Annotated in this window: 56 protein-coding genes (2 of these 56 cut by a window edge); 31 read left to right on the forward strand and 25 right to left on the reverse strand. The window is 61.4% G+C overall.

Going from position 1 to position 55,918, the window contains the following annotated elements:
* Positions 1–570 carry the 5' portion of a DUF922 domain-containing Zn-dependent protease gene (locus AC4CWH_RS06760; protein WP_491320930.1) on the reverse strand. 39 nt of this gene lie to the left of the window's left edge, so only the first 570 of its 609 coding nucleotides appear in the window; it begins with the start codon at positions 568–570; its stop codon lies beyond the left edge, outside the window.
* A 71-nt stretch (positions 571–641) separates the two neighbouring features.
* On the opposite strand from AC4CWH_RS06760, the gene folP reads away from it, so the two are divergent.
* From folP to folK, 3 genes are read left to right on the forward strand one after another with little or no spacing between them, the layout of a single operon-like run.
* The gene (gene folP, locus AC4CWH_RS06765) at positions 642–1,547 is read left to right on the forward strand and encodes a dihydropteroate synthase (RefSeq protein WP_491320931.1); all 906 of its coding nucleotides are present in this window, start codon (positions 642–644) and stop codon (positions 1,545–1,547) included.
* Positions 1,544–1,909, forward strand: coding sequence for a dihydroneopterin aldolase (folB, locus tag AC4CWH_RS06770; protein WP_491285110.1), 366 nt, complete (start codon positions 1,544–1,546; stop codon positions 1,907–1,909). The genes folP and folB overlap by 4 nt, the downstream gene beginning before the upstream one ends.
* Positions 1,893–2,411, forward strand: coding sequence for a 2-amino-4-hydroxy-6-hydroxymethyldihydropteridine diphosphokinase (folK, locus tag AC4CWH_RS06775; protein WP_491320932.1), 519 nt, complete (start codon positions 1,893–1,895; stop codon positions 2,409–2,411). The genes folB and folK overlap by 17 nt, the downstream gene beginning before the upstream one ends.
* Before the next feature lie 38 nt (positions 2,412–2,449).
* Here folK and AC4CWH_RS06780 read toward each other — a convergent pair whose 3' ends face one another.
* From AC4CWH_RS06780 to AC4CWH_RS06795, 4 genes are all read right to left on the reverse strand, one after another.
* Positions 2,450–3,004 carry a hypothetical protein gene (locus AC4CWH_RS06780; RefSeq protein ID WP_491285111.1) on the reverse strand — a complete coding sequence of 185 codons (555 nt, stop codon included), beginning with the start codon at positions 3,002–3,004 and terminating at the stop codon, positions 2,450–2,452.
* Between the two features lie 128 nt (positions 3,005–3,132).
* The gene (locus AC4CWH_RS06785) at positions 3,133–4,176 is read right to left on the reverse strand and encodes a YcjF family protein (protein ID WP_491320933.1); all 1,044 of its coding nucleotides are present in this window, start codon (positions 4,174–4,176) and stop codon (positions 3,133–3,135) included.
* 52 nt (positions 4,177–4,228) lie between these two features.
* Complete coding sequence (locus AC4CWH_RS06790) at positions 4,229–5,704, reverse strand: YcjX family GTP-binding protein (RefSeq protein ID WP_491320934.1); 1,476 nt, start codon at positions 5,702–5,704, stop codon at positions 4,229–4,231.
* Positions 5,705–5,832: 128 nt separating this feature from the next.
* Positions 5,833–6,342, reverse strand: coding sequence for a SixA phosphatase family protein (locus AC4CWH_RS06795; RefSeq protein ID WP_491320935.1), 510 nt, complete (start codon positions 6,340–6,342; stop codon positions 5,833–5,835).
* A gap of 317 nt (positions 6,343–6,659) precedes the next feature.
* Here AC4CWH_RS06795 and dksA point away from each other — a divergent pair, with 317 nt between their 5' ends.
* Entirely contained in the window at positions 6,660–7,079 is a 420-nt protein-coding gene (gene dksA, locus AC4CWH_RS06800; RefSeq protein WP_491285118.1) for an RNA polymerase-binding protein DksA, read from the forward strand.
* Positions 7,080–7,262: 183 nt separating this feature from the next.
* Here dksA and AC4CWH_RS06805 read toward each other — a convergent pair whose 3' ends face one another.
* The gene (locus AC4CWH_RS06805; RefSeq protein ID WP_491320936.1) at positions 7,263–8,444 is read right to left on the reverse strand and encodes a flagellar biosynthetic protein FliO; all 1,182 of its coding nucleotides are present in this window, start codon (positions 8,442–8,444) and stop codon (positions 7,263–7,265) included.
* Between the two features lie 349 nt (positions 8,445–8,793).
* Between AC4CWH_RS06805 and cckA the strand changes: the two genes are divergently transcribed.
* The 5 genes from cckA (at position 8,794) to AC4CWH_RS06830 (ending at position 17,311) form a co-directional block, all read left to right on the forward strand.
* Positions 8,794–11,430 carry a cell cycle histidine kinase CckA gene (gene cckA / locus AC4CWH_RS06810; protein ID WP_491320937.1) on the forward strand — a complete coding sequence of 879 codons (2,637 nt, stop codon included), beginning with the start codon at positions 8,794–8,796 and terminating at the stop codon, positions 11,428–11,430.
* 174 nt (positions 11,431–11,604) lie between these two features.
* Entirely contained in the window at positions 11,605–12,693 is a 1,089-nt protein-coding gene (gene recA / locus AC4CWH_RS06815) for a recombinase RecA (RefSeq protein WP_491281387.1), read from the forward strand.
* Between the two features lie 155 nt (positions 12,694–12,848).
* Complete coding sequence (alaS, locus tag AC4CWH_RS06820) at positions 12,849–15,509, forward strand: alanine--tRNA ligase (RefSeq protein ID WP_491320938.1); 2,661 nt, start codon at positions 12,849–12,851, stop codon at positions 15,507–15,509.
* A gap of 95 nt (positions 15,510–15,604) precedes the next feature.
* Positions 15,605–16,486, forward strand: coding sequence for a tRNA 2-thiocytidine(32) synthetase TtcA (gene ttcA, locus AC4CWH_RS06825; protein ID WP_491320939.1), 882 nt, complete (start codon positions 15,605–15,607; stop codon positions 16,484–16,486).
* 9 nt (positions 16,487–16,495) lie between these two features.
* The gene (locus AC4CWH_RS06830; protein ID WP_491320940.1) at positions 16,496–17,311 is read left to right on the forward strand and encodes an inositol monophosphatase family protein; all 816 of its coding nucleotides are present in this window, start codon (positions 16,496–16,498) and stop codon (positions 17,309–17,311) included.
* Between the two features lie 72 nt (positions 17,312–17,383).
* On the opposite strand, the gene AC4CWH_RS06835 is transcribed toward AC4CWH_RS06830, so the two are convergent.
* From AC4CWH_RS06835 to purC, 10 genes are all read right to left on the reverse strand, one after another.
* Positions 17,384–18,589 (reverse strand): multidrug effflux MFS transporter, encoded by a 1,206-nt coding sequence (locus tag AC4CWH_RS06835; RefSeq protein ID WP_491321375.1) that lies wholly within the window; start codon positions 18,587–18,589, stop codon positions 17,384–17,386.
* 131 nt (positions 18,590–18,720) lie between these two features.
* Positions 18,721–19,056, reverse strand: coding sequence for a Grx4 family monothiol glutaredoxin (gene grxD, locus AC4CWH_RS06840; RefSeq protein ID WP_491281391.1), 336 nt, complete (start codon positions 19,054–19,056; stop codon positions 18,721–18,723).
* A gap of 150 nt (positions 19,057–19,206) precedes the next feature.
* Positions 19,207–19,443 carry a BolA/IbaG family iron-sulfur metabolism protein gene (locus AC4CWH_RS06845; RefSeq protein ID WP_491281392.1) on the reverse strand — a complete coding sequence of 79 codons (237 nt, stop codon included), beginning with the start codon at positions 19,441–19,443 and terminating at the stop codon, positions 19,207–19,209.
* 174 nt (positions 19,444–19,617) lie between these two features.
* Positions 19,618–21,825 (reverse strand): phosphoribosylformylglycinamidine synthase subunit PurL, encoded by a 2,208-nt coding sequence (gene purL / locus AC4CWH_RS06850; RefSeq protein ID WP_491320941.1) that lies wholly within the window; start codon positions 21,823–21,825, stop codon positions 19,618–19,620.
* Between the two features lie 117 nt (positions 21,826–21,942).
* Entirely contained in the window at positions 21,943–22,515 is a 573-nt protein-coding gene (locus AC4CWH_RS06855; protein WP_491320942.1) for an acyloxyacyl hydrolase, read from the reverse strand.
* 314 nt (positions 22,516–22,829) lie between these two features.
* Complete coding sequence (locus tag AC4CWH_RS06860; protein ID WP_491320943.1) at positions 22,830–23,219, reverse strand: hypothetical protein; 390 nt, start codon at positions 23,217–23,219, stop codon at positions 22,830–22,832.
* A gap of 163 nt (positions 23,220–23,382) precedes the next feature.
* Positions 23,383–24,054 carry a phosphoribosylformylglycinamidine synthase subunit PurQ gene (purQ, locus tag AC4CWH_RS06865; protein ID WP_491320944.1) on the reverse strand — a complete coding sequence of 224 codons (672 nt, stop codon included), beginning with the start codon at positions 24,052–24,054 and terminating at the stop codon, positions 23,383–23,385.
* Positions 24,051–24,308, reverse strand: coding sequence for a hypothetical protein (locus AC4CWH_RS06870; RefSeq protein WP_491320945.1), 258 nt, complete (start codon positions 24,306–24,308; stop codon positions 24,051–24,053). Before AC4CWH_RS06870 ends, purQ begins: the two co-directional genes overlap by 4 nt.
* Before the next feature lie 23 nt (positions 24,309–24,331).
* Positions 24,332–24,574 (reverse strand): phosphoribosylformylglycinamidine synthase subunit PurS, encoded by a 243-nt coding sequence (gene purS, locus AC4CWH_RS06875; protein ID WP_491320946.1) that lies wholly within the window; start codon positions 24,572–24,574, stop codon positions 24,332–24,334.
* An 18-nt stretch (positions 24,575–24,592) separates the two neighbouring features.
* Entirely contained in the window at positions 24,593–25,357 is a 765-nt protein-coding gene (purC, locus tag AC4CWH_RS06880; RefSeq protein ID WP_491281399.1) for a phosphoribosylaminoimidazolesuccinocarboxamide synthase, read from the reverse strand.
* A 236-nt stretch (positions 25,358–25,593) separates the two neighbouring features.
* On the opposite strand from purC, the gene AC4CWH_RS06885 reads away from it, so the two are divergent.
* Positions 25,594–25,908 carry an ATPase inhibitor subunit zeta gene (locus AC4CWH_RS06885; protein WP_491320947.1) on the forward strand — a complete coding sequence of 105 codons (315 nt, stop codon included), beginning with the start codon at positions 25,594–25,596 and terminating at the stop codon, positions 25,906–25,908.
* A 100-nt stretch (positions 25,909–26,008) separates the two neighbouring features.
* Here AC4CWH_RS06885 and AC4CWH_RS06890 read toward each other — a convergent pair whose 3' ends face one another.
* Together AC4CWH_RS06890 and AC4CWH_RS06895 are read right to left on the reverse strand one after the other, a co-directional pair.
* A complete protein-coding gene (locus tag AC4CWH_RS06890; protein WP_491320948.1) occupies positions 26,009–28,573 on the reverse strand; it encodes a sensor domain-containing protein in 2,565 nt (854 codons plus the stop codon).
* 104 nt (positions 28,574–28,677) lie between these two features.
* The gene (locus AC4CWH_RS06895; RefSeq protein ID WP_491320949.1) at positions 28,678–29,232 is read right to left on the reverse strand and encodes an RBBP9/YdeN family alpha/beta hydrolase; all 555 of its coding nucleotides are present in this window, start codon (positions 29,230–29,232) and stop codon (positions 28,678–28,680) included.
* A gap of 172 nt (positions 29,233–29,404) precedes the next feature.
* On the opposite strand from AC4CWH_RS06895, the gene AC4CWH_RS06900 reads away from it, so the two are divergent.
* Positions 29,405–31,057 carry a tannase/feruloyl esterase family alpha/beta hydrolase gene (locus tag AC4CWH_RS06900; RefSeq protein WP_491320950.1) on the forward strand — a complete coding sequence of 551 codons (1,653 nt, stop codon included), beginning with the start codon at positions 29,405–29,407 and terminating at the stop codon, positions 31,055–31,057.
* Positions 31,058–31,130: 73 nt separating this feature from the next.
* Here AC4CWH_RS06900 and purB read toward each other — a convergent pair whose 3' ends face one another.
* The 3 genes from purB to AC4CWH_RS06915 form a co-directional block, all read right to left on the reverse strand.
* Positions 31,131–32,432: an adenylosuccinate lyase gene (gene purB / locus AC4CWH_RS06905; RefSeq protein ID WP_491320951.1), complete on the reverse strand. Its 1,302-nt coding sequence runs from the start codon at positions 32,430–32,432 to the stop codon at positions 31,131–31,133.
* Between the two features lie 125 nt (positions 32,433–32,557).
* Complete coding sequence (gene rpe, locus AC4CWH_RS06910) at positions 32,558–33,235, reverse strand: ribulose-phosphate 3-epimerase (protein WP_491320952.1); 678 nt, start codon at positions 33,233–33,235, stop codon at positions 32,558–32,560.
* Positions 33,236–33,420: 185 nt separating this feature from the next.
* The gene (locus tag AC4CWH_RS06915; protein WP_491320953.1) at positions 33,421–34,521 is read right to left on the reverse strand and encodes a branched-chain amino acid ABC transporter substrate-binding protein; all 1,101 of its coding nucleotides are present in this window, start codon (positions 34,519–34,521) and stop codon (positions 33,421–33,423) included.
* A gap of 247 nt (positions 34,522–34,768) precedes the next feature.
* Between AC4CWH_RS06915 and AC4CWH_RS06920 the strand changes: the two genes are divergently transcribed.
* From AC4CWH_RS06920 to AC4CWH_RS06950, 7 genes are read left to right on the forward strand one after another with little or no spacing between them, the layout of a single operon-like run.
* On the forward strand, positions 34,769–35,218 hold the full coding sequence (locus AC4CWH_RS06920; protein WP_491285323.1) for a flavin reductase: 450 nt from the start codon (positions 34,769–34,771) through the stop codon (positions 35,216–35,218).
* A gap of 24 nt (positions 35,219–35,242) precedes the next feature.
* The gene (locus AC4CWH_RS06925; protein ID WP_491320954.1) at positions 35,243–36,172 is read left to right on the forward strand and encodes an AAA family ATPase; all 930 of its coding nucleotides are present in this window, start codon (positions 35,243–35,245) and stop codon (positions 36,170–36,172) included.
* A gap of 4 nt (positions 36,173–36,176) precedes the next feature.
* Positions 36,177–37,430 carry a vWA domain-containing protein gene (locus tag AC4CWH_RS06930; protein ID WP_491320955.1) on the forward strand — a complete coding sequence of 418 codons (1,254 nt, stop codon included), beginning with the start codon at positions 36,177–36,179 and terminating at the stop codon, positions 37,428–37,430.
* The gene (locus tag AC4CWH_RS06935; protein ID WP_491320956.1) at positions 37,427–37,747 is read left to right on the forward strand and encodes an XdhC family protein; all 321 of its coding nucleotides are present in this window, start codon (positions 37,427–37,429) and stop codon (positions 37,745–37,747) included. The genes AC4CWH_RS06930 and AC4CWH_RS06935 overlap by 4 nt, the downstream gene beginning before the upstream one ends.
* Positions 37,747–38,445 (forward strand): XdhC family protein, encoded by a 699-nt coding sequence (locus AC4CWH_RS06940; protein WP_491320957.1) that lies wholly within the window; start codon positions 37,747–37,749, stop codon positions 38,443–38,445. Before AC4CWH_RS06935 ends, AC4CWH_RS06940 begins: the two co-directional genes overlap by 1 nt.
* The gene (locus AC4CWH_RS06945; RefSeq protein WP_491320958.1) at positions 38,442–40,124 is read left to right on the forward strand and encodes an NTP transferase domain-containing protein; all 1,683 of its coding nucleotides are present in this window, start codon (positions 38,442–38,444) and stop codon (positions 40,122–40,124) included. The genes AC4CWH_RS06940 and AC4CWH_RS06945 overlap by 4 nt, the downstream gene beginning before the upstream one ends.
* 2 nt (positions 40,125–40,126) lie before the next feature.
* A complete protein-coding gene (locus AC4CWH_RS06950) occupies positions 40,127–40,450 on the forward strand; it encodes a TfoX/Sxy family protein (protein WP_491320959.1) in 324 nt (107 codons plus the stop codon).
* 34 nt (positions 40,451–40,484) lie between these two features.
* Here the strand turns inward: AC4CWH_RS06950 and AC4CWH_RS06955 are convergent, their stop codons facing one another.
* Genes AC4CWH_RS06955 through AC4CWH_RS06970 form a run of 4 tightly spaced genes read right to left on the reverse strand, consistent with a single transcriptional unit; the run spans position 40,485 to position 43,324 of the window.
* The gene (locus AC4CWH_RS06955) at positions 40,485–40,910 is read right to left on the reverse strand and encodes an HIT family protein (RefSeq protein WP_491320960.1); all 426 of its coding nucleotides are present in this window, start codon (positions 40,908–40,910) and stop codon (positions 40,485–40,487) included.
* 25 nt (positions 40,911–40,935) lie between these two features.
* On the reverse strand, positions 40,936–42,123 hold the full coding sequence (locus AC4CWH_RS06960; RefSeq protein ID WP_491320961.1) for a GNAT family N-acetyltransferase: 1,188 nt from the start codon (positions 42,121–42,123) through the stop codon (positions 40,936–40,938).
* Entirely contained in the window at positions 42,120–42,857 is a 738-nt protein-coding gene (locus AC4CWH_RS06965) for a glycerophosphodiester phosphodiesterase (RefSeq protein ID WP_491320962.1), read from the reverse strand. The genes AC4CWH_RS06960 and AC4CWH_RS06965 overlap by 4 nt, the downstream gene beginning before the upstream one ends.
* Positions 42,854–43,324: a RidA family protein gene (locus AC4CWH_RS06970; RefSeq protein WP_491320963.1), complete on the reverse strand. Its 471-nt coding sequence runs from the start codon at positions 43,322–43,324 to the stop codon at positions 42,854–42,856. Before AC4CWH_RS06970 ends, AC4CWH_RS06965 begins: the two co-directional genes overlap by 4 nt.
* Positions 43,325–43,436: 112 nt before the next feature.
* Here AC4CWH_RS06970 and AC4CWH_RS06975 point away from each other — a divergent pair, with 112 nt between their 5' ends.
* The 13 genes from AC4CWH_RS06975 to AC4CWH_RS07035 form a co-directional block, all read left to right on the forward strand.
* Positions 43,437–44,270, forward strand: a complete 834-nt coding sequence (locus AC4CWH_RS06975) for a cell envelope integrity EipB family protein (RefSeq protein WP_491320964.1) — start codon at positions 43,437–43,439, stop codon at positions 44,268–44,270.
* 251 nt (positions 44,271–44,521) lie between these two features.
* Complete coding sequence (gene rpsB / locus AC4CWH_RS06980) at positions 44,522–45,292, forward strand: 30S ribosomal protein S2 (RefSeq protein ID WP_491281418.1); 771 nt, start codon at positions 44,522–44,524, stop codon at positions 45,290–45,292.
* A 237-nt stretch (positions 45,293–45,529) separates the two neighbouring features.
* Positions 45,530–46,456 (forward strand): translation elongation factor Ts, encoded by a 927-nt coding sequence (tsf, locus tag AC4CWH_RS06985; RefSeq protein ID WP_491281419.1) that lies wholly within the window; start codon positions 45,530–45,532, stop codon positions 46,454–46,456.
* A gap of 100 nt (positions 46,457–46,556) precedes the next feature.
* On the forward strand, positions 46,557–47,282 hold the full coding sequence (gene pyrH, locus AC4CWH_RS06990) for a UMP kinase (protein ID WP_491281420.1): 726 nt from the start codon (positions 46,557–46,559) through the stop codon (positions 47,280–47,282).
* Positions 47,283–47,334: 52 nt separating this feature from the next.
* Positions 47,335–47,895, forward strand: coding sequence for a ribosome recycling factor (gene frr / locus AC4CWH_RS06995; RefSeq protein WP_491281421.1), 561 nt, complete (start codon positions 47,335–47,337; stop codon positions 47,893–47,895).
* Between the two features lie 49 nt (positions 47,896–47,944).
* On the forward strand, positions 47,945–48,691 hold the full coding sequence (locus AC4CWH_RS07000; RefSeq protein WP_491320965.1) for an isoprenyl transferase: 747 nt from the start codon (positions 47,945–47,947) through the stop codon (positions 48,689–48,691).
* Positions 48,691–49,524, forward strand: a complete 834-nt coding sequence (locus AC4CWH_RS07005; protein ID WP_491320966.1) for a phosphatidate cytidylyltransferase — start codon at positions 48,691–48,693, stop codon at positions 49,522–49,524. Before AC4CWH_RS07000 ends, AC4CWH_RS07005 begins: the two co-directional genes overlap by 1 nt.
* Before the next feature lie 30 nt (positions 49,525–49,554).
* Positions 49,555–50,676: an RIP metalloprotease RseP gene (rseP, locus tag AC4CWH_RS07010; RefSeq protein WP_491320967.1), complete on the forward strand. Its 1,122-nt coding sequence runs from the start codon at positions 49,555–49,557 to the stop codon at positions 50,674–50,676.
* Positions 50,677–50,865: 189 nt separating this feature from the next.
* Entirely contained in the window at positions 50,866–53,190 is a 2,325-nt protein-coding gene (bamA, locus tag AC4CWH_RS07015) for an outer membrane protein assembly factor BamA (protein WP_491320968.1), read from the forward strand.
* 50 nt (positions 53,191–53,240) lie between these two features.
* Positions 53,241–54,302, forward strand: coding sequence for a UDP-3-O-(3-hydroxymyristoyl)glucosamine N-acyltransferase (lpxD, locus tag AC4CWH_RS07020; RefSeq protein ID WP_491320969.1), 1,062 nt, complete (start codon positions 53,241–53,243; stop codon positions 54,300–54,302).
* A complete protein-coding gene (fabZ, locus tag AC4CWH_RS07025) occupies positions 54,295–54,762 on the forward strand; it encodes a 3-hydroxyacyl-ACP dehydratase FabZ (protein ID WP_491281427.1) in 468 nt (155 codons plus the stop codon). The genes lpxD and fabZ overlap by 8 nt, the downstream gene beginning before the upstream one ends.
* Positions 54,759–55,574 (forward strand): acyl-ACP--UDP-N-acetylglucosamine O-acyltransferase, encoded by an 816-nt coding sequence (gene lpxA / locus AC4CWH_RS07030; RefSeq protein WP_491320970.1) that lies wholly within the window; start codon positions 54,759–54,761, stop codon positions 55,572–55,574. Before fabZ ends, lpxA begins: the two co-directional genes overlap by 4 nt.
* A 4-nt stretch (positions 55,575–55,578) precedes the next feature.
* Positions 55,579–55,918 carry the beginning of an LpxI family protein gene (locus AC4CWH_RS07035; RefSeq protein WP_491321376.1) on the forward strand. 545 nt of this gene lie beyond the right edge of the window, so the window shows 340 of its 885 coding nt (coding positions 1–340); it begins with the start codon at positions 55,579–55,581; its stop codon lies beyond the right edge, outside the window.

Genomic DNA, 55,918 nt, shown 5'->3' on the forward strand with positions numbered 1-55,918 from the left:
CATGCGCGCCTCGAAGTTCTTGGCTTCCACCATGTCGAATCGCAGTTGTTCGACATCGTGGGCGTCGATGATCCGCCGGCTGGTGACCCCGACCTGCTGCTCCAGCGTCGCGCAGCTACGGGTGGCGGGCAGGGCGCGCAAGGCCTGCTCCAGCGCGCGCGCATGCTGACGGGCAATTTCAGCGTGGCGTTCCTCGTGCCGCTTGATGTCGGCCGACAGCGTGTCCCAGATCAGCGCCAGCGAGCCATCGGCGCGCTTGCGGTTCTTCCAGCGCGGCAGGATGATCCGGGTGGAGAGCGTGACGTTGACATCGCCGATCGAGCAGCGGCCCTCGCTTTCGTGATAGGTGATATCGCCGCCGAACTTGATTTCGGTGGCGCCGGGGTGGCGGAACCCTGTGCCGCCGGTCAATGGCCCGCGTTGGGACAGTTGCGTATCAAGATCTTCTGCTGTGCGGCCATTGATGGAGAAATAGGAATAGCTCTTGGTGATCTGCGGCGCGCTGTCGGCTGTAACCGGAAGCGCCAGAAAAGCCAGGCATGTCCTCAGAATCAGGGTGCGACGGCGCATTAAGGACATTCTGATGCCTGTGTCATTGAGTTTGGCCGGAGCTTGGGGCATAGGCCTTGGGATCGCAACACATGCTTGCGAAATTCTTTGTGGCAAACAGGATCGGCTTTGACGTGACATCGTGCGGCAACACCATCTGGCAGGTTGGCGGCGGGCGGTCGCTGGCTCTTGGCGCCGAAGGCCATCTGATGGCCATCATCAACGTGACGCCCGATAGCTTTTCCGATGGCGGCCGGCATTTGCAGGTGGAATCAGCCGTTCGCCATGCGCTGGCCTGTGTGGAGGCGGGAGCGTCCATTCTCGATATCGGCGGCGAATCGACACGGCCGGGGGCCGAGCCCGTCGATCCCGGCGAGGAACAGGAGCGCGTGCTTCCGGTGATCGAGGCTCTCTCGAAACAGACCGACGCGCTGATTTCTGTCGATACCTACAGGGCCGAAACGGCGCGGCTTGCGATGGCGGCCGGCGCTCATATCGTCAATGACGTCTATGGTCTGCGCCATGATACCGATATGGCCCGCGTGGTGGCCGAGACCGGGGCGGGCCTGGTAATGATGCATACCGGTCGCGGCCGCGAGGTCGACAAACGTGCCGACGTGGTGGACGACCAGCTGTGGTTTTTCAAAAACGCATTAAACACTGCCGCAGCAGCCGGCGTTGCGCGCGAAAATATCGTGATTGATCCGGGGTTCGGCTTTGCCAAGAACCTCGAGGAAGATTTTGCGCTGATGGCGCGTTTTGCCGAACTGTTGGTGCTGAAGCTGCCCTTCCTCATCGGCACCTCGCGCAAGCGCTTCATCGGTTCTGCCACCGGGCGGGAACTGGCCGGTGACCGCGATGTGGGGACGGCGGCAACCACGGCGCTGCTGCGGCGTGCCGGCGCCTCGATTTTTCGCGTGCATGACGTGGCAACCAACAGGGATGCCTTGCGCATTGCCGATGCGGTGCTGGCCGCCGAAGGGGGAACGAGAGTTTGAGTATCTATACCATTACCCTAAAGAATTGCGCCTTTTTTGCGCACCACGGCGCGTTTCAGGAAGAGGCGGTTCTCGGCCAGCGTTTCTTCGTCGATGCGGAATTCGACGTGCCGGCTGGCCGGGCGCTGACCGATGACGATCTCACCGACACCATGCATTATGGCCATGCCTTCGAGGTGATCGAACAGGTGGTGACCACGACACGCCGGGCGCTGATCGAAGCGCTGGCGCAGGATGTGGCCCTTGCCTTGTGCGAAAAGTTTCCGATGATCCGCCGCGCTGCCATCACTGTGCGCAAGCCGAGCGTGCCGATTGCCGGCATTCTCGATTACGTGGAGGTGCGCGTTGAGCATCGCCCCTGACACCGGCGTTGTTGCCGCAATCGGCTTGGGCGGCAATCTCGGCGATCCCCGCCGGGCGATGGCGACAGCGCTGCAGCAATTTGATGCGCGCGCGGATTGCCGGGTGATCTCTGTTTCAAAGCTCTACCGCACGCCACCCTGGGGCAAAACCGACCAGGCGGATTTTTTTAACGCCTGCGCCCTTCTCGAAACGCAGCTTCAACCGACGGCGCTGCTCGATCTCTGTCTCTCCATCGAGCGGGGCATGAAGCGGGTGCGCATTGAGCGCTGGGGGCCGCGCACCATCGATATCGACGTGCTGACATATGGCGACCGGGAAATCCATGTGGAGGGGCTTGATGTGCCGCATCCGCGCATGGTGGAGCGCGGTTTCGTGCTGTTGCCGCTTATCGATATCGCAGCGGGCATGATCGTGTCTGGAAAGACCGTGGCGGACTGGGCCGATTCGGCCGATCTTGCAGGGATAGCGGTGGCGGACGAAAATCGCGACTGGTGGCGCTGAGCGACTGGCTTGCCGAGCGCCACCTTGGGAAAAGAAAATTACTGTTCGATGGAGCCGACGGCGATCTGGTCCATGTCGCGCGTCAGCGACAGGCCGATGACCGGCACCATGGTTTCTTCCACCTTCACCGAAATGGTGATGTTCATCGAATTGGTGTCCTGCATGCGGGCAATCATGGCGCCGTTCAGCTTGGCGCGGTTGATGCCGAGCACGATCTTGTCGCCGCTGATGGCGCCGGACACGATATCGAGACCCTTGCCATCGGCACCATCCAGAAACTTGCCCTTGTAGGTAGCGCCTGTCTGGGTGATGACGGCAGACATCGGCTGCTTGAACACGCCGACGCGGCAGATGCCATCGAGCTTCAGGCCGGCATCGCCATCGGGCGTCGGTTCGCCGGTGAGATTGCAGGTAAACTTGGTGCCCTTGTATTTGCCGGCGACGATTTCGCCCGGACCTTTCCAGGCGCCGGCGGCGCCCTCGAAAAAGGCCTTGTCGCGCGGGGAGGCGACGGCCGAATGCATCGGCGCAAGAAGGGCGACCGACATGGCGGCAAAAAGCCCGCCTTTGAGGGAAGAGATGCGCGAGACCATAAAACTTTCCTTAGGCGAGCAGCGTCCTGAACAATCCTGATTTTATATCGGGAATGGTTAACGACGCGTTTATTTTGCTCATTTCGGCAGGTGTCAGAGGGTTCGCGGACCTCTGATCGGACGATGTTTCAGCCGCGATTGGCGGTTGAGGTGATGTCGGAGAGGAAATCGCCGATGCCGGGGCGCTTCAGCGCGCTGAACGGCAGAGGGCGGCAGAGATCCATGGCGGCAATGCCGATTCGCGCCGTCAAAAGCCCGTTGATGACGCCTTCGCCGAGCCGACTGGACAGTTTTGCCGCGAGCCCATGGCCGAGAACCTGCTGGGCGATGCCGTCGCCGACGGCAATCGATCCGGTCACGGCGAGATGGGCGATCACGTCGCGCAGCAGCCGCAAAAGGCCAACAGTACCGGGCCGCCCGCCGTAAAGCTCGGCCATGGCACGCACGAGGCGGGTGACCTCAAACAGCACATAGGCGAGATCCACCACCGCACGCGGGCTGATGGCGGTGACAACGGAGGTGCGCTTGGAGGCGCCGAGAATGAGGGCGCGGGCACGCCCGTCGAGCGGGCCTAAAAGCTCGCGTTCGGCAAGCTCGATCAGTTGGGGGCCATCGATGATGTCTTCTTCCGTCGCCTTCAGCGTGGCACGCCCGCGTGCGGTCTCGGCCCGGTGGGACAGAAGCGTTTCGAGCCGCGACACCAGTGCGCGTGCGGCTTTCGCGCCCGGCGTCTTCAAGGCTGCCTCGGCTTCCGCCTTCAGTGATTGCACGGCCGCAAGCCGCATCAGGCCAAAAACTTCCCGCCCGACAACCACGGCAAGCGCAAGCACGGCGACGCCGAGCACCGCAACCGCCATATAACCCAGCCAGTCCGAGCGCGAAAACAGGTCACGCACCACCTGATCCGCCCAGAGCCAGAAGGCGAGCGACAGGAACGTGCCAAGCGCGCCGAGTGCAAGCTTGCCCCACGAAAATTTTCGCTTGCGTGGAACCGCGATCTCCAGCTGCGCCGCTTCAAGCTCCGGAGGCGTGACGAACGGATCTTCCGCGTCCGGGGTCACAGTAAACCCGTCGTCAAAGCTGCGCGGCGCGCGCAGCGTCTGCGGCCGTTCCTCAGGCAGCACATAGGCGCCTGGACGCCGCGGCGGGACGGGGGGCAGTGTGTCGCTCATCGGCTGGTCCTCAAGGATCGCGTCGCGGGATCAACGGCATGCCGGTTTTTTCTCATGCCAGCCGGTCCCCGATCAGGAACTGCAGGGCGCGGTCGAGACGGATATGCGGCACGGAGAGCTGGATGCCGCCGCTATTTTCCTCAACAGAGGGGGGACGGAAACGCACGATGTTGATATGCGGGGTTGCGCCCTCCTCAGGTGTTGCGGAAGGTTCCTTGAAAAATGAATCCGGTTTGACCGGCAAGTCCCCGGGAAAGATCGCAGTTCTGCGGTTGCCGTCAAAAACTTCGCCATTGATCCGCTCGCCGGCCATCGGTGTTCCCGTGATGACGGGCAGGAGGTCGCCGTTCTCGCGCACCGTTGCCTCCCGTGTGGCGCGCACCGAAGCAATCGCCATCACATCTATGCCGGCGCCGGCCATGCCGATGCGCTCGACCGCGCGGTCCACCAGCCGGCGCGTCAACGCCTCCAGCCGGTCATGGCTTTCATGGTGGAGGTGATCGGCCTTGGTGGCGGCCACCAGCACCTTGTCGATGCGCCGTCCGAGCAGCGAGGACAGGATGGAATTTGTGCCGGGGCGGAAACAGGCGAGCACATCCGACAGCGCGCGCTCCAGATCCTGCACCGCTTCCGGCCCACGGTTCAGTGCCTGCAGCGCATCGATCAGCACGATCTGCCGGTCGAGCCTTGCAAAATGCTCGCGGAAAAACGGTTTGACCACGACCGATTTATAGGCCTCGAAACGGCGCTCCATCATGGCGCCGAGTGTGCCTTTTTCAAATCTGGTGTCACCGAGGTTCGGCAGCGGCGCAAAGGTCAGCGCTGGCGAGCCATCGAGATCGCCGGGCATCAGGAAGCGGCCCGGCGGTAGCGTCGAAAGGGAGCGTTCATCGGATTTGCAGGCCTTGAGATAGGCGGCAAAAACCTCTGCCAGCCGCCGCGCCGTCATTTCGTCGGCGGGGGCTGCCGGATCGACGCTTTGCGCCAATGCCATCCAGTCGCGCGCCAGTTCTGCGCGAACGCCGGATTTCGCCAGTTGCACGGTGTTGTTGGAGAAGGTGCGGTAATCCTGGCCGAGCAGCGGCAGGTCGAGCAGCCATTCGCCGGGATAATCGACGATGTCGATGGAGAGACGACCGGCAGAGAAGAACCGGCCCCAGCCGCTGGCGCTCTGGTATTCGAGCGTCAGGCGCAGTTCCGAAATAGCCCGTGTCGAATCGGGCCAGATACGGTCGCGCACCAGCGCCTGGATGTGATCCTCGTACTGGAAGCGGGGAATGGCATCATCCGGCTGCGGCTCCAGCCGCACGGAAGACAGTCTGCCGGAGCGGGCTGCCTCAAACAGCGGCAGGCGCCCACCATGCAGGAGATTATGCACCAGCGACGAAATGAACACGGTTTTGCCCGCCCGCGACAGGCCGGTGACGCCCAGCCGCATCGTTGGATGCACGAGGCCGCTTGCCCGGTCGGCAAGGTTATCCAGCGCAATCAGCGCGTCGTCGCGAAAGGAAGTGAGGGATGTGGCCAAGGCAGGAACCCGTTGATGCTTCGTGTTGACCATATAGGCACAACAGTCGGCGGAAAAAGGGATACGCGGTCGGCCAACCTGTCAAAAGCGCAGCAGGGGAACCGCTCCTGGCTGCGATCGCGTAAGAATCAGGCCGTCAGGAAATCGCGTAGCGACCAGCTGCCTGCAAGGGCTGCAACAGGGCCGCCATGATCCAGCACGGCAAGGCCGGCCGTCGGATAACCGCTGGGGATGACGGCGGCGGTGCGGTCTGGGCCGATCATCGCTTCCAGCAATTCTTCCATGGTGGGATTATGGCCGATCAGCATGACAGATTGCGTTTCGTTCTGCGCGGAAAGCACCGCCAGATAGGTATCGAGCGGGCCGTTATACAGCTCGTCGATCATCAGCATCTCGCATTCGCCGCCAAAAGCCCGGTGCATGGCATCCGCCGTTTCCTGGCAACGGACGGCAGTGGAGGAGATGAGAAGATCGGGGCGATAGCGTTTATCGGCGGCAAGCGAGGCCACCACTTCGGCTTCGCCATAACCGTGGTCATCCAGCGTCCGATCAAAGTCCCGTGCGCCCGGTTCAGGCCAGCCGGAACGGGCGTGGCGCATCAGGTAGATCCTTGAGGGCGGCGGTTCGACAATGGTCATGGGCGGTCCACACTGATGACCGAATAGCCCGCAGAGGACCATCGGATCGTTGCTCGAGATGTTCGAGTATCCCGCCATCCGGCGTGGCGTCAACTGCCCCTTCGCCTGTCCCATTTCGGGGCCGGCATCGTTGCAGCCACCGGACACCCGTAAACGCGGCCAAACGCCGATGCCCGTAAAAACGCATAAAGAATAGTCGTTTAGCTGATTTTTATGTCACTTTTAAAAATGCCTTTAGCGCAACCACAAGGCTTGAATCAGCACACAGGAATGGAGTATAGACCCCGGCGTGAGAGCTGTTCTTCAGGAGAATCGCGTTGAGTGAGAAGATCGACCTTAGCAGCTACGTCCTCTCGGAAGAAGACGAATTCATGAATGCCAAACAGAAGGCATACTTCCGAGCCAAGCTCATTGCCTGGAAAAATGATATCCTCCGGGAAGCGCGGGAAACTCTCGGCCACCTTGCTGAAGAAAGCGCCAATCATCCCGATCTTGCAGACCGAGCCTCGTCAGAAACCGACCGTGCCATCGAGCTTCGTGCTCGCGACCGCCAGAGAAAGCTGATCTCCAAGATCGATGCGGCTCTGCAGCGGATCGATGACGGCACCTACGGTTACTGTGAGGAGACCGGCGAGCCGATCGGCCTGAAACGCCTTGACGCAAGACCGATTGCCACGCTGTCCATCGAGGCGCAGGAACGTCACGAACGCCGCGAAAAGGTTTATCGCGACGAGTGAGACTTTCCTTTCCCTCTCTTGAGGGTATCAGGGACTTCGATTTCCAGGCACGCATCCTTGCGTGCCTCTTTTTTTGTCCGCTTTTTTGCGGGGGCTTACCGGCAGACAGTGTTCGTGCGCTGACGCGCTGAAGCACAAGATGCCGGTGTCAGACGAATTGGCCCGGTTTTTCGGGTGAAAAACCTACCGCTCGTCGCGTGTGACCGACATCTCGCCGAAAATACGGGCAATTTCCGTCTGCAGCGACGGTTCCGGTGTGGCGCCTGTCACACGCGGATTGGCCGGATCGCGCCGCGCCGTCATCGGCGCAGTTCCGGGCGATGCACCTGGGCGCTCATCCCGGTTTTCGGCCCGGTTTGCGGCAAGATTGCTCGCCATTTCCTCTTCCAGAATACGGTCGAAGGCACTGCCCAGCGGTCGCTCGGATGCCGGGCTTGATGGCATCGATGCCGCGGGAATGTTTGCCGACGCCGATGTCGAGGCAAAGGGCAGCGGATTGGCGGACGGTGTCGATTTGGCGGTGGTCTCGGTGGATTGCGTCGCGGTGCCCCGCGCGCGCTGCTCTGTCGGGAGCGAGCCGGACTGAAGCACACGGCGCCGGGCGATATCCAGTGCATCGCTGGCCGCACCGAGGTCGCCGGCAGTCATTTCCGCTGTGGACTGCTCCTGCGCGGCTTTTTCCGCCGGGGAAGCAGCGGCGTGCGGCATGTCCGGTTCCCTGCGGCGATCGCTGACAGGCGCTGTGCGGCGAACGGGCGGCTGGATGCTCTCGCCGGCTTTTTCCACCTCGACGGACGAACTGGGGCTGGAAATCGGCGTGGCATCTTTCGGGGCAGGCGTCAGCGCAGGTTCGACGGAGGGGGCCGGCCTGGCCGCGGCACGCGGGGCAGGGCGCGTCTCCCGGCCGGTTTCCACCGGTTCCGGAATGTCGCGGAACGCAGGCGCCTGGATGGGCTGGCTTGCGATCTGGCGCGGCGGCGCGGAAAGTGCCGGCTGGCGGGCGCCAGCCTCAAGCCGCGGCTCTGCCGGCTGTTGTTCCAGCGCCTGAGTGTCGCGGAGCGCCTGCTGTTCGGCAAGCGGCCTGATGCCGCTTTCGATGACCACATCTGTGGGACCGCCGATCATCACGAGGTGTTCGACATCATCTCGGCGCACCAGCACGATCCGCCGGCGCGCATCGACGGCGGCCGCATCCAGCACCTGCAGGCGCGGCTGGCGGTTCTTGCCGCCGCGCAGGAAAGGCGAGGGACCGCTGCGGCGACGCACAAGCCACAGCACAGCCACCAGAAAGACAAGGCCGAAGCCAACGCCGAGCACGGCAATCACGAAGCGGCTGCCGTAGTCGCTCATCAATTGCTCCACCATGTGTTTGCCACTCCTTCGAGATTCTGTCTGTGTCAGGGTTCTGCGCGGCGGATCTGCCATCGCTGCATCGACACGTGTCGTTTCGGTCACAACCTAGGCAAGCCGCAAGCCCGCGGCAAGCATGCCCGCCGATAGAGCCTTGAACCGGCCCGCGCCGTGGTGGATGCCGGCCCTGTTGCCATTATGGCAGATATGGACGGATGCGGGTGATCGGCAATAGGAATATGAATGTCTTCAACGGGTTTCTTGGTCGCAGCGCTTTTTGCGGGGTCCGCAAGTTGCTATGGAAGAGGAATGGACCGATTCCATGGCCGCGCTTGTTCAGTAACCGGTCGAAATGCGAGGTGTGATGACGAAGTCGCGACCGATCGGCAGTTATGACGCGCCTTTGGTAGACCGGGGAACGCGCGGCGGGACCGTGCTCAGGCTTCTGCTCCTGGCGTTGGTGCTTGTGGGCGTCTCCATCGCCTTCGTGGTGTTCAAGGACGCCATGGACAATGAGATCGTGCTGGGCGTGCTCGGCGTGCTGGCCATGGTCGGCATCTTTTTCATCGTGTCCTCGATGATCGGCCTTGTCGAGGTGATGCCGAAATCCCGCTCCGACGAATTTGCCGCAAGTTATCTGGCAGGCCATCCCGATGGCATTCTGATCACCGATGAGCGCGGCCGCATCCTGTATGCCAATTCCGCCTATGGCAAACTGACCGGCGCCACCAAGGCCAGCAATGCCCAATCGCTTGAGACACTTCTGTCGAAAAACCGCGAGGCGACCGAGGCGCTCTATCGCCTGACGGCAGCTCTGCGCGACGGGCGCGACGGCCATGAGGAATTTCGCCTGCTGAAACCGCTCGGACGCGGCACGGCCAACGGCTCCGGTGCCCACTGGTATCGGCTGAAGGCCCGCATCCTCGTCTCGCCGCTTTTGCCGATGCCGCTCGATGTGTGGCAGATTGCCGACATCACCTCCGAGCGCGAGGAGCAGGAACGCTTCTTCCGCGAGCTGCAGAATGCCATCGACTATCTCGACCACGCGCCCGCCGGCTTCTTTTCCGCCGGCAAGAAGGGCGAAGTGTTCTATCTCAATGCAACGCTTGCCGAATGGCTGGGGCTGGACCTCACCAAATTCGTGCCGGGCTCCATGGCGATTTCCGACATGGTGGCGGGCGAGGGCATGGCGCTGATCCAGTCGGTGCAGGCAGGGCCCGGCCAGAAGCGCACGGAAACGCTCGATCTCGATCTTCGCCGCAGCAATGGCCAGAGCCTGCCGGTGCGCCTTGTGCACAGCGTGTCGTCCATGCGCGACGGGGCGCCGGGTGAAAGCCGCACGATCGTGCTCGCCCGTTCCAAGGGCGAGGGCGGCGACCAGTCGGCGTCTGCCATGCGCTTTACCCGCTTCTTCAACAACACGCCGATGGCGATTGCCTCCATCGACGGCGACGGCAAGATTCTCCGCATCAACGCACCGTTCCTGCGCCTGTTTGCCGGCGTGGTCTCCCGCGACGACGTGGAAGCCGGCGCAAAGCTCGACGTGATCGTGCATGAGAGCGCCCGCAGCGACCTGCAGCGGGCACTGGCCGACGCCAAGGATCGCCAGGGCGACATCGCCCCGATCGATTGCCGTTATCCCGGCGACGAAACGCGCCATGTGCGTTTTTACGTTAATGCCGTGATCGACGAGAGCGACGAGGCGCCCGAAGAGGTAGCCATCGTTTATGCCGTGGAGACGACCGAGCAGAAGGCGCTCGAGACCCAGATGGCGCAGACGCAGAAGATGAACGCGGTGGGCACGCTTGCCGGCGGCATCGCGCATGATTTCAACAATGTGCTCACGGCCATCCTTCTCTCGTCCGACCATCTGCTGCTGCAGGCGCGCCCATCTGATGCAAGTTTTGCCGACCTGATGGAAATCAAGCGCAATGCCAACCGTGCAGCCGTTCTGGTGCGCCAGCTGCTGGCGTTTTCGCGCAAGCAGACAATGCGTCCGGCGGTGCTGAACCTCACCGACGTGGTGGGCGACCTGCGCATGCTGGTGGACCGGTTGATCTCAGGCACCAATGTGAAGCTGGACGTGGATTACGGCCGCGATCTCTGGCCGGTGCGCACCGACCTTTCGCAGTTCGAGCAGGTGCTGATCAACCTCTGCGTCAACGCGCGTGATGCCATGCCGCAGGGCGGCCAGATCCGCATCCGCACCCGAAACGTGACGGCAGAGGAAGCTTCTGTTTTCGTGAGTGCTCGACTGCCATCGGACGATTTCGTCATGGTTGAGGTCTCCGACAACGGCACAGGCATTGCGCCCGAAATCATGGACAAGATTTTCGAGCCGTTCTTCACCACCAAGGAAGTGGGCAAGGGCACCGGCCTTGGCCTCTCCATGGTCTATGGCATCGTCAAGCAGTCCGGCGGCTACATCTATCCCGAATCGGAAGTGGGCAAGGGCACGACATTCCGCGTCTTCCTGCCCCGCCACGTGCCGGAACCGGTGGTGGAACGTCCTCACGGCCACCTCCCCGGCGAGACGGCGACGGATGCCGGTGCGCCTCAGCCACGCATCGAGGCGGCCACCGCCTCCAAAGCCCTGTCCGGTTCCGAAGATCTCGATCTCACCGGAAATTCCGCCGTGGTACTTCTGGTGGAAGACGAGGAGGCCGTGCGGCGCGGCGGCAAGCGCATGCTCGAAACCCGCGGCTACACCGTCCACGAGGCGGGTTCCGGCACGGAAGCACTCGAGATCATGGAGGAGCTGGATGGCAAGGTGGACATCGTCGTCTCCGACGTGGTGATGCCGGAAATGGATGGGCCCTCGCTGCTGCGCGAGTTGCGCAAGACCTATCCGGACCTCAAGTTCATCTTCGTTTCCGGTTATGCCGAGGATGCCTTTGCGCGTAACCTTCCGGCTGATGCCAAGTTCGGTTTCCTGCCAAAGCCTTTTTCGCTGAAACAGCTGGCTGTTGCCGTGCGCGAAATGCTCGACCGGGAGGAATGACCGGCAATGGTCCGCAGTCGATGAAGGGCGCGGAACACAAAAAGAACATTCACCGGTTTACGGTGTTAAAACAAGAGGATGAACTCCTCTTGCAAAATGAGAACAAAAAGTGTACATACTGATCAATGGCTGCTTCATTGCGAGCGCGGCTGCTTTAACCTAAAGGTGGATCAGATGGCACAGAATTCATTGCGGCTCGTAGAGGACAAAACAGTGGACAAAAGCAAGGCGCTGGAAGCGGCACTTTCGCAAATCGAACGCTCTTTCGGCAAGGGCTCGATCATGAAGCTCGGCGCAAACGAGAGCGTTGTCGAAATCGAAACCGTATCGACGGGCTCGCTCAGCCTCGATATCGCGCTCGGCATCGGCGGATTGCCGAAGGGGCGTATCATCGAGATCTACGGCCCGGAAAGCTCGGGCAAGACGACGCTTGCGCTGCAGACCATTGCCGAAGCCCAGAAAAAGGGTGGCATCTGCGCCTTCGTTGATGCCGAGCACGCGCTTGACCCGGTCTATGCCCGCAAGCTGGGCGTTGATCTGCAGAACCTCCTGATCTCGCAGCCGGATACCGGCGAGCAGGCGCTCGAAATCACCGATACGCTGGTGCGCTCCGGCGCGGTTGACGTTCTCGTCATCGATTCGGTGGCGGCACTGACGCCGCGGGCCGAAATCGAAGGCGAAATGGGCGACAGCTTGCCGGGTCTTCAGGCGCGTCTGATGAGCCAGGCGCTGCGCAAGCTGACCGCCTCGATTTCGCGCTCGAACACGATGGTCATCTTCATCAACCAGATCCGCATGAAGATTGGCGTGATGTTCGGTTCGCCGGAAACAACGACAGGCGGCAACGCGCTGAAGTTTTACGCCTCCGTGCGCCTCGACATCCGCCGCATCGGTGCGGTCAAGGAGCGCGAAGAAGTTGTCGGCAACCAGACCCGCGTGAAGGTCGTGAAGAACAAGATGGCGCCGCCCTTCAAGCAGGTGGAATTCGACATCATGTATGGCGAAGGCGTGTCGAAGACCGGCGAACTGGTCGATCTCGGCGTCAAGGCCGGCATTGTGGAAAAATCGGGCGCCTGGTTCTCCTATAACAGCCAGCGGCTCGGCCAGGGGCGTGAAAACGCCAAGAGCTTTTTGCGCGACAATCCGGAACTGGCACGCGAAATCGAGATGTCGCTGCGCCAGAATGCTGGTCTGATCGCCGACCGCTTCCTGCAGAACGGCGGTCCGGAACCTGATGACGGCGAGGGCGAGCCAGACGCATAAGCTTTGCCTCCCTTCAACGGGGCATAAGGACGGCCGCGCATCCCCGCAAAGATGCGCGGCCGCTTTTCGTCGTGCTGGACAGGGTTTCGTTCCGGCGATAAAAGCCAATGGAATTTTGACGGTAAGGCTGCTGGGGCGGCTTAGAAGGGCATGGCATGAGTGGCGTGAATGAGATCCGGTCGACCTTCCTCGACTATTTCCGCAAGAACGGTCACGAGGTGGTGTCCTCAAGCCCGCTTGTGCCCCGCAACGACCCGACGCTGATGTTCACCAATGCGGGCATGGTGCAGTTCAAGAACGTCTTCACCGGTCTTGAAAGCCGTCCGTATTCGACCGCGACCACCTCGCAGAAATGCGTACGCGCCGGCGGCAAACACAACGACCTCGACAATGTCGGTTATACCGCCCGGCATCTGACCTTCTTCGAAATGCTCGGCAACTTTTCCTTCGGCAATTATTTCAAGGAAAACGCCATCGAGCTGGCCTGGAACCTCGTCACCAAGGGCTTTGACCTGCCCAAGGACCGGCTGCTGGTGACTGTCTATGCCGAGGACGAGGAGGCAGCCAGCCTCTGGAAGAAGATCGCCGGTTTTTCCGATGACAAGATCATCCGCATCCCGACCTCCGACAATTTCTGGCAGATGGGCGATACCGGCCCCTGCGGCCCGTGCTCCGAAATCTTCATCGACCAGGGCGAGAGCGTCTGGGGCGGTCCTCCCGGCTCGCCGGAAGAGGATGGCGACCGGTTCCTCGAATTCTGGAACCTGGTTTTCATGCAGTTCGACCAGTCGGCGCCCGGCGAGCGTTCGCCGCTGCCGCGTCCGTCGATCGATACCGGCATGGGTCTGGAGCGCATGGCCTGCATTCTGCAGGGTGTCCATAGCGTCTTCGACACCGACCTTTTCCGCACGCTGATCGCTGCGACCGAAGAAGTTGTCGGTGTGAAGGCTGAAGGCGACGTGGCAGCAAGCTTCCGCGTCATCGCCGACCACCTGCGCTCGTCCGCCTTCCTGATCGCCGATGGCGTTCTGCCGTCGAACGAGGGTCGTGGTTATGTGCTGCGCCGCATCATGCGCCGCGCCATGCGCCACATGCAGCTGCTCGGCGCCCGCGAGCCGCTGATGTGGACGCTGCTTCCGGCCCTGATGAGCGAAATGAGCCGCGCCTATCCGGAACTGCTGCGTGCCGAAAGCCTGATCTCCGAAACGCTGAAGCTGGAAGAAACCCGCTTCCGTGCCACGCTCGCGCGCGGCCTGACGCTTCTGTCGGATGCCACATCGGATCTCGACAAGGGCGACAGCCTGGACGGCGAGACGGCGTTCAAGCTTTATGACACCTATGGTTTCCCGCTTGACCTGACGCAGGACGCTCTGCGTGCCCGCGGCATCGGCGTTGATCTCACCGGCTTCAACGACGCCATGCAGCGCCAGAAGGCCGAAGCCCGCGCCAGTTGGTCCGGCTCCGGCGACAAAGCCACCGAATCGGTCTGGTTCGAGCTGAAGGAAAAGCACGGCGCGACGGAATTTTTGGGCTATGACACCGAAACCGCCGAGGGCGTGGTGCAGGCTATCGTACGCGATGGCGCCGTGATCGAGACGGCATCTGCCGGCGACACCGTGCAGATCGTCGTCAGCCAGACGCCGTTTTACGGCGAATCGGGCGGCCAGATGGGCGATACCGGCCTTATCTCGACCGACACCGCAAAGCTGACCGTGACCGATACCCTCAAGAAGGGCGAGGGACTGTTTGTTCATATCGCCATCGTTTCCGAAGGTGCGCTGAAGGCTGGCGAACCCGTTGTGCTGACCGTCGATCACGCCCGCCGCTCAAAACTACGCGCCAACCATTCGGCCACGCATCTTCTGCATGAGGCGCTGCGCGAGGTACTTGGCACGCATGTCGCGCAGAAGGGTTCGCTCGTCTCGCCGGACCGCCTGCGTTTCGACGTGTCGCATCCCAAGCCCATGTCGGCGGAGGAGTTGCAGACGGTCGAAGACATGGCAAACGCCATCATCCTGCAGAACGCGCCGGTCACGACGCGGTTGATGAGCGTCGACGATGCGATTGCTGAGGGCGCCATGGCACTGTTTGGCGAAAAATATGGCGATGAGGTGCGTGTGGTTGCCATGGGCACCGGCATCGAGGGCCAGAAGGCCGGCAAACCATATTCCGTCGAACTCTGCGGCGGCACCCATGTGACGAAGACCGGCGATATCGGCCTGGTGCGCATTCTGGGCGAAAGCGCCGTCGGCTCCGGCGTACGCCGTCTCGAGGCGGTGACGGCAGAGGGCGCGCGCGCTTATCTCGCCGAACAGGACGAGCGGGTAAAGACGCTGGCAAGTACGCTGAAGGTGCAGCCGGGCGAGGTGGTCTCGCGCGTAGAGGCGCTGATGGACGAGCGCAAGAAGCTCGAAAAGGAACTCGCGGATGCCCGTCGCAAACTTGCAATGGGCGGTGCGCAGGGCACGCCGGCCGATGAGATCAAGGACATCGGCGGCATCAAATTCCTCGGCAAGGCCATTGCCGGCATCGATGCGAAGGACCTGAAGGGCCTTGTGGACGAGGCAAAGACCGGCCTTGGCTCGGGCGTCGTGCTGCTCATCGGCATCGGCGCCGATGACAAGGCGAGCGCCGTGGTCGGCGTCACGTCGGATCTGACGGCCCGTTTCAGTGCGGTTGATCTGGTGCGGGCAGCCTCGATTGCGCTTGGCGGCAAGGGCGGCGGCGGCCGGCCGGATATGGCGCAGGCCGGCGGTCCCGATGGCAGCAAGGCCGGCGAGGCGATTGACGCCGTGTCTGCGGTGCTTGCTGGCTGACAATGGAAAAAGCCCCGGCGTCGCCGTGACGTGCGGGGCTCATGCCGAGGGTGCCTGTGGCGCCTTTCGGCAGAACAACTGGACTGGAGACGGATGTGACGCTGGCAGCGGCGATCGACGAGATCGAAGATGGGGCGTCTGGCCTGCCGGAGACGGACGGTTTTCTGAACGGGCTTTATGCGAACGCACCGCAGACCACCGCCTTCAACAAGCTGCGCAAGCGGCTTCTGAGGCAGGTGCGCCAGGCGCTTGATGATTTCGGCATGCTGAACGGCCAGAAGCGCTGGCTCATCGGTCTTTCCGGCGGCAAGGACTCTTATTCGCTGCTGGCGCTGCTGATGGACCTGCAATGGCGCGGGCTGTTGCCGGTCGAGCTTGTGGCGTGCAATCTCGACCAGGGCCAGCCGAATTTCCCAAAACACGTGCTGCCGGATTATCTCTCTTCGATCGGCGTGACCCATCGCATCGAATACCGCGACACCTATTCGGTGGTGAAGGAAAAGGTGCCGGAAGGCGCCACCTATTGTTCGCTCTGTTCGCGGCTGCGCCGCGGCAATCTTTATCGCGTCGCGCGCGAGGAAAACTGCGAGGCGCTGGTGCTCGGCCATCACCGCGACGATATCCTCGAAACCTTCTTCATGAACCTTTTTCATGGCGGGCGGCTTGCCGCGATGCCGGCCAAGCTCTTGAACGACGAGGGCGATCTTCTGGTGCTGCGGCCGCTGGCCTATTGCGCGGAAGAAGACCTCGAAAAGTTTTCAAGCGCCATGCAGTTTCCGATCATTCCCTGCGATCTCTGCGGCTCGCAGGACGGGTTGCAGCGCAATGCCATGAAGACGATGCTGACGACGATGGAAACGCAGATGCCCGGCCGCAAGGACCGCATGCTGCGGGCGCTTTCCCACGTCAATCCGTCACATCTGCTCGATCCCGCCCTGTTTGATTTTTCCGCTCTCGCTCCTGTTTCCAAAGATTGAGGTTTGCTGATGCCGATTGATGTAATGGCGCTTGCCGACGTTTTGCGCCGGGCCGCCAAGGCCGAGATATTGCCGCGTTTTCGCCGGCTGGGTGCCGATGACATTCGCGAGAAAAGCGAAGCGACGGATCTTGTGACAGAGGCCGATATCGAGGCCGAACGGATGATCAGGGCCGAACTGGAGACGCTGGCACCGGATGCGCTGTTTGTCGGAGAAGAATCGGTCGCCGCCGATCCGGCACTGCTGACGCGGATTGCCGGCGCCGATCTTGCCGTGATCGTCGATCCGGTCGATGGCACCTTCAATTTCGCCTCCGGCATTCCCGCCTTTGGCGTCATGGCCTCTGTCGTCTACAAGGGCGAGACGGTGGCCGGTATCATCTACGATCCGATGGGCGATGACTGGGTGATGGCGGAAAAGGGTGCCGGTGCCTACCTGCGGCGCCCGGATGGTGATGCGGTCAGGCTGTCCGTTGCCGCGCCAAAGCCGCTGGATGCGATGATCGGCCTGGCCTCGACCGGCTTTTTCTTCGGCGACGAGCGCCGCAGGGTCCTCTCCAATCTCGCCAAGGTGCGCATGTTTGCCTGCTATCGCTGTGCGGCGCAGGAATATCGTGCGCTGGCCGGCGGACATGTGGATTTTGCGCTCTACAACAAGCTGATGCCGTGGGATCACCTCGCCGGCACGCTGATTTCGCAGGAAGCGGGCGCCCATGCGGCGAAATTCGATGGCAGCCCCTACCGTGCGACGGACATGAAGGGTGGGCTGCTCGTTGCAAGCGACCCGGACAGCTGGCACCGCCTGCGCGATGAAATCATCGCATAAAGCTTTCTCATGCCAAAGAAAAAGGCCCCGGTGCGATGCATCGGGGCCTTTTTTTCATCAGTGCCTGGCGCCTCATGCGCGAGGATTGTGCGCCTGGAAGAGTTTGCCCTTTTCCGCGATCAGCACAAAGACCAGCCCGATGATCGACACGGTGAAGAAGCCGAGAACCATTGGCAGCGCCGTTCCATTGAAGGCCTGACCGATGACGGCGCCGATGGCGGCACCGCCGACCGTGCTCATGAAACCGAGGACGGAGGACGCGGTGCCGGCGACATGGCCGAGCGGCTCCATGGCGAGCGAGTTGAAGTTGGCGCCGATCCAGCCGAACATGAACATGGCGCAGCCGAAGAAGCTCAAAAACAGCAGGAAGGGCATCGGCTGCGGCCCGAAGATCTGCACCAGCATCCACACGAACGTGACGAGGATGAAGCAGAGCAGGGAGGCGTGCGAGAGCTTGCGCATGCCGAAGCGGCCGACGATGCGCGAGTTGATAAAGGAGGCAAGCGACATGAAGGCAGCAACGGCTGCAAAGGCCACCGGGAACCAGTGCCCCAGCTGATAGATGCCGACATAGACCTGCTGGGCGGAGTTGATGAAACCGAACAGGGCGCCGAAGATGAACGTGGCCGAAATCGTATAACAGAGCGCCACGCGGTTGGTGAGCACGATGCGGAAGCCCGCCACCACGGACGTCATCGTCAGCGGGCGCACGTCTTCTTTCGCCAGCGTTTCCGGCAGGCGCATGCACATCCAGATCAAAAGCAGGATGGCCATGACACCGATGAACAGGAAGATCATGTGCCAGTCGCCGCCGAGCATGATCAGCTGGCCCGTGCCCGGCGCGATGATCGGCACGATCATGAACACCATCATGATAAGCGACATGACCTCTGCCATGGCGCGCCCGCCAAACACGTCGCGCACGATCGAGACGGTGATAACGCGGGTGGAGGCCGCACCGGCGCCCTGGATGAAGCGCAGCGCCAGCAGCAGCGCAAAGGACGGCGTGGCAACGATGGCAAACGAGCAGATGATATAAATCACCAGGCCGATGATCATCGGCAGGCGGCGCCCGAACCGGTCCGACATCGGGCCATAGAGCAGCTGCGCAAAACCGAAGCCGAAGAGATAGGACGAGACGATATACTGGCGGGCGTTCTCATCCTCGACCTGAAGGGCAGCGCCGATTTCCTGAAGAGCCGGCAGCATGATGTCGATGGCGAGCGCATTGAGGGCCATCAGCATGGCCATAAGCGCAATAAATTCTACCTTGCCCATGCCTTTCAGGCGGGCAGGCGCAATGTTCGGTGCGGATGTCACGGTTTTTATTCCTGAAAATACAAAAGGCGCCGCAAAAGGCGGCGCCTCGATCTCAACTGATCATGGTCCCTTTAGAGACCGGAGGGCCATCAGGCAGCGCCGCGAACGGCGATACCCTGTTCCTGAAAGTGGGACTGAAGTTCGCCGGACTGGAACATTTCGCGCACGATATCGCAGCCGCCGACAAATTCACCCTTGATGTAGAGCTGCGGAATGGTCGGCCAGTTGGAATAATCCTTGATGCCCTGGCGGATTTCCTGGTCTGCAAGAACGTTAATGCCCTTGTAGTCCACGCCGAGGTAATCGAGGATCTGCACAACCTGGCCGGAAAAGCCACATTGCGGGAACTGTGGGGTGCCCTTCATGAAGACAACGACGTCGTTGCCCTTCACTTCGCTGTCAATCAAATCAGTAATTCCGCTCATCGCTTCCATCCTTGTCTGTCCGGATTCAAGGTCCGGACTGTCTCAGGGCCTTAAATAACATGCACGATGGGAAATTCCAGCACCGCATTCACATTGAAGCGATCAATTCCGCGCAGCCATCGTGCTTTAGCCGTAAATTATGACAGTCGTTCAGTCAGCAGGTGCCGATGTCTGCAGTGCCAGGGCATGCAGAACGCCGCCCATGTTTCCCTTCAGCGCCTCATAGACCATCTGGTGCTGCTGCACGCGGGTCTTGCCACGAAAGGCTTCCGCCACGACTTCTGCCGCGTAATGGTCGCCATCGCCGGCGAGATCCCGGATGGTGACCTTGGCACCGGGAATGCCGGCTTTGATCATGTCTTCGATTTCGCCGGGACGCATCGCCATCAGGTCTTTCCTTCCATTACAGTCTTTCCGTGCTTTTGATGAAGAGTGCCAAAAAGCACGCAATTGTCAAAGCGCCTGCCGCAGAATTCCTGAGGACGTATGCGCGCAGAGTGACAGGATCTGGCACAGGCACAGACAACCCCCGTGCCAGCCAGAGATTTCAAGCGGCCATGGTCAGGCCATGAAGGTCGGGAACCAGCTTTCGTGAGCGTTGACCAGTTCCGTGACGGGCACGTTGATGAGATCGTCGATGACAAGTGCATCACCGCCAACTGAGCCCAGCGTGCGGAAGGGAACGCCCGCCGATTCGGCGCTGGCACACATGAAATTGGCAAGATCGGCTGGCACCGCGATCACGTAACGCGCCTGGTCCTCACCGAAGAGCAGCGCATGCGGCAGGCCGCGGCAGTTACGCAGAGACAGTTTGGCGCCCTTCAGCGACGCCATGGCCATTTCAGCCAGGGCAAGACCAAGTCCACCGGACGAAATGTCGTGGCAGGCGGTGACCTGACCGTTGCGGATGGCGGCGCGGACAAAATCGCCATGGCGGCGTTCTGCGGCCAGATCGACCACAGGGGCGGGGCCATCGGTGGAGCCCAAAAGATCTCGCAGATAGATGGACGAGCCGAGATGGCTGCCGTCAATGCCGATCATGACGAGAACGTCGCCGTCTTTGGCCGTGCCGATCTTCGCCATCTTCGACCAATCCGGCAGCAGGCCCACGCCGGCAATGGTGGGCGTCGGCAGGATCGCAACACCGTTCGTTTCGTTGTAGAGCGACACATTGCCGGAGACGATCGGGAAATCGAGCGCCCGGCAGGCCTCGCCGATGCCCTGGATGGCGCCAACCAGCTGGCCCATGATCTCGGGCTTTTCGGGATTGCCGAAATTGAGGTTGTCGGTCGCAGCTAAAGGCTCGGCGCCGGTTGCGGTGATGTTGCGCCAGCATTCGGCAACCGCCTGCTTGCCGCCTTCGACCGGATCTGCCTCGACGTAACGCGGCGTCACATCCGAGGAGAAGGCGAGCGCCTTGGTCGGATGGTTTTCGACGCGCACCACGCCGGCATCGCCGCCCGGAAGCTGCAGGGAATTGCCCTGGATCAGCGTGTCATACTGCTCATAAACCCAGCGGCGGCTGGACTGGTTGGGCGAGCCGACGAGCTTCAGCAGCGCCTCACCGTAATTTTCGGGCTGGGCCACCTGTTCGGCCGGCAGGCTCGCGCGCTTGTCGGAAGCGCGCCAGGGGCGATCATATTCGGGAGCCTCGTCGCCGAGTTCCTTGATCGGAAGGTTTGCCACTTCCTCACCCTGATGGATAACGCGGAAGCGCAGGTCATCTGTGGTCTTGCCGACAATGGCAAAATCGAGACCCCACTTGACGAAGATCGCCTTGGCAACCTGCTCCTTGGAGGGTTCGAGAACCATGAGCATGCGCTCCTGGCTTTCCGACAACATCATCTCATAGGCGGTCATGCGCTCTTCGCGCACGGGCACCTGGTCAAGCTGCAGCTCGATGCCGAGATCGCCCTTGGCACCCATTTCAACCGCCGAACAGGTGAGGCCGGCGGCCCCCATGTCCTGAATGGCGATGACGGCGCCGGTGGCCATCAGTTCGAGGCAGGCTTCCAGCAGGCATTTTTCTGTGAAGGGGTCGCCGACCTGAACGGTCGGGCGCTTTTCCTCGATCTGTTCGTCAAATTCGGCAGACGCCATCGTGGCGCCGCCGACGCCATCACGGCCGGTCTTTGCGCCGAGATAGACAACAGGAAGGCCGACGCCCTTGGCTTCCGACAGGAAGATGCCATCGGCCTTGGCAAGGCCGGCGGCAAAGGCGTTGACGAGGATATTGCCATTGTAGCGCGCATCGAACTCGACTTCGCCGCCGACTGTCGGCACGCCGAAGGAGTTACCGTAGCCGCCAACACCCGACACGACGCCGGAGACGAGGTGTTTTGTCTTCGCATGGTCCGGCGCGCCAAAACGCAACGCATTCATGGCAGCGATCGGCCGCGCACCCATGGTGAAGACGTCACGCAGGATGCCGCCGACGCCGGTGGCAGCCCCCTGGTAAGGCTCGATATAGGAGGGGTGGTTGTGGCTTTCCATCTTGAAGACCACGACATCGCCATCGTCGATATCAACGACACCGGCGTTCTCGCCCGGTCCCTGGATGACGCGCGGCCCCTTGGTGGGCAGCGTGCGCAGCCATTTTTTCGAGGATTTATACGAGCAGTGCTCGTTCCACATGGCCGAAAAGATGCCAAGCTCCGTATAGCTCGGCTCGCGGCCGATCAGATCGAGGATCCGCTGATATTCATCCGGCTTGAGGCCGTGCGCGGCAATGAGGTCAGGCGTGATCGCAATCGTATTGGAAATGGTCATCGTCTTCTCTAGTGGCGGTCCAGACTGGCGTCTCTTTAGCCTAGAAGAGAAAAGGGCGCGACAGGAAATTTCCGGTCACGCCCAACTCATTTCTCAGCCATCTGCGTTATGGCGAATCTAGAACTTGTAGCCCAGCATCACACCGCCGCGCGAAAGACCATTGTTCGTGTCCCCGCAGAGATTGGCGTGCGAGGAATGCTCGGCCATGGCGATGAGGCGCCAGTTCTTGTCGAGATTGACACCGGCGGCGACATATTCATGAAACAGCGTGTGGCAGCCGACAAAGGGTCCGCGTCCGCCATCAGGCTCGCGCTTGCCATCGTTCAGGCTGCCGCCAAAACCGGCTTCGAGGAAGAAACGTTCACCGAGATTGGCCGTCCAGGAAAAGCCGGCATAGGCCTGATTGGTTTCGCCGGCCGTGGAAATATCGGCCCCGACATGGATGCGCGGGCGGATGAGCTTGCGCCATCCCGGCGTGTTGTCATGATCCCATGGATCGAACAGCACCATGCCGTTGATGAAGGCGCCCTTTTCATCATTGGTATCGGTCTTGTCTATGGCAACGAGCGACCCGAAACGGGCTTCATCGAACAGCGGCTCCTGCGCGACGGACAGCGAGGAGGAGGCAAGTATTGCGCTTGCGGAAACGAACAGGGAAAGCGCCAGCCTGGCGACCGCGGTATGGGTCATCGTTCGGGTCAACTCCGTTGAAGTCAGATGCGTTGCAACGGCTGTCCGAAGCATCAGCTTGGCCAAGCTATTCGGTCGGCCGCAGTTAACGCAAGACTTCAAAGCGCCGCGTGCGGCACTTGTGGCGAAAAAGCGACAAAGGTGTTGCACGATCAAGACGCCCATCGCCCGTTTTGAAGCAGCCGGCGTGTTTCACAATGGGCCGCTCCACCTTTCTGGGGGGGCGACAGCCTGTGCCTTGGAAAGATCCGACAGGGTCAGGTGCTGCGAATCACAGACACAGGTATCAGGAAAAGGCGGTCTGCGATGGAGTGTCAGCAGCCCTTGCCGCCGGCTGCCCAGCGCTGGATATCCTTGCGGATGCGCGCACCATGGACACCCTCCATCATCGGCCCGAAGGCATCCAGGCGGGCAGGGCTGCCTTCGGCCTGGACGACGAGGAGCGGGCGCGATTCCGGACTGTTCTTCGGTACGGCAAGAATGCGCGGTCGGCCAGAAAACGAATTGAGTTCCGGTGCCAGTCGATAGGCGGCAAAGGCCGGATCGGCGGACTTGAACCAGCAACCATTGGCCGCGATTGCCACCCGCTCCATCGTGGGCAATGCACCGCGGTTGACGGCGACCGGTGCCGGACGTTCCGGTTTGCAGCCCGAAAGCGCCACCATGGCTGTGGCAAGAAGGGCAAGGGCGGTGCTGGTTTTCATCGGGAAAAGGTCCGGTTCAAGGGGATGTGCGGCCAGACGGTGCCTTGAACCGGAGCGGGTTCAGAGGCATGTCGGGCACAAAGACGATATGCGCCGTGCATGTCGAAACTATGCCCGGCGCCAAGGTGGCGTGTCAGATGTGGAGATGGCCTCAGGCTAAGCCTCAGGCAGCGATGACATCGAGCGCCGAGGCAAAAATACCGCGACCGTCGGTTCCGCCATGGGCGGCCTCGATGAGGTTTTCCGGATGCGGCATCATGCCGAGCACATTGCCCGCCTCGTTGACGACACCGGCAATATCCATCATCGAGCCGTTCGGGTTGGTGCCCTCGGCATAACGGAACACCACCTGGCCCTTGTCTTCCATCGCCTTCAGCGTTTCGGCCTCGACAAAATAATTGCCGTCGTGATGGGCAACCGGGCAGCGGATGATCTGGCCTTGCGCATAGGCCCGGGTGAAATCCGTCTCGGCATTCACCACTTCGAGCTTCACTTCCCTGCAGACGAATTTCAGCGAGGTGTTGCGCATCAGGGCACCCGGCAACATGCCGGCCTCGACGAGAATCTGGAAACCGTTGCAGACGCCCAGAACCTTGACGCCCTGCGCGGCTTTTTCGCGGATGGCCTGCATGACCGGCATGCGTGCGGCAATCGCCCCGCAGCGCAGGTAATCGCCATAGGAAAACCCGCCGGGGATGACGATGAGGTCAACATCAGGGATTTCGGTCTCGGTCTGCCAGACGGTGACCGGAGCCTGTCCGGAAATGCGGGTGAGGGCGGCAATCATGTCCCGGTCACGGTTAAGGCCGGGGAGCTGGACGACGGCGGACTTCATGGGTGGGGCTCAAACCTTGCTTGTGCTTCTGCCAGTTCTCGAAGTTCGAGACGGTTTTCGATGCGGTCGAGACGCAACTCGTGTCGCGCCAGAGTCGTGTGAAGGCTATGGATATCCTGATGCAGGGCCACCATCGCGCCCCGCATCGCATTCACTTCGGCCTTTATTTCGCGCTGGCCCAGTTTCACATCCGCAATATCCGCATGCACCCGCTTCAAAAGCTCATACATGAGGTCATTGGACATATCGGCCATGCGAAGATCCTCCGCTGAGTTCCCTAAAGCAGAGCGATAGAATAGTTCTCGATGACCGTGTTGGCCAGCAGCTTTTCGCACATGGCCTTCAGGTACTCTTCCGCCTTGGCGCGGTCGGATGTGTCGAGTTCGAGGTCGAACACCTTGCCCTGGCGGATCTGATGGACACCATCGAAGCCGAGGCTGCCGAGCGCCCCCTCAATAGCCTTGCCCTGCGGGTCGAGAACGCCGTTCTTCAACGTGACGGTTACGCGTGCCTTGATCACTGACTGCTCCTTAAGGCTTTACTGCACCAGAACCGGGCCGGTGCCGCGGATCGGTTCGTTTTCGTTGATGATGCCGAGACGGCGGGCCACCTCGGAATAGGCTTCGACCAGGCCGCCCATGTCACGGCGGAAACGGTCCTTGTCCATGCGCTCCTTGGTCTCGATGTCCCAGAGGCGGCAGCTGTCCGGCGAGATTTCGTCGGCAAGGATGATGCGCATCATGTCGCCTTCGAACAGGCGCCCGCATTCGATCTTGAAATCGACGAGCTGGATGCCGACGCCGAGGAAGAGGCCGGAGAGAAAATCGTTGACGCGGATGGCCAGCGCCATGATGTCGTCAAGCTCGGCGGGGTTTGCCCAGCCAAACGCGGTGATGTGCTCTTCCGACACCATCGGGTCGTTCAGCGCATCCGACTTGTAGTAGAACTCGATGATCGAGCGCGGCAGCACGACGCCTTCCTCGATCCCCAGCCGCTCCGAGAGCGAGCCGGCGGCGACATTGCGCACGACGATCTCGAGCGGAATCATCTCCACTTCCTTGATCAGCTGCTCGCGCATGTTCATCCGGCGGATGAAATGGGTGGGAATGCCGATCTTGTTCAGATGCGTGAAAATGTATTCGCAGATACGGTTGTTCAGCACGCCCTTGCCATCGATGATGTCGTGCTTCTTCTTGTTGAAGGCAGTCGCATCGTCCTTGAAGAACTGGATCAGTGTGCCCGGTTCCGGCCCTTCATACAGGATCTTGGCCTTGCCTTCGTAAATACGGCGGCGACGATTCATGAGTTCTTATCTCGTCTGGTTGGGCGTCGAGGTGACGCCGTGGATGGCGTTTGAGCGGTCCCATAACGGAAAACGGTCCGTTTCACAATGCGCGCCGACGCCACATTGTGCGGGATGAAGCAGCCCGGAACGAATCGTTCACCGTGACCCTACACGGTTTGGCAAATCTTCTCGGGCAGTTTCACCTTGTCTGGCCTGAGCGCCACGATCATAGCGTATCTCAGCGGGGACCAGGAATGATTACATTACGTGACCGGGCGCGGGCGCTCGAAGACCGGTATGCCTTTGAGCAGACCATCCAGTTTCGCGCCGAGGCGCGGCGCAACAAGCTGGTCGGCCTGTGGGCCGGACAGTTGCTCGGCAAGGAAAATCCCATTGCCTATGCCGAGGAATTTGCCATCTGGGCCGTCGAACATCACGATGACCAGCATCTGCTGAAGCGGTTGCGCGAAGAATTTGCCGCAGCCGAAGTGCGCTTCGACGAGGTTGACCTTGCCGGACGCCTCGCCAAGATGCTGGCCGAAGTGCTGGAAGACATGCGCGCCGTTTAAGATGTGACGCAACCGCCTGATTGATCGCCGCCTGCGCAAGCCTGCCGCCTTGTCGGCAGGCCTTCTCGATCGAGCCACGGGCGGTGCCTCAGCAGCAGGCCTAGCGCCAGGATTGTCCGCGGATGAAGGGGCCAACCTCTTCGAACGGCATCGGTTTTGCCAGTGCAAAGCCCTGAAGCACATCGCAGCCGAGTTCCTTCAGGATGCTGGCATGCGCCATCGTTTCGACCCCCTCGGCGATCACCCTGATATCCAGCGATTTTCCAATCTCGACGATGGAACGCGCCAGCCTTCGCTGCCCGGCTGATTCCGGCAGTTGCTTGACCAGCTGGCGATCGATCTTCAGGGCGGACGGGTTGAGCCTGAGCAGGCTGACGATGGAGGCATGGCCGGAGCCGAAATCATCGATCTCGATCTCGATGCCAAGACGTTTCAACTGCTCGAGCGTGCGCATCACGTCTTCGCCGCAGTCATCGAGGAAGGTTGATTCCAGCAGTTCGAAGGAAAGTGTGCCGGCCGCAATGTTCTTGCGTGTGAGCTTGCGCAGCAGGGTTGGGTCGAGCAGCCGGCGGTAGGAGACGTTGGCGGAGATTTTCGGCACCGGAACGCCGCCCGCCCGCCATCGGGCAAAGTCCTTCAGCGCGTGGTCGAGAATGATCGCATCGATCATGGCCACGGCATCGATATCCTCGGCGGTCGACAGAAAATGCTCGGGCGTCAGCAGGCCATGTTGCGGGTGTTGCCAGCGCGCCAGCGTTTCGGCGCCGCAGACATCCAGCGTGCGGGCATCGAACTGCAACTGGTAGGCTGGCAGGAACTGGCCTTCCTCGAGGCCCAAGAGAATGTCGTCGGCCGTTCTTTTGGCTCTGACGATTTCCTGATGGGTATCCGGCGAATAGAATTCATGCCGGTTTCTGCCGGCGTTCTTGGCACGGTAAAGCGCCATGTCGGCATTGAGCAGCAACTGCTTGGCGTCGATCTCCGTGCCTTGCGACCAGGCGATGCCGATGCTGGCGCCGAACCGGCATTCGCGCCCTTCATGCAGCACCGGCTTGCGCAACTGCCGGATGATGCGATCGGCAAGGCTGGAGAGTTTTCGCGCGCCGCCGACGGCCGGCGTCACCAGGACGAATTCGTCACCGCCGATGCGCGCGACGAATTCGTCGGCGCGGGCACTGTCCTTCAACACCAGCGCCGCGTGGCGCAGGATCGCATCACCGGCATTGTGGCCGAGCGTATCGTTGATCTGCTTGAACCCATCGAGATCGATGTGCAGCACGGCGAGCGAACCGCCGTCGACCGCGCATCGATGGGCTTGGCGCATCAGCACGTCATCGAGATAACGGCGATTGGGCAGGCCCGTCAGGTAATCGTGCATGGCATTGTGTTCGATGTCCACCCGAGCTGTTTCCAGCTCGCGGTTTCGAGCTTCAGCCAGAAGCCGCGCCCGCTCCAGTTCCTGTTGCAGGGTGACGTCCTTGGTGATATCCCAGTTGGCACCGACCATCTTCAGATGACCGTCGGTATCGACAAAGCTCATAGAGCAGCTGCGGATCACCCGTTCCTCGCCGCTTTTCAGCACGATGCGATACTGATCCCAGTAACGGCGGTTCTGCTGCGTGTTGCCGGCAACGGAGGCCAGGACACGCGGCCGGTCGTCCGCATGCAGAAAGCTTTCCCAGGTTCGCCCGACGGACACGGGCGCGGAGGGATCGAGGCCGTACATTTCGTACATACGCTCGTCCCAGTAGACCTCTCCGGAGACCATATCGGCCTCGTAGACACCAACGCCGGAAATGCTGAGTGCCATTTCCAGACGGCGAGACATTTGCGCCCGACCATGTTCGGCCTGCTTGCGCGCGGTGACATCGGTATCGGTGCCGACGACACGCAGCGGCCGGCCATCCGGCGCCCGCTCGATGCAGGCCCCGCGACATTCGATCCAGATCCAGTGGCCGTCGGCATGGCGCTCGCGGTACTGGAACATCTGGAATTCGGGGTCACCTGCCTCCTGCCGTTCCATGGCATGGAGGGTAAACTCCACATCATCGGGATGGAGAAGCTTGATCCACGCGTCCTTGGTCGGCGGCAGCGGATCATCGGCAGACATGCCGCGAATAAGGCGCCAGGTGGGCGAATAATATTTCTGGCCCACGGCATAGTGGTGGTCCCAGACGCCGGAGACGGAGCTGACGAGGGCACTGTTCCAGCGGATTTCGCGCGCGGCGATGTCGTCCTCGGCCCGCTTCTGTGGCGAGATATCAGCCAGTTGCACGATGGCGACCGGGTTTTCACCGCCTTTTGAGGCCGGCCCGAGGCTGCAGGAGGCAAGCGCCCATTTGATCGTGCCATCGGCAAGCGGTACACGAAGCTGAACGGCGGCGGCAGGCACCCCGGGAAAAGACGCGGCCTGCTCAAACATCAGGGCAAGAGCCGGCCTGTCATCCGGATCGACGAGGTTTGCAAGGTCACGGGCGTCCGGCCTTGCCGAGACACGGTGCCAACCATCCTTGAACGGTGCATTCGCATGCAGAAAGCGGCCGCTTTGCTGTTCCAACATCACGGTTGCAAAGGGCACCTTGTCGATGCCGGCTGCAAGCACTGCAAGGTCATCAAGTTCCGTCCCGTTCAAAGTTCGGTCAGGAATACCGTAATCCGCCAGCACCAGCGCTTTATCCCGTCTTGTGATCTATTGTCGGGATAACCTTAACGTAGTTTCGTGAAGTGACGTTAAATATTTTACTTAATGGCCGGTTGATTTATCTCTGATCAGACCTTCAGCCCGGAGAGGAATTTGGCAAAGACCATGGTTCCCTCCGGCCAGGGGCCATGACCCGATTCGGCATTGATGTGGCCGGCTTCACCGGCATCGATGAGAAGCGAGCCCCATGCGCCGGCAATATCATCGGCATGGTCATAGGAGCCGAAGGGGTCGTTGCGGCTGGCAATCGTCATGGAGGGGAAGGGCAGCGGGTCGCGCGGGTAGGGCCCGAAGGTCATCAGGTGTTTGGGACGGATGGCCGGATTGGCGACGTCAGGCGGTGCCACGAAAAACGCGCCGGCCACCTTCTGACGAAACTGCGGGACGGCATGGATGGCGGCCGCAACGCCCAGCGAATGGGCGACCAGCACCACCGGGCGCGACGAGGCGTTAACCTCCTGCGCCACCCGTTCCACCCAGTCTTCGCGCACGGGTTTCGACCACTCCGCCTGCTCGACGCGCCGCGCCGTCTGGAGCTTGTTCTCCCAACGGGTCTGCCAATGGGTGGGGCCGGAATTGGTATAACCGGGGATGATGAGAATATCTGCGTCGGAAGCCTTCATGCCCCTTATCTGCTAGCCGCATCGCCCGCCGTCAAGAGAGACAACCGGGACGTCCGCGCAAAAATTAATAGGCAACACTTACTATTTTGCCAATAATTCCGGTGTTATGTTCCAGCCATGGACGGTGCGGAGGCGGCGTCTTGCGACAGACATGCTTTGGGAGGAGCTTATGATGAAAGCCTTATTTGGGGGTGCCGCAGCACTGGCGGTGTTTTGCGGACCGGGTCTTGCGATGGCGGCGGTCGATTGTGCGCAGTTGCGTGATGCCGGCCATCACCTGGATGGAGTGACACTAACGGAAGCGGTGGCGACGCCGGCAAGCGACGAGATACCCGTTGCCCATTGCCTCGTGCGCGGCAAGGCGGGAGAGCACAAAGGCGCTGACGGCAAGGATTATGCGGTCCAATTCGAACTGCGCCTGCCCGACACGTGGAACGGCCGTTTCGTCCACCAGTTCAACGGCGGCAATGATGGCGTCGTGGTGCCGGCACTCGGGCCGCTTCTCGGCGGCAACAAAAAGGATACGGCGCTGTCGCGTGGATACGCGGTCGTTTCCAGCGATGCCGGCCACGATGGCAAGGCCAACCCGGAAAAGGGCATTGCCGGCGGCGCAGCCTTCGGTTTTGATCCGCAGGCGCGCCGCGATTATGGCTATTCGGCCGTGGCGACGCTGAACCCGCTGGCGGAAAAGCTTGTGGAGATCCGCTATGGGAAGCCGGCCGAATATACCTATGGGATCGGCAGTTCGAACGGCGGCCGTCACGGCCTGATGGCGGCAACCCGCATGCCCGAGATCTTCGACGGCATTCTTTCCGGTTATCCCGGCTTCAACCTGCCAAAAGCCGCCATTCAGCACGCGCATGACATAAAAGCCTGGTCTTCCGTCAACACCGATATCGCCAAGGCTTTTTCCCGCGATGACATGGCGGTTCTCGCCAAGGGTATTCTGGCCGCCTGCGATGGGCTCGATGGTTTAGCCGACGGCATCGTGGCCGATTCGGCAGCCTGCCAGACGGCGTTCAAGCCGCAGGTGCTGCAATGCGCCAAGGACGGTGACAAGGATTGCCTGTCGCCGGCGCAGATCGCAGCCCTCACCAAAAGCCATGAGGGGCCGAAGAACAGCAAGGGCGAGCAGCTTTACAGCGAATGGGTCTGGGATCCGGGCATGGCATCCGGCAATTGGCGCGGCTGGAAGCTGGAAAGCGCTGTCGAGCCCTGGGGCAAGAAGCCGATCATCGCGGTGATGGGGGCCGCCTCGCTGGCGCAGGTGTTTACGACGCCGCCGACGGCTGTTGGAGGCACGCCGCAGGCCCTGCAGGATTTCCTCCTGAACTTTGACTTCGACCGGGATGCGCCAAAAATCTTTGCGACCGATGCGACCTTTGGCGAATCGGCAGCTCAGGTGATGATCCCGCCCGGTGCCGACAATCCTGACCTCAAGGCGTTTCATGCGGCCGGCCACAAGATGATCGTGTTCCACGGCAATGCGGACCCGGTGTTTTCGGTTCTCGATACCGTCAACTGGTATCGCAAGCTTGATGAAAACAATGGCGGCAAGGCTGGCGATTTCGTCAAACTCTACCGCATACCCGGCATGCCGCATGGTGCCAGCGGTCCGTCCTATGACGATTTCGATTTCTTCTCGGCGCTTGTCGCCTGGGTGGAAAAGGGCAAGGCCCCGGAGGGGATTACGGCCGGGATCACAGCTGGCAACAAGGAGGCGGCAGGCCTTGTCGGCAGCCGTTTCCTCTATTGCCCCACTCCGAAGGTGACCCGATTTACCGGTGGGTCCGGCAGCGACGAAAGCCGTTTTGCCTGCCAGTAACAAGGCGATAAAACGCAATCAGCCGGCAGGGTTACCCCTGCCGGCTGATAGTTTGAATCACTTTAAGCAGACCTCAGCCGAAGACGCGTCGAAAAATCGTGTCAACGTGCTTGGTGTGATAACCGAGGTCGAACTTTTCGCGGATTGCCTCTTCCGGAAGAGCGGCGCGCACTTCCTGGTCGGCCAGCAGTTCCTCGAGGAAATCCTTGCCCTGTTCCCACACCTTCATGGCGTTGCGCTGCACGAGACGGTAGCTGTCTTCGCGCGATACACCGGCCTGGGTCAGCGCCAGAAGCACACGCTGCGAGTGAACAAGTCCGCGGAACTTGTTGAGGTTGTTCATCATGTTCTCAGGATAGATCACCAGCTTCTCGATGACGCCGGCCAGACGGTGCAGCGCGAAATCGAGCGTCACGGTCGTATCCGGGCCTATGGCGCGCTCAACGCTCGAATGGGAAATATCACGCTCATGCCAGAGGGCGACGTTTTCCATGGCGGGCACCACCGACATGCGCACGAGGCGGGCAAGGCCGGTGAGGTTTTCGGTGAGCACCGGATTGCGCTTGTGCGGCATGGCCGACGAACCCTTCTGGCCGGGCGAGAAGAACTCTTCCGCTTCCAGAACTTCCGTGCGCTGCATGTGGCGGATTTCGATGGCGACGTTTTCGATCGACGACGCGATGACGCCGAGCGTTGCGAAGAACATCGCATGACGGTCGCGCGGGATAACCTGCGTAGAGACCGGCTCCGGCGTCAGGCCAAGCTTTTCGCAGACATGTTCTTCGACGCGCGGATCGATATTGGCAAAAGTGCCGACTGCGCCGGAAATGGCACCGGTGGCGATCTCGGCGCGGGCGGCAACGAGACGTGCGCGGTTGCGCTCCATTTCGGCGTAGAAGCGGGCAAAGGTCAGGCCCATCGTCACCGGCTCGGCATGGATGCCGTGGCTGCGGCCGATACGCACCGTGTCCTTGTGTTCGAAGGCGCGGGTCTTCAGAGCTGTGAGCAGCCGGTCCATGCCGGCGATGAGAATATCGGTTGCGCGCACCAGCTGGATGTTGAACGTGGTGTCGAGCACGTCGGACGACGTCATGCCCTGGTGGACGAAACGGCTGTCAGGACCGACGAATTCGGCGAGATGCGTGAGGAAAGCGATCACGTCATGCTTGGTGACGGCCTCGATCTCGTCGATGCGGGCGACGTTGAATTCGGCAGCGCCGCCCTTTTCCCAGATCGTTTTTGCCGCATCCTTCGGGATCACGCCGAGTTCCGCAAGCGCATCGCAGGCATGCGCCTCGATCTCGAACCAGATGCGAAACTTGGTTTCGGGCGACCAGATGGCGACCATTTCAGGCCGGGAATAACGCGGGATCATCAGCGGATTTCCTTGGGAACGACAAGAGTTGGCACGCTTTAGCAAGAACCACCCGCAATCTCAACGCAGGACGCAAAGAAGGTTTGCGGGAGCGGCAAGCGGCCAATGGCGAAAGAGAGATGCGGTCAGGCCGCACCGGCCTCGGCATTGCGGCGCAGAACGGAGATGTTGTCGCGATAGGCCGCGATATCGCCGCCCTTGTAGATGGCCGAGCCTGCAACAAAGACATTGGCGCCGGCGCGGGCGGCGTCGCCGATGGTGTCGGCTGTAATGCCACCGTCGACTTCCAGATCGATCGGCCGGTCGCCGATCAGCGCGCGGGTGGCGCGGATCTTATCAAACATCGCCGGGATGAATTTCTGACCGCCAAAGCCTGGATTGACGCTCATGATGAGGATGAGGTCGACATCGTCAAGTACGTTTTCGATGACCGAAAGCGGCGTTGCCGGGTTGAGCGTGACGCCGACCTTCTTGCCGAGCGACCTAATGGTCTGCAGCGAACGGTGCAGGTGAACCCCGGATTCGGCATGCACCGTAATGCTGTCGCAGCCGGCCTTGGCGAAGGCTTCGAGATAGGGATCGGCAGGCGCAATCATCAGGTGGCAATCGAACCAAGCCGTGGTGTGCGGGCGAAGCGCCTTGATGACATCGGGGCCGAAGGAAATGTTGGGCACGAAATGGCCGTCCATGACATCGAGATGCACCCAGTCGGCGCCAGCTTCGATGACGTCGCGAACCTCCTGGCCGAGCTTTGAAAAATCGGCGGCGAGGATGGATGGGGCAATGCGAATGGGCAGGGGCATGTCGTGTTCCTCCGGCAGATCAGGGGCGGCGCCTTATTCCTTTTTGGAGCAGCAAGCACCGGGCAGAAAGGCTTGCCGCAGAACGCTGTCCTTCAAATGAGGAGATCAGGCTGCGTGCGGCAGATTTCGGCTCCGCTTAACATTCCGTCTTCTGCTGCACAATCGCCGGATGGGCCGGCAAACCGTCATTCCGTCTCGCCATCCACTGGATGAAAGGTGTTGTCGCGCCATTCCTGCAGGCGGAACGGATTTTGGGCCAGTTCATGATTGGCGCCGAAGGTGAGCGGACCGAGCACGGTGTCGACCGAAAGGTTCGCCAGCACCTGCGCCACGGTTTTCTTCTCCGCCAAGGCCTTTGCTGTGGCCGCTCTCGCGACCTGCACAGCCGCATAGGCCGGCAGGGTATAACCATCGGCCTCGCTGTTTTTGGAACGAATCGCGGCAACCGCCGGGGCAGCGGAGGGCAGGGTCGCATAATCGGGCAGTGCAACGGCCAGTGCGCCATCGGCAAGGGCTAGCGGGCGGTTGGCGGCCCGCATCACATCGCCGCCGATGAAGGTGAGGGCGGCCTTTTCGGCAGCCGCATCGCGCGCCATGATGGCGACATCCGCCCGGTCTCCGCCCACCACCACATGCGAGGCACCGGTCTTGACCAGCCGCCGCACCAGCGCCAGTTGCTGTTCCTGCCCGGGGCGGAACGTATCGGCAAAGGCGGGCTTGATGCCGCCGGCTTCCAGTTTCTGGCGGATGGCGCCGGTGAGTTCCCGGCCATAGATCGTGCCGTCATCGACAAGCGCGATGGATTTGTTCTGGAATCTGGACAGCACCATGTCGGCAAGCTTTTCGGCTTCCTCGCCATCGACGGGCGCCAGCCGGAAGAAGGGCCAGCCATAGCGCGTGGCGTCCTCCATCAGGATTTTGGAACGCACCGAGACGGTGATTGCAGCAATGCCCGCCTCCTTCAGCTTCGGCAGCGATTCCGACAGGGTTTCGACACACAAAAATCCAATGGCCGCCGTGGCACCCGCCTGTTTCAGCGCCTCGGCAATCGCGCCGCCAGACCCCTGTTCGCAGCTTTCGGCAATTGGAACCAGTTTGTCGCCATCTGTCGCGGCCGCCTGGGCGCCGCGCAGGATCTGCTGGCCCAGCAGCGCATAAGGTCCGCTCTGCGGCGCAACGACGCCGATGGTGGCCGCCGAAACGGGCACGGCGGCGAAGAAAAGCGCAGCTGCCCCTGCAGCCAAGAGGCCGCGGCGGGCGGCGGATCGGATCGAAATATCGCTCATGGCGCACATTTAGCCGGCCTTTGGCTGGGGTCAAAGGAAATTGCGTTGGTTTTCGCCATGGCACGCGCAAATTGCCTGCGGGCGTGGACAACGACGGGCGCCCTTACCATATTCAGAATTGCAAGGCGGTCGATGGGGCTGTCGAGGTCCGGGAGACCGGGGGAGGAACCTTGTGACTGTTTCCGACACGCGCAAAGACGCACAGGGCCGGCCGCAGCCGGTCGATCCCACCCTCTACCGCGATGGCATGGCGCGTTATGCCGGCCATGTGCAGGCCGTCACCACCGAGTGGCAGGGCGTGCGGCGCGGGGTGACGGCCACAGCCGCCTGCTCGGTGTCCGACGATCCCGCAACCGTTCTCGTCTGCCTCAATGCCACCAACGACAGCAATGCCATCTTCGAGCAAAGCGGCGTATTTGCGCTGAATTCGCTCGCCGGCCACCATCAGGCTCTGGCCAAGGCGCTTGCCGGTTTTGACCGGCTGCCGGTGGAGGAGCGTTTTGCGCTGGCGCACTGGCTGACGCTGGAAACCGGCGCTCCGGTTCTCTCCGATGCGCTGGTTTCCTTCGATTGCCGGCTGATGGAAATCCGCCGGATGTCCACCCATCTGGTGCTGTTCGGACAGGTCGTCGCCATGCATTTCGGGCCGCACAATCCGCCGCTCATTTATCTGGACCGGGCTTTTCACGCGCTGTAGTCTTTGTGGATCGGGGGAGTTGCCATGACAGATCAGGATGCGCGCCGGCCTCCGGCGTCGATCGATGAAACCATTACTCTGCTCGGCGAGCAGGATTATCTGGCCGGGCGCGGACTGGCGACGGTGATTTTTCTGGCGCTTCGCATGCAGCGGCCGTTATTTCTCGAAGGCGAGGCGGGTGTTGGCAAGACGGAAATTGCCAAGGCGCTGGCCAAGGGTCTCAACCGTCCGCTGATACGGCTGCAATGTTATGAGGGGCTGGATGTCGCCTCTGCCGTCTACGAATGGAATTACCCGGCGCAGATGCTCGACATCCGGCTTTCGGAAGCCGCCGGCCTTGAAGACCGCGACCGGCTGGAAGCCAATCTCTATTCCGAGCGCCACCTGATCCGTCGCCCGGTGCTGCAGGCCCTTTCGCGGGCAGGCGAGGCGGCGCCGGTGTTTCTGATCGACGAGCTTGATCGTACCGACGAGGCCTTCGAAGCGTTTCTGCTGGAAGTTCTCTCCGAGTTTCAGGTGACGATCCCCGAGCTTGGTACGATCAAGGCGGCCGAGCCGCCCATCGTCATCATCACCACCAACCGCACCCGCGAGATCCACGACGCGCTGAAACGGCGCTGTCTCTATCACTGGGTGGATTATCCCGATGCCGCCCAGGAACTGGCAATCCTGAAGCGCAAGGTGCCGCAGGCGGGTGCGGCATTGTCGCGTCAGGTGGTGGCCTATGTCCAAAAGCTGCGCACGGTCGATCTGTTCAAGAACCCCGGCATTGCCGAAACCATTGACTGGGCCACGGCACTGACCGAACTTGACCGGCTGGCGCTCGACCCCGAAACGATTTCCGACACGCTCGGCACGCTCCTCAAATACCAGGACGATATTGCCCGTATCCGCGGCGGCGAGGGCGGTGCCATTCTGGCCGAGGTGAAGGCGGAACTCTTGGCTGCGGGATAAAGCCATGATGGCAGGTGAGGCCACCACGTTCGGGTCAGGCAAGGATGCGGCTGGGGAAGGCCGCCTTGCCGAAAACATTCTCTATTTTTCCCGGGTGCTGCGGCGGGCGGGCCTCAAGACGTCGCCACAGGCAACGCTTGATGCCGTCGCCGCTGCCGAAGCTGTCGGCATCGGAGCCCGTGAGGAATTTCACGCAGCGCTCGCCGCCGTCTTCGTCAAGCGGCGCGAGGATATGGCGGTCTTTGACGAGGCGTTTCGCCTGTTCTTTCGCAAGCGCGATCTTGTCGAAAAGATGATCCAGATGATGTCGCCAAAAATTGCCGAGCAGCGAGAAGCGGAAAAGCCGAAACCGGCAGCAGCACGCGTCGGCGACAGTCTGGTGGCAGAGCAGGCGCGTCCGCAAAAACCGGAAGCGCCGCCGGAAGTGGAGGCCGATGCGCGTTTTACGGCATCTGCCTCTGAAGTTCTGCGCCGGACGGATTTTGCCCAGATGTCGGCGGCGGAACTCGCTGCTGCGCGGATCGAGATGGCAAAACTCGTGCTGCCGCTCGATTCTGTGGTGACGCGACGGTATCGGGCGGCAAACCATCCGGGCCGGATCGATCCGCGCGCCACGTTGCGCCAAGCGATGCGGACCGGCGGCGATATCATGCTGCCGAAATTTCGCCGGCTGCAGAGACAGGAGCCGCCGCTGGTGGTGCTTGCCGATATCTCTGGCTCGATGAGCCAGTACAGTCGCATCTTTCTGCATTTTGCCCATGCGCTGATGGAAAAGCGCCGGCGCACCCACGTCTTTCTGTTCGGCACCCGCTTGACCAATGTGACGCGTAGCTTACGTCACCGGGATCCGGACGAGGCGCTGGATGCCTGCACGCGATCGGTCGAAGACTGGTCTGGCGGAACACGGATCGGCGAGACCCTGACAACGTTCAACCGCATCTGGGGCCGTCGGGTACTGGGTGGCGGCGCGGTGGTGCTGCTGATTACAGACGGGCTGGAGCGCGACGGGGTGGCGGAGCTGGAAACCGAGATCGACCGGCTGCACCGCTCCTGTCGACGGCTGATCTGGCTTAATCCGCTGCTGCGTTTCGACGGTTTTCAGCCTCGCGCCCGCGGCGTGCGGGCCATGTTGCCGCATGTGGACGAGTTTCGCCCCGTGCATAACTTAAATTCGCTGGCGGATCTGGCGCAGGCGCTGTCGGGCAAGGCGATGGCTGGCGCCAATCCCCGCCGTTTCAGGGAAAGGACTGTCGTATGACGACCACGCTTGATCCGCTTGTCACCGCAGAAACCTGGGCGCGCGAGGGGCGCACCGTCGCCATTGCCACGGTCATGGAAACCTGGGGTTCGGCACCGCGCCCCGCCGGCAGCCATCTCGTCATTGACGGCGAGGGCAATTTCGAAGGATCTGTTTCCGGCGGCTGCGTCGAGGGTGCCGTCATCACCGAGGCGCTGGAAGTAATCACCTCGGGCGCGCCAAAAATGCTGGAATTCGGCGTGGCGGATGAAACCGCCTGGCGTGTCGGGCTCTCCTGCGGTGGGCGTATCCGGGTCTATGTGGAGAGGCTCAACTGATGCGGCTTGATCATCTGGCAGAGCTGAATGCGGCCCGAAACGCCCGCAAGGCGGCCATCCTCATCACCGATACGGCGTCCGGCGAGACGCAGGTTCTGGTAGAAGGGCAACCGGTGCCGGCGCATCTGGCAGAGGCAGCGGAGAAGGCGTTTCGCAGCGGAAAATCGGGGCTTATCGACATCGAGGGCCGGCCGCTGTTTCTCAACGTCCACCTGCCGCCGCCGCGCATCGTTGCCATAGGGGCCGTGCATATTACGCAAGGGCTGGCGCGGCTGGCGCCTGTTATCGGTTATGATCTCACCATCATCGATCCGCGCACGGCCTTTGCGACGCCCGAACGGTTTGAGGGCGTCGACCTCATCGCCGACTGGCCGGAGGACGTGCTGAAGGCGCGGGTGCTCGATCCCTATACGGCGGTGGCGGCCGTCACTCATGATCCGAAGATCGACGATTTTGCCCTGGCCGAAGCGCTGCGGTGCGGCTGTTTTTACGTTGGCGCACTCGGCAGCCGAAAAACCCATGCGCGCCGTGTGGAGCGCCTGCTGGAAACCGGGGTCACGCAGGAGCAGATCCAAAGGATTCGCGCGCCCATCGGCCTTGATATCGGGGCCGCGAGCCCGGAGGAGATTGCGCTGTCGATCCTTGCACAAATCGTCGAAGCCTTTCGGCGCCGTTCGCTGTCCGGCGGTGCAGAATGATCTTTGGATCGGTGCCGCTGGAATTGGCACAAGGCGCGATCCTGGCGCATAGCGTCAGCCATCCCGGCGGGCGCATGCCGAAGGGCACGATCCTGTCGGCCGGCGATCTTCAGACACTGGCCGAGGCGGGCCTTGCCGAGGTGGTGGTGGCAAGGTTGCAGCCGGGAGATCTTTCGGAAGATGTCGCTGCCGAGCAGCTTGCCGCCTGTTTTGGCGACGAGTCGCTTCGGCTTTCGCCGGCCAGCACCGGGCGGGTGAACATCCACGCGACGCGGAACGGGCTTTTCCGCGCTGATCGGGCATTGATCGACCGGTTCAACCAGATCGATCCGGCCATCACGCTGGCCTGTCTCGCCGACCGGTCGCCGGTTGTTGTCGGCGATATGGTGGCGACGGTGAAAATCATTCCGCTGGCGGTGCCGGGTGACAAGGTGAATGCCGCAAAGGCCGTGCTGCGCGAGGGCGAGGCGGTGTCCGTCGCGCCCTACCGTCCCTTTTCGGTGACGCTGATCCAAACCGAACTGCCGGTGCTAAAAACCTCCGTACTCGACAAGACGGCGAACCTTCTGTCGCGGCGCCTTGCCCCCTCCGGCAGCGTCATCATCCGCGAGCACCGCGTGGCGCATCGGGCAGAGGCCGTGGCGAATGCCTTGCGCGCGGCACTCGGCCAGCCGGAAGATGGTGTGCCGCGTATGGTGATCCTGTTCGGGGCCTCTGCCGTCTGCGATGGCGAGGATGTGCTGCCGCAGGCGATGCGGCTTGCCGGCGGTGCGGTGGAGCAGGTGGGGCTGCCGGTCGATCCCGGCAATCTTCTGGTGCTTGGGTATCACGGTGATACCGCCTTGATCGGCGCGCCGGGCTGCGCGCGTTCGCCCAAGGAAAACGGCTTTGACTGGGTGCTGAACCGGATCCTCTCCGGTGAGCGTCCACGGGCGCAAGAGCTGACGGGGCTTGGCGTTGGAGGATTGCTGATGGAAATTCCAAGCCGGCCGCAGCCGCGCGACCTGCCATTGTCCAGGAACAGGGCGCTTTCGATCGGAATTCTTCTTCTGGCCGCAGGCCGGGCAAGCAGGATGGGCGAGGCGGGTCACAAGCTGCTGGCGGAATTCGATGGCGTGCCCCTGGTGCAGCGAGTGGCGGAACGGGCGCTGGCCGCCTCCGCTCCGGATGCCGTTGGACCTGAGGGCGCGGTTGCATCGGAGAACCCGCCCGCGCCGTTCGTTGTCGTCACCGGTCATCGGGCAGACGAGGTGTCGCAAGCGCTAAAAGGCCTCGCCCTGACGCTGGTGGAAAACCTGGATTACGCCAGCGGCATGGCCGGATCGATCAAGGCTGGTCTTGCCGCGCCTGATCTGTCGGAGGTCGCAGGTGTGATGGTGCTTCTGGCCGATATGCCGGCCGTATCGGTCGAGGATTTGCGCACCCTTCAGGCGGCGTTTCGCAAGGCGGAAGGCCGCGCCATCGTGCGCGCCGTCGCGGGCGGCAAGCGCGGCAATCCTGTCATCCTGCCGCGTGCGACCTTTGGCGAGCTGGTGCTGCTGGAGGGTGATGTCGGTGCCCGCCACGTCATCGAGACCTGCGGTCTGCCGATCATCGACGTGGAGATCGGGGCAGGCGCTCACATCGATGTCGACACCCCGGAAGCAGTGATCGCAGCCGGCGGAACCTTGCGGGGATGAGCATGGACAAAGCCGATATCGAAGACCTTTTTCATGGGCTCGGCCCCGTCACCATCCGCCGCATGTTTGGCGGCAAGGGCATCTACCATCACGGCGTGATTTTTGCCATCGACCTGCGCGGCGAGATGATGCTGAAGGCAGATGCCGAAAGCGCACCGCAATTCGAAGAGGCTGGGGCAAGACAGTGGGCGTACGAGGGAAAGACCGGCAAGCCGGTGCTGATGCCCTACTGGTCCATTCCCGAGGAAGCCCTTGACGATCCCGACGAGATGACCCGCTGGGCACGGCTTGCCTATGAGGCAGGTGTGCGCAGCGCAAGTCGGTGATATCAGTCTATCTGCAAGGATTTACCGGTGCGGGTTAAAGCGCCTCGCGAATCTTCCGGGCGTTTTCCGCGAGAACCGCCCCGTCCTCCATCTTGCCCGTATGCGGCTTCAAAGCCTGCCCGTCGTGACGCGGGATCACATGAAAATGCAGGTGGAACACAGTCTGGCCGGCGGCGGGTTCGTTGAACTGGGCGATGAACACGCCATCGGCTTCAAAAGCTTCTTTTGCCGCAACGGCAAGCTTCTGCACCACCGGAAGAAGCGTCGACAGCACGCCCGGATCGGCATCCAGGAGGTTGCGCGAGCCGCGCTTGGGGATGACGAGGAGATGGCCGGGCGCCTGCGGCATCACATCCATGAAAGCCAGCGTATCGTCGTCTTCGTAGACCTTGTGCGCGGGGATCTCGCCCTTCAGGATTTTGGCAAAGATGTTGTTTTCGTCATAGATCTGGCCGGTCATGCGGGCGCTCCCTGAGTGTCTTTTATCAATCGTCCTCTTGCCGCTCTCCCTTGCGGAAAGGGCTGTGCTCGGTCAAGTATTCGCCGGCATATTCCACCTCTTGCCGTTCCCGCTTCAGGTAATCGCCGATGGCGCGGCGAAGGCCGGGATGGGCGATGTAATGGGCGGAATGGGTGGTGACGGGCAGGTAGCCGCGCGCCAGCTTGTGTTCCCCTTGCGCGCCGGCTTCGACACGCTTCAGGCCGTTTGCCAGCGCAAAATCGATCGCCTGATGATAACAGACCTCGAAATGCAGGAAGGGATGATCCTCGATGCATCCCCAGTGGCGCCCGAACAGCGCCTCTTCGCCGATGAAGTTGATGGCGCCCGCCACATAACGCCCGTCACGGCGCGCCATCACGAGCAGGATATCGTCGGCCATGCGTTCGCCGATCAGCGAATAGAACGCCCGCGTGAGATAGGGCTTTCCCCATTTGCGGCTGCCGGTATCCATGTAGAAGGTAAAAAACTGGTCCCAGATCTCTTCGGTCAGGTCCTTGCCCGTCAGCCAGTCGATCTCGATGCCGTTTTCCAGCGCGGCGCGGCGTTCCTTGCGCAGGTTCTTGCGCTTGGAGGAGGAAAGCTTGGCGAGAAACGCCTCGTGGTTGTCATAGCCGTCATTGATGAAATGGAACTGCTGGTCCATGCGGTGCAGGAAACCCGCCTCCTCGAAGGCCAGCAGTTCCACTTCCCGCAGGAAGGTGACATGGGCTGAGGAAATGCCAAGCTGGCGGGTGACTTCGGCAAGGCCGGCCGCAAGCGTCAGGCGCACGTCATCGGCGCCGTCGCCGTCGCGCACCAGCAGCCGCTGGCCAGTGGCGGGGGTAAACGGGATGGCGCATTGCAGCTTTGGATAATATTGCCCGCCGGCCCGCTCGAACGCATCCGCCCAGCCGTGATCGAAGACATATTCGCCCTGGCTGTGGTTCTTGAGGTAACCGGGGACGGCGCCGATCAACTGGCCGTCGCCATCTTCCATCAGCAGGTGATGGCCAAGCCAACCGGTCTTTGCCGTCGCCGAACCGGAATCCTCCAGCGATGACAGATAGGCATGCGAGAGGAAGGGGTTATAGGGCGTTTCACCCCCGCGTCGTGTTCCTGAAAGCTGCGACCAGCGTTCCGGGCTGATCGCTGCAAAAGATTGTTCGACGCGGAGAGTGACGGTTTGGCTCATGAGGCAGAAGCTTTGCTTTCTCGCGGGTCAAAACCCTCGAAGGTCATCTGGTCAGCATGAGTATAGGTATGGGCGCGGGCATTTTCATCCCTCACCGTCCAGGTAATGACGGTGATGCCCCGGGCGCGCTGACCGGTGACAAAACTGTTGGGCAGGTCGGCATAATGGTAGGAGATGAAATCGAGCCCAAGCTGCATCGCCTCGTCATGGGCGAAGAATTCTTCGGGTTTCGTGCCCATGGCGGTGAGGCCGACCGGGTAGGGGCATTTTTCAGCCTTCAGCGCGCGCAGCAGGTGATAATCGAAGCTCATCAGCGCCAGCGGGCCCTCATAACCTTCCAGCACTTCCAGCACACTTTCGATAAAACCGTCGTCCTGCTCGGCATCGATGCCCTTCAGTTCGATGACCAGCGGCACCTGACCTTTAACGAGAGCCAGCATCTGCTTCAACGTCGGGATACGGTCTTTCGTGCCGCCGACGGACAGCGCCTGCAACTCGTTTGCCATGCGCTCACGCACTTCGCCGGTAATGCCGCAGAGACGCTGCAGGTCATGATCGTGAAACACCATCGGCACGCTATCGGCCGAAAGCTGGATATCGCATTCGATGGCAAAACCCGCCTCGATGGCGCGGGAAAAGGCAGACAGCGTGTTTTCCCACACGGCCTTGTTCAGGTCATGATAACCGCGATGGGCAACCGGCGTCTCTTTCAGCCAGGTGAGATCGGCGCTCATGCTTCGACTTCCAGGATGGCATCCACCTCGACGGCGGCATTAAAGGGCAGGGCGGCCATGCCAACGGCGGCGCGCGCGTGCTTGCCCGCCTCGCCCAAAACGTTGGCGATGAGGTTGGAAGCGCCGTTCATCACCAGATGTTGTTCGACAAAACCGGGAGCGGACGCAATGAAGCCGTTCAGCTTCAGAACGCGGCGCACGCGGCCGAGATCACCGCCAACGGCAGCCTTCACCTGCGCCAAAATGTTGATGGCGCAAAGCTCGGCGGCGCGCTGCGCCGCTTCCACGTCTACATCCGCGCCCACAAGGCCTGTCACGGCGACCTTTCCGGCTTCCATCGGCAACTGGCCGGAGATGTAAAGCGTGGTACCGCTCTGCGTGTAGGGCACATAATTGGCGGCAGGCGCTGCGGCCACCGGCAGTTCGATCCCCATCTCCTTCAGGCGGGCTTCGATCGCATCCGACATTTCGTTCTCCGGTTTGATTGTAAAATTGACTCGATTCCGTCACACATGACGCTAAGCATCACTTGATGGCGTACATATAACATCGCGCGTCGAGTCCCATAGGAGATTGTGGATGTTGCGGCAGAGCTTTGCAGCGGTCCTTCTAGCAGGCAGTACGCTTGCCCCTTTCAGCCCGGCCCTTGCAGGCATGGAGGGCGCACGAGCGCTCATTCCCCACCGTGCCATCTATGATTTGAAGCTGAAGGACGTCTCTGATCGTTCGGGCATCGAGGGCATGTATGGCCGCATGGTCTACGAGTTCACCGGCAATGTCTGTTCGGGTTTCACCACCAATTTCCGCTTCGTCACCCGTGTCGATACGGGTGAGGAAATGCGCGTGACCGACCAGCAGACGACAACGTTCGAAAATGCCAGCTCCGGCGAGTTTCGCTTCGACACCAAATCCTTCACCGACGAACAGCTGGACAAGCAGGTGACGGGCGAGGCAAGCGACAAGGCCGATGGCATCAAGGTGGCGCTCGCCAAGCCCGATCAACGGGAAGTGGACCTGACACCGGCGCAGTTTCCGACGGAGCATATGCTGGAGGTGATCGACAATGCCAGGGAGGGCAAGCGCTTCTTCGAAGCCCGTATTTTCGATGGCTCGGAAAACGGCGACCAGAGCCTGTTGACGACCACGGTTGTTGGCACGCAGCAGATGCCGAAACCGGATGATGCCGATGCTGCAAGCGCCGGCGAATTCGGTAAGCTGCCCTACTGGCCAGTAACGATCGCTTATTTCAACGAAGACCAGAAAACCGATTCGCTGCCGATCTACCGCATGTCCTTCAAGCTCTACGGCAATGGCATCACACGCGACCTGACGATGGATTATGGCGACTTCGTCCTGTCCGGCACGCTGTCCAAGCTTGAACTTCTGGACAAACCGGCCGAACCCTGCCGCTGAAACCGCTGTGTAGCGGGCAGGCGGATAAGGCCGGGCACTGCCCGGCCTTATCCGCTGCGCGAAACCGGCGTCATTTGCGTTTTTCTGGCGGAAACGCTTGCTTTTGCGGCCAATGCCCGTTATGCGCACCACCATTCCACACGCGAAACTTGGGATTGACCGGGAGAAATCCGGTCCGTTCCGCCGGTGGCCGGCCCTTTCGGGCGGCTGTTCGTTTCGCGGGGGTTAAACCGGAAACAAGGAGAAAAGGCATGGCATTGCCTGATTTTAGCATGCGTCAGCTTCTGGAAGCTGGCGTTCACTTCGGTCACCAGACGCACCGCTGGAACCCGAAGATGAAGCCGTACATCTTCGGCGATCGTAACAACATCCACATCATCGATCTGGCCCAGTCCGTTCCGATGCTGTCGCGCGCCCTGCAGGTCATTTCGGACACCGTTGCCCGTGGCGGCCGCGTTCTGTTCGTTGGCACCAAGCGCCAGGCATCCGAGCTGATCGCCGATTCGGCGAAGCGTTCGGCCCAGTATTACGTCAACTCCCGCTGGCTCGGCGGCATGATGACCAACTGGAAGACCATCTCGAACTCGATCCAGCGCCTGCGCAAGCTCGACGAGATTCTTGGTTCGGAAGCTTCGGGCTTCACCAAGAAGGAACGCCTCAACCTTGAGCGCGAACGCGAAAAGCTTGAAAAGGCTCTCGGCGGTATCCGCGACATGGGCGGCACCCCGGACCTGATGTTCATCATCGACACGAACAAGGAAAAGATCGCGATCGACGAAGCCAAGCGCCTCGGCATCCCGGTCGTTGCCATCATCGATTCGAACTGCGATCCGGACCTGATCGACTATCCGATCCCCGGCAACGACGACGCTTCGCGTGCCATCGCTCTTTATTGCGACCTGGTTGCCCGCGCTGCCATCGACGGCATCGCTCGCCAGCAGGGTTCGTCCGGTCGTGACGTCGGCGCTTCCGCCGAAGCTCCGATCGAGCCGGCTCTGTCGGAAGAAGCTGCAGAAGCCTGATCGTCGGACGGCTCTGCCGTTCGTTTCGAGATCTGAAATTAAGGAGATCGCCCTTGGGCGGTCTCCATCCAAGGCGTCCAGCGCCGGCGGAGCCTAAGCGTTCTGCCACTGTTGCCGTGAGACTGCGCGGACGACCATTCATCACGCTGTCATATTTTCGGGTACATTCGTGCCCCAAACGGGCGCCGGCCGTTCCAATACCCGGCAGGCGCATCCCCAGATGGACAAGAGGCAAACATGAGCGAAATCACAGCCGCAATGGTGAAGGAACTGCGCGAAAAGACCGGCGCAGGCATGATGGACTGCAAGAAGGCGCTCGCCGAGACCGCTGGCGACATGGAAGCCGCGATCGACTGGCTGCGCGCCAAGGGCATTGCCAAGGCCGACAAGAAGTCCGGCCGCACCGCCGCTGAAGGCCTCGTCGGCATCGCTTCGTCCGGCACCAGCGCCGTGGTCGTCGAGCTGAACTCCGAAACCGACTTCGTCGCCCGCAACGACGCCTTCCAGGATCTGGTTCGCGGCATTGCTTCGGTTGCGCTCTCGACCGACGGTTCCGTAGACGCGATTTCGGCTGCCAACTACCCGGCAACCGGCAAGTCGGTCTCCGACACGATCAAGGACGCGATTGCAACCATCGGCGAAAACATGTCGCTGCGCCGCGCGGCAAAGCTTTCCGTTGAAGACGGCGTTGTCGCAACCTACGTTCACAATGCTGCTGCTGACGGCCTCGGCAAGCTCGGCGTTCTGGTTGCCCTGAAGTCGACCGGCAACAAGGATGCACTGACGGCGATCGGCCGCCAGGTTGCCATGCACGTTGCCGCCACCAACCCGCTGGCCGTCCGCGCCGACGAAGTTGATGCAGCGGTTGCCGAGCGCGAGCGCAACATCTTCATCGAACAGTCGCGCGAATCGGGCAAGCCGGAAGCCATCATCGAAAAGATGGTCGAAGGCCGCATGCGCAAGTTCTTCGAGGAAGTCGCTCTTCTTTCGCAGGCTTTCGTCATCAACCCGGACCTGACTGTCGCAGCTGCCCTCAAGGAAGCTGAAAAGGACGTTGGTGCGCCGATCGAGATCACCGGCATGGTGCGCCTGCTTCTCGGCGAAGGCGTCGAAAAGGAAGAGACGGATTTCGCAGCCGAAGTGGCAGCAACCGTCAAGCGTTGATTTCGGCATCCTGAAATATTGGGATAGCGTCAGGGCGTCGCGTGACAACGCGGCGCCCTTCGTGTATCCGGCACTCGGTGCGATCCTCGAAGGAGTTTCCATGTCATCCTCCAATCCCGTCTATAAACGTGTGCTACTGAAGGTCTCCGGTGAGGCCCTGATGGGCAGCCAGGGTTTTGGCATCGACGTTACCGTTGCCGACCGCATTGCAGCCGATATTGCCGAGGCACGCCGGATGGGCGTCGAGGTCGGTATCGTCGTTGGCGGCGGGAATATCTTCCGCGGCGTGGCCGTGGCCTCCAAGGGCGGCGACCGGGTGACCGGCGACCACATGGGCATGCTGGCAACCGTCATCAATGCGCTGGCGCTCGGAACATCGCTGCGCAAGCTTGATATCGACACCGTGGTGCTCTCAGCCATTGCCATGCCGGAAATCTGCGAGAGCTTTTCGCAGCGCCAGGCGCTGCATCACATGGCCCAGGGCCGCGTGGTCATTTTTGCCGGCGGAACCGGCAACCCCTTCTTCACGACCGACTCGGCCGGTGCGCTGCGCGCTGCCGAAATCGGCGCGGAAGCCATCTTCAAGGGAACCCAGGTCGACGGCATCTATTCGGCCGACCCGAAGAAGGACCCGACGGCCACCCGTTTCGACCACCTGACCCACAGCGAAATCCTGGAAAAGGGTCTGGCCGTGATGGACGTTGCAGCCGTGGCACTTGCGCGTGAAAATTCCATTCCGATCATCGTCTTCTCGATCCACGAGAAGGGCGGTTTCGGAGAGATCTTGACCGGCGGTGGTCTCAAGACCATCGTGACCGACAATTAATAGCCTTAAGCGCACGCAGTTGCGCAGACGTCTTGCCAGAACGGAGTAGAAGATGAGCGGAGCCATCGACCTCAACGATATCAAGCGGCGCATGGATGGCGCCATCTCGGCGTTCAAGAGCGATATCGCATCGCTGCGCACCGGACGTGCGTCTGCCAACATTCTCGATCCGGTGGTCGTGGAAGCCTATGGCTCGCGCGTGCCGCTGAACCAGGTGGCCAATGTGACCGTGCCGGAACCGCGCATGCTCGGCATCTCCGTCTGGGACAAGTCGATGGTGAATGCCGTCGACCGCGCCATCCGCGAAGCCAATCTCGGCCTCAACCCGATCATGGACGGCCAGAACCTGCGCATTCCGCTGCCGGAACTGAACGAGGAGCGCCGCAAGTCGCTCGTCAAGGTGGCGCATGATTATGCCGAAAAGGCCAAGGTCGCCATTCGCCATGTGCGCCGCGACGGTATGGATTCGCTGAAGAAGGCGGAAAAGGACGGCACCATCGGCCAGGACGACAGCCGTACGCAGTCGGACCGGGTGCAGAAAATGACCGATGACACGATTTCCGACGTCGATCGTTTGCTTAGCGAGAAGGAAAAGGAGATCATGCAGGTTTAGTAATCTGCCTGATTGCCTGTTTTTCAACGTTGAAGCGAGTGGATGTTCCATGGTGCAAGGTGAGCTGCCCTCCATACCCAGACATGTTGCCATCATCATGGACGGCAATGGACGCTGGGCGAATGAACGCGGCCTGCCGCGCACCGTCGGACACAGCAAGGGTGTCGAGGCGGTTCGGCGCACCGTGGAGGCAGCCGGGGATGCCGGCATCGAATTCCTGACGCTGTTTGCCTTCTCCTCGGAAAACTGGAGCCGGCCGCAGGAGGAAGTTTCGGTGCTGATGGGGCTTCTGCGCCGCTTCATCCGGCGCGATCTGGCCGAACTTCACCGCTCGAACGTGCGCATCCGCGTGATCGGCGAACGCGACGGACTGCAGGGTGATATTCTTCCGCTTCTCCTTGAGGCAGAAGAGACCACGGGCAATAATACCGGCCTGACGCTCATCATCGCCTTCAACTACGGCGCGCGCGACGAGATTGCCCGGGCCGTCAGGCGCCTTTCCATCGAGGTGGAAGCCGGACGCCTGAAGGCCGCGGACGTGACGCCCGATCTCATTGCGGCGCATCTCGACACGGCCGGCATTCCCGACCCAGATCTCATCATCCGCACCAGCGGCGAAGAACGGCTGTCGAACTTTCTGCTCTGGCAGGCGGCCTATTCGGAATTCGTCTTCGTGCCGCAATACTGGCCCGATTTTGACCGCGAGCTGTTCTACGAGGCGATCCGGACGTTTTCGGCACGGGATCGTCGTTTTGGTGGCCTGTCACCCGTCGCACCCGCTGCGGTGGCGGGCTGATGTCGATCGAACTCAGACGACGCATTTTTTCCGCCATTGTCATGGCGGCCGTGACGCTCATCGCCACCTGGGCCGGCGGGCTGTCCTTCCGTGGTTTCTCGGCCATCATCGCCGTCCTCGTCTATTACGAATGGTCGCGAATGACGCGGCTTGCCGATGTCGATTTTCGCGGCAATGCGCTTGGCTGGCTGGCTGTCGTGTCGGTTGCCGCCAATCTGGTGCTGGGTGACGAGGGCATGGGCGTGCCGCTGGCCGGCGGCTTTACCTTGACGGCCATCCTGCTGATTGCCGTGCGTGGCGGAAGCGGCTGGCTTCCCGCCGGCATTGCCTATTCCGCCTTCAGCGGCATCTCGCTTGCTGCCATCCGCGGTGCAGACGAGCCGGGATTCGTTGCCATGCTGTTCGTTTTTGCCGTGGTCTGGGCCACCGATATCCTTGCCTATTTCGTCGGGCGCGCCCTGCGCGGGCCAAAACTTGCGCCACGCATCTCGCCCGGCAAGACCTGGTCCGGTGCCATTGGCGGCACGGTCTCGGGCGTGGCAGCGGGCTGCCTTTTGTCCTTTGCCTTTTTTCCCGTGCTTTCGCTGCGCACCGCCTTTCTGGCCTTCAGCCTGTCGGTTGCAAGCCAGGTGGGCGACCTGTTCGAGAGCTTCATCAAGCGCCGCTTTGGCGCAAAAGACTCAAGCCACCTCATTCCCGGCCACGGTGGCGTGATGGACCGGGTTGACGGCCTCGTTTTTGCCGGGTTTGCGGCATTTCTTCTTGCAATCATGCATGCCGCATGGTCGGAAGAGGGCGGCACCTCCGTGGCAGCGTTCCTGTTCGGCCTTTAAGGCCGTTCAACAGGAGAAGTGGATCAATTGATGGCAATCTTCGGTTTCCTGACGGGCTATATCATCCCCTTCATTCTCGTCCTGTCGCTGCTCGTTTTCGTGCATGAGATGGGGCATTACCTCGTCGGCCGCTGGAGCGGCATTCGCGTCACCGCCTTTTCGATCGGTTTTGGCCCGGAGCTTGTGGGCTTCACCGATAGCCACGGCACGCGCTGGAAGCTTTCGCTGGTTCCGCTTGGCGGCTATGTGAAATTTTTCGGTGACGAGGACGCCTCCAGCCGTCCCGATGCAGAAAACCTGTCACAGCTCAGCGCCGCCGAGCGCGCGCAGACGCTGGCAGGGGCTGCCCTCTGGAAACGCGCCGCAACGGTTGCCGCCGGCCCGATTGCCAATTTCATCCTGGCCATCACCATTTTCGCCGTGCTTTTCGGTGTCTACGGTCGCATGATCTCCGATCCGGTCGTGGCCGAAGTGCGTCCGGACAGCGCGGCCGCCGAAGCCGGCGTTCTCCCGGGCGACAGGCTTGTCGCGCTTGACGGCTCGACCATCCGCACCTTTGACGATGTCCGCCGTTATGTCAGCATCCGCCCGGAGACGCCGATCGTCGTCACCGTGGAGCGCAACGGCCAGCGGATCGACCTGCCGATGGTGCCAAAGCGGTCGGAGATTACAGACCAGTTCGGCAACAAGGTGGAAATGGGCCTGATCGGCATCGTCACCAACGAGCAGAGCGGCAATTTTCGCCATGTCACCTATTCGCCTGTGGAAGCCGTGGGGCAGGGCTTTGTGGAGACAGGCCACATCATCACCGGCACCTTCCGCTATATCGGCAACCTGGTGACCGGCCGCATGAAGGCAGACCAGCTGGGCGGGCCGGTGCGGGTGGCGCAGGCCTCAGGACAGATGGCGACGCTCGGCCTTTCCGCCGTCATCCAGCTGGCCGCCGTCCTCTCCGTGTCCATCGGTCTTTTGAACCTGATGCCGGTTCCCGTGCTCGATGGCGGTCACCTTGTCTTCTACGCCATTGAGGCGATCCGGGGAAAACCCTTGGGCGCTGGCGCACAGGAGGTTGCATTCCGCATCGGTTTGGCCATGGTGCTGAGCCTGATGGTTTTTGCCACCTGGAACGACATCAGCAACCTGATCGGCTGACGAAGTCAGTTGTAAACCAACTGTTTACCCTGTTTGGAGTTCGCCGTGGCGATTGGGTCACGCCTTCAAAGGAAGTAAATAGAAATTAACGGGATACCTTGCTTGTAGGGCAAAAGCAGGTAAAACGACACACGTGGCCGGAGTCGGGTATCCCCCGACAAGGACAACGGAAAAAGGTAAGAATTGAAAATGAAAGCTGGTTCAAGGTTTTTGAACGCAGTCTCGGCGGTTGCGCTGTCTGCTGGTGTTGTTGCGTCTGGTGCAGGTGTGGTTGTTCTTAGCTCACCCTTGTCTGCGCAGGCCGCGACGATTCAGCGTGTCGAGGTGCGTGGTGCACAACGGTCCGGCCAGGAAGCTGTTCGGTCCAACATCACCATTCGCCCAGGCGTCAATTTTTCCAATTCCGATATCGATGAATCGGTAAAGCGTCTGTACGCCACCGGTTATTTTTCCGATGTGAAGATCGCGGTATCCGGCTCGACGCTGGTCGTGACGGTCAATGAAAGCCAGCTGGTCAACCAGGTGGTGTTCAACGGCAACCGCAAGATCAAGGACGACAAGCTGCAGGGCGTCGTCAACACCCAGCCGCTCGGCCCCTATAGCGAAGCGCTGGTCACCGCAGACATCGCGCGCCTGAAGGAAGCCTACAAGGCCATCGGTCGTGGCGACGTCGAGATCACCACGCAGGTGGTTCCGGTCGGCCAGGGTCGCGTCAACATTGCCTTCGTGATCAACGAAGGCGACCGCACCAAGATTTCCGACATCAAGTTCATCGGCAATCAGGCCTATGGCAATCGCCGCCTGCATGACGTGCTGGTGACGAAGGAATCCGGCCCGCTGTCGTTCCTGACCCGCAAGGACGTGTTTACCGAGGACAAGCTGCGCGCCGACGAAGAGGCGCTGCGCCAGTTCTATTACAACCATGGTTATCCGGACTTCCGCATCGTTTCGTCGGATGCGGTGCTCAACGAAGCAAAGAACGAATACACGCTGACTTTCACGGTCGAGGAAGGTCCTCGCTACAATTTCGGCAACGTGGCTGTCGAATCGACGGTCGACGGGATCAACGGCGCAGACCTGCAGGGTCTCGTCGAAACGAAGTCCGGCGACGTCTACAAGGCCAACGAAGTTCAAAAGACGATGGAGGCAATCTCCAAGAAGGTGGCCGAAGCCGGTTATCCGTTTGCACGCGTCACCCCGCGTGGCGACCGCAACTTCCAGACCAACACGATCGGTATTTCCTACCTCGTGGACCAGGGCGAGCGCGCCTATGTCGAACGCATCGACATTCGTGGCAACACCCGTACCCGTGACTACGTGATCCGTCGCGAGTTCGACATCAGCGAAGGCGACGCCTTTAACCAGACGATGATCACCCGCGCCAAGCGCCGTCTTGAAGCGCTGGGTTATTTCGGCAAGGTCAACATCACCACGCAGCCCGGCTCGTCCGCCGACCGCGTCGTGATCGTGGTTGATGTCGAGGATCAGGCAACCGGCTCGTTCGGTATCGGTGCCGGTTATGCCGCCGATGATGGCGTGGTTCTGGAAGCCTCGATCGAGGAAAAGAACTTCCTCGGCCGTGGCCAGTACATCCGCGTGGCCGCCGGTGGCGGTCTTGACGATGCCCGTACCTATTCGCTCAACTTCACCGAGCCCTACTTCCTCGGTTATCGCCTGGCTGCCGGTTTCGATCTGTTCAAGAGCCAGACGTCGTCGAACGATTATTACGACTATAACGAACAGGGTATTACCCTGCGTGTTACGGCGCCGATCACAGAGAATCTGGCGACGACCTTCCGTTACACCTACAAGCAGATCGAATATGACGGTACCGACGACTGGCAGACCAATCTGTCGCAGCCGTTCCGTGACCTCGTCAATGGCGGTACCTACGATCAGTCGTCTGTCTCGCAGACGCTGACCTACAACACGCTGGACGACAAGACGCTGCCGCGCGAAGGCATCTATGCAACCGTGACGCATGAATATGCCGGTCTCGGCGGTGATTCGGAATATTACAAGATCTACGGCCGCGCGCGTTATTTCCACCTTCTGTCGGATGAGCTTGATATCATCGGCCAGCTGTCGGTTGGCGCAGGTCATGTACTGGCGACGGGCGACGACCTTCACGTCTTCGACCAGTTCACCTTCGGCGGACGTCAGGTTCGTGGCTTCAAGAACGACGGTATCGGTCCGCGTGTTGGCGAAGATGCCATCGGCGGCACGACCTACTTCAACGCTTCGGCCGAAGTCACCATGCCGATGCCAGCCGTACCGGAAGATTTTGGCCTTCGCGCCGCCTTGTTCGCCGATGCCGGTTCGCTCTATGGCAACGATGTTCCGGTTAGCGGCACGGTCAACGGGACTGACAGTTCGCTGCGTGCCTCGGTCGGTGCAGGCATCTCCTGGGCCTCGCCCTTCGGTGCTCTGCGCTTCGATTACGCCGTGCCGGTTGCCAAGGAAGACTACGACGAAGAGCAGCGCTTCCGCTTCAGCATGGCAAACCAGTTCTGATCTTCAGCATCCAGAACCGCGGACTTTAAACTGTTCTGGAGCAATGGCTGATGGACAAGAACGACTTCTTTCCGCCGCATGATGGCGTAAGCCTGGGTGACCTGGCAAAGCATCTTGGGGCGGAACTTCTGGATCAGACCCAGGCGGGGCGGCTTGTCCGCTCCGTTTCGCCTGTGGCGCGCGCCCGCGAAGGCGATGTCTGTTATATCCTCTCCCGCAAGTACCGCTCCGAGCTGGATACCTGCAAGGCGTCTGCCATCCTCTGCGATGAGGCGCTGCGGTCTGTTATTCCCGCCCATATCCCGGTTCTTCTGACGCCAAAGCCGCATGCGGCTTTTGCGCGCGCCGGGGCGCTTTTGCATCCAAAAGCAATGCACTCTCCAGCCACCGTCTTGGGCAACGGCATTTCGCCGGCTGCCTATGTCGATCCGACGGCACGTCTCGAAGAGGGCGTTTCCGTCGAACCCATGGCTGTGGTGGGTGCGAACGCCGAAATCGGCGCGGGCACCCGAATCGGCGCCGGCGCTGTCATCGGCGCGGATGTACGCATCGGGCGCGATTGTTCGATTGCCGCCGGTGCTTCCGTCATCTGCGCGCTCATTGGCAATGGCGTCATCATCCATAACGGCGCGCGCGTTGGCCAGGATGGTTTCGGTTTTGCGCCCGGTCCCGCCGGCATGCTGAAAATGGTGCAGGTCGGCCGCGTCATCATCCAGGACAATGTCGAGCTTGGCGCCAATACCACGGTTGATCGCGGTGCAATGGACGATACGGTCATCGGCGAAGGCACGAAGATCGACAACCAGGTCCAGATTGCCCACAACGTAAAGATCGGCCGCCATTGCGCCATCGCCAGTGGTACTGGTATAGCGGGCTCGACAAAAATCGGCGACGGCGTGCAGATTGGCGGTGCGTCCGGCGTTAACGGCCATATCACGATCGGCGATGGTGTGCAGATCGCGGCAATGAGTGGCGTGGTGGCGTCCATCCCCGCAGGTGCGCGGTATGGCGGCATTCCGGCCCGTCCCATGCCCGATTTCCTGCGGGACCTCGCCGAGATTATGACGCGCTCGGACGAGCGCGCAAAGAAAAGAGGAGAAAGGAATGGCTGATCAGGAACAGGTGGTGCTCGACTCCGTGGATATCATGGAGATCATGAAGCTGCTGCCTCACCGGTATCCGTTCCTGCTGGTTGACCGCATCATCGAGATCGATGGTGACATGAGCGCAATTGGCATCAAGAATGTAACGGCCAACGAGCCGCATTTTGTCGGTCATTTTCCCGAACGGCCGATCATGCCCGGCGTGCTTTTGATCGAGGCGATGGCGCAGACGGCGGGTGCCATCTGTGCCCGCAAGCAGGGCGAAACCGGCAATCTCGTTTATTTCATGACGATTGACAATGCCCGTTTCCGCAAGCCCGTTGTGCCGGGTGACCGCGTCGAATTCCATGTCGTCAAGCAGAAGCAGCGCGGCAATATCTGGAAATTCCACTGCGATGCCAAGGTGGATGGCGTGCTTGTCGCCGAGGCCGATATCGGCGCGATGATCCGTCCGAAGGACGCGGCATGAGCACGATTGCCGCCAGTGCCCGCATTCACCCGATGGCTGTTGTCGAAGACGGCGCGGTGATTGGTGAAAACGTTACCGTCGGCCCTTTCTGCCAGGTTGGTCCGAAAGTGGTGCTGGGCGACAATGTCGAGCTTGTCTCGCATGCGGTCGTCACCGGAGCCACGCAGATTGGCCGTGGCAGCCGCATCTTCCCGATGGCAGTGATCGGTGGCGATCCGCAGAGTGTGCATCACGCCGGCGAGGAAACCACGCTGTTCGTCGGTGAAAACTGCACCATGCGCGAAGGTGTCACCATGAACACCGGCACGGTGGATGGCGGCGGCACCACCGTCGTCGGCAACAACTGCCTGTTTCTCGCCAATTCCCACGTGGCGCATGATTGCCAGCTCGGCAACCACATCATCATGTCGAACAATGTCATGCTGGCCGGCCATGTGAAGGTGGAAGATCGCGTGATCCTCGGTGGCGGCGCTGCCGTACACCAGTTCAGCCGTATCGGCCGCCAGGCTTTTGTCGGCGGTCTCTCTGCCGTCAATTACGATGTCATCCCCTATGGCATGCTGAACGGCAATCCGGGCCTGCTCGGCGGGCTGAATGTCGTCGGCATGACGCGCGCCGGCATCGACCGTGCAGTCATTCACCGCGTCCGCCGCGCCTTCAAGGATATCTTTGAAGGCGAAGGCTCCATCCGTGCCAAAGCCGCTGCCCTTCGCGACGACTATCTCGATTGCAAGGAAGCGCTTGAAATCATCGATTTCATCGGTGCAGACAGTGACCGGGCGATTTCCTCGCCGCATCGCGGCAAGGCCTGAGGCGGTGGCGCCGGTTCCCGTTCGAGACCGGGCGGGACGGCTTGCCATCATCGCCGGCGGCGGTTTTTTGCCGCTCTACGTGGCCGAAGCTGCGCGTGCTGCCGGCGACGAGCCTTTCGTCATCTGCCTCAAGAATGAAATTGACCGAGACTTTTCTCCCTTTGACCACGCCATTGCCGGCGTGGGTGATCTCGCGCGCATCGAAAAGCTGGTGCGTGAAAAAGGCGTGTTGCGCATCGTGATGTCCGGCGCCGTGCGCCGACGCCCGGAATGGCGCGATATTCACCCGACTTGGCGCACCTTCATCCAGGTGCCGCATGTGGTAAAAACACTGCTATCCGGTG

It is taken from the genome of Neorhizobium sp. PAMB6716 (genome assembly GCF_058242805.1).

Coding starts and splice junctions, on each gene's coding strand:
- folP (WP_491320931.1), top strand. CDS start 642: ATGCTTGCGAAATTCTTTGTGGCAAACAGGATCGGCTTTGACGTGACA.
- AC4CWH_RS06780 (WP_491285111.1), bottom strand. CDS start 3,004: ATGGTCTCGCGCATCTCTTCCCTCAAAGGCGGGCTTTTTGCCGCCATG.
- AC4CWH_RS06785 (WP_491320933.1), bottom strand. CDS start 4,176: ATGAGCGACACACTGCCCCCCGTCCCGCCGCGGCGTCCAGGCGCCTAT.
- AC4CWH_RS06795 (WP_491320935.1), bottom strand. CDS start 6,342: ATGACCATTGTCGAACCGCCGCCCTCAAGGATCTACCTGATGCGCCAC.
- AC4CWH_RS06805 (WP_491320936.1), bottom strand. CDS start 8,444: ATGGTGGAGCAATTGATGAGCGACTACGGCAGCCGCTTCGTGATTGCC.
- cckA (WP_491320937.1), top strand. CDS start 8,794: ATGACGAAGTCGCGACCGATCGGCAGTTATGACGCGCCTTTGGTAGAC.
- recA (WP_491281387.1), top strand. CDS start 11,605: ATGGCACAGAATTCATTGCGGCTCGTAGAGGACAAAACAGTGGACAAA.
- alaS (WP_491320938.1), top strand. CDS start 12,849: ATGAGTGGCGTGAATGAGATCCGGTCGACCTTCCTCGACTATTTCCGC.
- AC4CWH_RS06830 (WP_491320940.1), top strand. CDS start 16,496: ATGCCGATTGATGTAATGGCGCTTGCCGACGTTTTGCGCCGGGCCGCC.
- AC4CWH_RS06835 (WP_491321375.1), bottom strand. CDS start 18,589: ATGGGCAAGGTAGAATTTATTGCGCTTATGGCCATGCTGATGGCCCTC.
- grxD (WP_491281391.1), bottom strand. CDS start 19,056: ATGAGCGGAATTACTGATTTGATTGACAGCGAAGTGAAGGGCAACGAC.
- AC4CWH_RS06845 (WP_491281392.1), bottom strand. CDS start 19,443: ATGGCGATGCGTCCCGGCGAAATCGAAGACATGATCAAAGCCGGCATT.
- purL (WP_491320941.1), bottom strand. CDS start 21,825: ATGACCATTTCCAATACGATTGCGATCACGCCTGACCTCATTGCCGCG.
- AC4CWH_RS06855 (WP_491320942.1), bottom strand. CDS start 22,515: ATGACCCATACCGCGGTCGCCAGGCTGGCGCTTTCCCTGTTCGTTTCC.
- AC4CWH_RS06860 (WP_491320943.1), bottom strand. CDS start 23,219: ATGAAAACCAGCACCGCCCTTGCCCTTCTTGCCACAGCCATGGTGGCG.
- purQ (WP_491320944.1), bottom strand. CDS start 24,054: ATGAAGTCCGCCGTCGTCCAGCTCCCCGGCCTTAACCGTGACCGGGAC.
- AC4CWH_RS06870 (WP_491320945.1), bottom strand. CDS start 24,308: ATGGCCGATATGTCCAATGACCTCATGTATGAGCTTTTGAAGCGGGTG.
- purC (WP_491281399.1), bottom strand. CDS start 25,357: ATGAATCGTCGCCGCCGTATTTACGAAGGCAAGGCCAAGATCCTGTAT.
- AC4CWH_RS06885 (WP_491320947.1), top strand. CDS start 25,594: ATGATTACATTACGTGACCGGGCGCGGGCGCTCGAAGACCGGTATGCC.
- AC4CWH_RS06895 (WP_491320949.1), bottom strand. CDS start 29,232: ATGAAGGCTTCCGACGCAGATATTCTCATCATCCCCGGTTATACCAAT.
- AC4CWH_RS06900 (WP_491320950.1), top strand. CDS start 29,405: ATGAAAGCCTTATTTGGGGGTGCCGCAGCACTGGCGGTGTTTTGCGGA.
- purB (WP_491320951.1), bottom strand. CDS start 32,432: ATGATCCCGCGTTATTCCCGGCCTGAAATGGTCGCCATCTGGTCGCCC.
- rpe (WP_491320952.1), bottom strand. CDS start 33,235: ATGCCCCTGCCCATTCGCATTGCCCCATCCATCCTCGCCGCCGATTTT.
- AC4CWH_RS06915 (WP_491320953.1), bottom strand. CDS start 34,521: ATGAGCGATATTTCGATCCGATCCGCCGCCCGCCGCGGCCTCTTGGCT.
- AC4CWH_RS06920 (WP_491285323.1), top strand. CDS start 34,769: ATGGCGCGTTATGCCGGCCATGTGCAGGCCGTCACCACCGAGTGGCAG.
- AC4CWH_RS06925 (WP_491320954.1), top strand. CDS start 35,243: ATGACAGATCAGGATGCGCGCCGGCCTCCGGCGTCGATCGATGAAACC.
- AC4CWH_RS06930 (WP_491320955.1), top strand. CDS start 36,177: ATGATGGCAGGTGAGGCCACCACGTTCGGGTCAGGCAAGGATGCGGCT.
- AC4CWH_RS06935 (WP_491320956.1), top strand. CDS start 37,427: ATGACGACCACGCTTGATCCGCTTGTCACCGCAGAAACCTGGGCGCGC.
- AC4CWH_RS06940 (WP_491320957.1), top strand. CDS start 37,747: ATGCGGCTTGATCATCTGGCAGAGCTGAATGCGGCCCGAAACGCCCGC.
- AC4CWH_RS06945 (WP_491320958.1), top strand. CDS start 38,442: ATGATCTTTGGATCGGTGCCGCTGGAATTGGCACAAGGCGCGATCCTG.
- AC4CWH_RS06950 (WP_491320959.1), top strand. CDS start 40,127: ATGGACAAAGCCGATATCGAAGACCTTTTTCATGGGCTCGGCCCCGTC.
- AC4CWH_RS06955 (WP_491320960.1), bottom strand. CDS start 40,910: ATGACCGGCCAGATCTATGACGAAAACAACATCTTTGCCAAAATCCTG.
- AC4CWH_RS06960 (WP_491320961.1), bottom strand. CDS start 42,123: ATGAGCCAAACCGTCACTCTCCGCGTCGAACAATCTTTTGCAGCGATC.
- AC4CWH_RS06965 (WP_491320962.1), bottom strand. CDS start 42,857: ATGAGCGCCGATCTCACCTGGCTGAAAGAGACGCCGGTTGCCCATCGC.
- AC4CWH_RS06970 (WP_491320963.1), bottom strand. CDS start 43,324: ATGTCGGATGCGATCGAAGCCCGCCTGAAGGAGATGGGGATCGAACTG.
- AC4CWH_RS06975 (WP_491320964.1), top strand. CDS start 43,437: ATGTTGCGGCAGAGCTTTGCAGCGGTCCTTCTAGCAGGCAGTACGCTT.
- rpsB (WP_491281418.1), top strand. CDS start 44,522: ATGGCATTGCCTGATTTTAGCATGCGTCAGCTTCTGGAAGCTGGCGTT.
- tsf (WP_491281419.1), top strand. CDS start 45,530: ATGAGCGAAATCACAGCCGCAATGGTGAAGGAACTGCGCGAAAAGACC.
- pyrH (WP_491281420.1), top strand. CDS start 46,557: ATGTCATCCTCCAATCCCGTCTATAAACGTGTGCTACTGAAGGTCTCC.
- frr (WP_491281421.1), top strand. CDS start 47,335: ATGAGCGGAGCCATCGACCTCAACGATATCAAGCGGCGCATGGATGGC.
- AC4CWH_RS07000 (WP_491320965.1), top strand. CDS start 47,945: ATGGTGCAAGGTGAGCTGCCCTCCATACCCAGACATGTTGCCATCATC.
- AC4CWH_RS07005 (WP_491320966.1), top strand. CDS start 48,691: ATGTCGATCGAACTCAGACGACGCATTTTTTCCGCCATTGTCATGGCG.
- rseP (WP_491320967.1), top strand. CDS start 49,555: ATGGCAATCTTCGGTTTCCTGACGGGCTATATCATCCCCTTCATTCTC.
- bamA (WP_491320968.1), top strand. CDS start 50,866: ATGAAAGCTGGTTCAAGGTTTTTGAACGCAGTCTCGGCGGTTGCGCTG.
- lpxD (WP_491320969.1), top strand. CDS start 53,241: ATGGACAAGAACGACTTCTTTCCGCCGCATGATGGCGTAAGCCTGGGT.
- fabZ (WP_491281427.1), top strand. CDS start 54,295: ATGGCTGATCAGGAACAGGTGGTGCTCGACTCCGTGGATATCATGGAG.
- lpxA (WP_491320970.1), top strand. CDS start 54,759: ATGAGCACGATTGCCGCCAGTGCCCGCATTCACCCGATGGCTGTTGTC.